Source organism: Streptomyces sp. CRN 30, assembly GCF_034105845.1.
In genome coordinates this window covers 1-55,429 of sequence record NZ_JAVRHI010000372.1, presented here as the reverse complement: position 1 = coordinate 55,429, position 55,429 = coordinate 1, and the positions used below count along the sequence as shown (strand labels likewise).

Here is a 55,429-nt window from a genome sequence, read left to right as displayed (position 1 = left end):
TGGAGGAGCACCGCGCGTACCGGCCGCACCTGACGCTGGCCCGCAGCCGGGAGGAGCTCGACGTGCGGCCGTACGTCGAGCTGCTGGACGCCTTCGCCGGCCGGACCTGGACGGTGGGCGGGCTGGCGCTGGTCCGCAGCAACCTGCCGCGCTCCGGGGTGCCCGGCGAGCGGCCCCGTTACGAGGCCGTGGCGCGCTGGGACCTGGGGGCGGGCGGCGGGGGCGATGGGGCGGCCGGTTAACCTCGACCTCGTGGACCCGAAGACCCGGAACCGGATCATGGCCGGTGCGCTCGTGCTGTTGTTCGCCGTCGTCGCCGTGGCGTCCGCGCTCGGCAGGTAGCCGAGCGCGGACGGCGCGCGCACGCGCCTGGGCCTGCCTGGTCCACCAGGCGTCTACCAGGCGAACGCCTCGGGGGACGGCCCCGGCCCCGGGAAGATCTCGTCCAGGCCGGTCAGCACCTCCTCGCTCAGCTCCAGCTCCACGGCACGGAGCGCCGACTCCAGCTGCCCGGCGGTGCGCGGACCCACGATGGGACCCGTCACGCCCGGCCGGGTGAGCAGCCAGGCGAGGGCCGCCTCGCCGGGCTCCAGACCGTGCTTGTCCAGCAGGTCCTCGTAGGCCTGGATCTGGGCGCGGCCCGCGGGGTCGGCGAGCGTGTCGGCGGCGCGGCCGGAGGCCCGGCGGCCGCCCTCGGCCTGCTTCTTCAGCACCCCGCCCAGCAGTCCGCCGTGCAGCGGCGACCAGGGGATGACTCCGAGGCCGTACTCCTGCGCGGCCGGGATGACCTCCATCTCGGCGCGGCGCTCGGCGAGGTTGTAGAGGCACTGCTCGCTGACGAGGCCGATGGTGCCGTGGCGCCGCGCGGCGAGCTCGTTGGCCTGGGCGATCTTGTAGCCGGGGAAGTTGCTGGAGCCGACGTAGAGGATCTTGCCCTGCTGGACCAGGACGTCGACGGCCTGCCAGATCTCCTCGAAGGGGGTCGAGCGGTCGACGTGGTGGAACTGGTAGACGTCGATGTGGTCGGTCCGGAGCCGCTTGAGGCTGGCGTCGACGGCCCGCCGGATGTTGACGGCGGAGAGCTTGTCGTGGTTGGGGTAGGCCTCGCCGTCGGCGCCCATGTTGCCGTACACCTTGGTCGCGAGGACGACCTTGTCGCGGCGGTCACCGCCCTTGGCGAACCAGTTGCCGATGATCTCTTCCGTACGGCCCTTGTTCTCGCCCCAGCCGTAGACGTTGGCCGTGTCGAAGAAGTTGATGCCCGCGTCCAGCGCGGCGTCCATGATGGCGTGGCTGTCGGGCTCGTCGGTCTGCGGTCCGAAGTTCATGGTGCCCAGCACCAGTCGGCCGACCTTGAGTCCCGTGCGTCCGAGCTGCGTGTACTTCATGGTCACCACCCAACGGGTTGGAGTGCGCTCCAGGCAAGGGGGACGCGGTCAGTCGCGGGGGAACTCGTCGGTCTTGAGGGTGAGACCCAGGGAAGTCGTGGTCAGATCCACCTCCTCGCCGAAGGCGATGGGCGTCTGCGTGACGTAGTCGCCGTTCTCGGGCCGGGTGTGGACGACGCACTTGCCGACGTACGGATCCACGATGAGGTAGACGGCAACCTCGGCTGTGGCGTAGGCGGTCCTCTTCGGACCGTAGTCGTTAGCGGCGGTTCCCTTGGAGATCACCTCGGCGATGAATTCGACGTCCTGGTGCAGCCAGTGCCCGGTCGCGTCCTGCTCCGCACCGTCGCGCAGCTTGGCCACGTCGGGGCAGAGGCCGTTCTGGTGCCCGGGGAAGTCGATGCGTACATCCGAGAAGACCAGGGCGTCCAAGCCGAACCGCGCGTCCAGGGCGTGCAGGATCCTGCGGAGGATCAACCAGTGAGTGCTCCGCTGCGGCACCATGAAGACGGCCCCCTCGACGATCTCGACCTTGAAACCCTCGGGGACGGACAGTTGCTCGAAGAGCGCGTCCAGCGCGCTCGTGTCGTCGCTCTCGGCCATCGCGATCCTGTCTTCGAGGACGGTCATCGTGGCGCTCCTCCCCGGCCGCGTCTCGATCGAACACGGCCGCGCGGTACAACGATACGCACGGTCACCAGGTCACGTACGGACTGCTACAGCAGTTCGTACGACCGCCCCAGCCCCCACCCCTGGTGCATCGCCTCCGCGAACGCCGCCGCGATGCGGTGCTCGCCGGTCGCGTTCGGGTGGGTGCCGTCGTAGGTGTCGTGGTGGATGTCGTACGCCGGGGGCGGTGAGGCGAGGAGCAGCGGGGAGCGGGGTTCGTCCAGGTCGGCGACCGCCTTGGCGAGGAGTTCGTTGAAGAAGGCCACCTCGGCGCCGAACGACGGCTCCGACTCCGCGCGCACGTTGGGTATCACCGGGAGCACGACCATCCGGATGCGCGGGTTGGCCTCGCGCGCGCTGATCACGAAAGCGCGGACGTTCTCCGCGGTCTGCTCGGCGTTGGTGTAGAAGCCCAGGTCGATCAGGCCGAGGGAGATCAGGAGGACGTCGGCGCGGCAGCCGCGTACCGCGTCGGCGATCAGCGGCACCATGTGCTGCCAGCCCTCTCCCCAGCCGGCCAGGTGGGCGCGGGGAAAGTCCGGGTCGGCGTAGTCGTACGAGGTCGGGGCGTCCGCCGCCTTGTCGTACAGCGTCTCGCGGGGGCCGACGATGCGGAACGGGCCCCCGTACGTGTCGCGCAGGTGCTGCCACAGCCGGTAGCGCCAGGTGTGGTCGCCGGCGCTGCCGATCGTCTGGGAGTCGCCGACGGGCATGAATCCGATCATCCGGTCATCATCGCGGACGGCTCGGGACCGGGTGCACCCCGGCGCGGTGCGCGCGGTGATGGCAGGCTGGGGGCATGCGCCGTCGATCACTCCCGCTGTTCGCGGGCCTCGCAGGGCTCCTCCTCGCCGCCGCCCAGGCCGCGCCCGCGGTCGCCGACGCGGAGGCATTCACCATCGAGGACCCGCGGATCACGGAGTCCAGCGGCCTCGCCGCGTCCCGCCAGCACCCCGGCATCTACTGGACCCACAACGACAGCGACGACGGGGCCTTCCTGTACGCGGTCGACAGCGCCACCGGGAAGACCGTCGCCACCGTCACCATGAGCGGCGTGGGTGCCCCGCGCGACGTCGAGGCGATCTCCATCGGGCCGGGGAACGAGCTCTACGTCGGTGACATCGGCGACAACCTCGGCGGCACCTGGGACCACGTGTGGATCTACCGGCTGCCCGAGCCGAAGGAGCTTCAGGACCAGACGGTCCGCGCCACCCAGTACGTCGTCCAGTACGCCGACGGTGCCCGCGACGCCGAGTCGCTGATGGTGCACCCGAAGACCGGCCGGGTCTACGTCGTCGACAAGAAGAAGGCGGGCGGCGCGCTGTACGAGGGGCCCGCCACCCTGTCCGCGAGCGGCGTCAACGTCTTCGAGGAGATCGCCGCCGTCGACCTCTGGGCCACCGACGCGGCGTTCTCCCCGGACGGCGAACAGCTCGCCGTCCGCGGGTACTTCGGCGGCACCGCGTTCGACTGGAACGGGGGGAAGATCAAGGAGACCGGCCGGCTCAGTGTCCCGCTGCAGCGGCAGGGGGAGTCGATGACCTACACCCCCGACGGGACGCAGATCATGTACGGCAGCGAGGGGTCGGGGAGTTCGGTGGAGCCGCGGCCGGCGCCGGCCGCGGGCGGGGGAGCGAAGGAGCCGTCCGGCGGCGGGAGCGCGCAGACCGGGGAGGACGCGGGCGACGACGCCGGGTCCACGAAGAACGTGCAGGTGGGGGTGGTGGCCGTGGCCGCCGTCATCGTGGTGCTGTGGGGGGTTCGGCGGCTGCGGCGCGCTCGGTGACCAGCACTTCGAGTCCGTCGAGGATGCGTTGCAGGCCGAACTCGAAGTGGTCGAAGTCGGGGCCGAAGGTGTCGTCGGACAGTGCGGCCATGACCGGGTAGCGGCCCGATGTCATGACCTTCTCGAGGACGGGCTCCTGGGCCTGCCAGAACTCCGCGTCCGTCAGGCCCGTCCGAAGCTCCGCGTCCTGTGCGTGGAGCTGTCCGCGCGCGGCTCCGACGACGTACCCGTCGACCATGATGATCACCGAGAGCAGCTCCGGGTCGGTGAGGCCCATGGGCTTGATGTACATGAGCACCGCCTCCATGCTGTCGAGCGCGCTGGGCCCGAGGATCGGGCGGGTCTGGTTGACCTGGAGCAGCCAGGGGTGGCGGCGGTGGAGGGCCAGGGAGGCGTGGGCCATCGCCTCCAGGGCCCCGCGCCAGCTGCCGTCGTGCCGGGTGACCGGGTTGGCGTCGAGGCTCTGCACCCGGTCCAGCATCAGGTCGAGCAGCTCCGCCTTGCCGGGCACGTAGCGGTAGAGCGACATGGTGCCGGTGCCGAGCTCGGTGGCGAGGCGGCGCATCGACACCGCCTCCAGGCCCTCCGCGTCCGCCACCTGGACGGCCGCTTCCACGATCCGGTCCAGGGTCAGGCCCGGTTTGGGTCCGCGGCTGGGGCGTTTGCCGGTGTCCCAGAGCAGTTCGAGGGTGCGCACGATGTCGCCGCTGCCGCTGGTCTCCGTGCCGCCCGTGCCCTTGGTGCCACTGCTCATGGCTTCAGGGTAATCGGTCGCGCGGAAACTGGGTACGGTGTACTCTCCTCGAACTGGGTACGACGTACCCAGTTGTGGACGGAGGGGGAGCGCGGACCATGGGGAACGACGGCTACGCGGTGCGGGCCGAAGGGCTGGAGAAGCGGTACGGGGAGAAGCGGGCGCTGGACGGCTTCGACCTGGCGGTGCGCGAGGGCACGGTGCACGGCCTGCTGGGGCCGAACGGCGCGGGCAAGACCACCGCCGTACGCATCCTGGCCACGCTGTTACGGCTGGACGGGGGCCGGGCGACGGTGGCCGGACTCGACGTGGCGCGGCAGGCGCAGGAGGTGCGGGCGCGGATCGGGCTCACGGGGCAGTACGCGGCCGTGGACGAGGTACTGACGGGGCGGCAGAACCTGGAGATGTTCGGCCGGCTGTTCCATCTGGGCGGCAAGGGGGCGCGGCTGCGGGCGGGCGAGCTGCTGGAGCAGTTCAGGCTGACCGACGCGGCGGACAAGGGGGTCGGGAAGTACAGCGGCGGCATGCGGCGCAGACTGGACCTGGCCGCCTCGATGATCCTCACTCCGGCCGTCCTCTTCCTCGACGAGCCGACGACCGGTCTCGACCCGCGCAGCCGGGGCGAGGTCTGGGAGTCCGTGCGGGACCTGGTGGCGGGTGGCACGACCGTGCTGCTGACCACGCAGTACCTGGACGAGGCCGACAAGCTGGCCTCCCGGATCACGGTGATCGACCAGGGGCGGGCCATCGCGGACGACACCCCGGACGGGCTGAAGAACACGGTGGGCGGCGACCGCATCGAGGTCGTCGTCGCCGAGCGCGCCGACATCCCGCGCGCGGCGAAGGTGCTGGCCCGGGTCGCGGACGGCGAACCGGAGACGGACGACACGGAGCTGCGCGTCCACGCGCCGGTGACCGACCGCGTGGCGGCCCTGACGGAGGTGGCGCGCACCCTCCAGGACGAGGGCGTGCCGGCCCAGGACATCGGTCTGCGCAGGCCGAGCCTGGACGACGTGTTCCTGCGCCTGACCGGGCACCGTACGGAGAAGGAGGCTGCGGCATGAGCGCACTGGCCCTCGCGGAGCGGCCGGCGCACGGCCGGGCGTACTGGGTCCTGGTGGACTGCTGGAACCTGGTCCGCCGCGGCCTCACCCACTACCAGCGCCAGCCGGCCAACATCCTCTGGGCGCTGGGCTTCCCGATCGTCTCCGTCCTGCTGTACGGGTACGTGTTCGGCAGCGCGATGCGGGTGCCGGGCGGCGGCGACTACAAGGACTTCCTGATGCCGGGCATGTTCGTGATGTCGATGGCCTTCGGCTTCATCAACACGGCGACGCTGGTGGTCCACGACTCCACCAACGGCGTCATCGACCGGTTCCGCTCCATGCCGATGGCCTCGTCCGCGGTGGTCGCCGGGCGCGGGGTGACGGATCTGGTCCTGGCCTGCGTGGAGCTGCTCATCATGATGGGCACCGCGTTCGCCATGGGCTGGCGGCCCGACGGCGGCTGGGGCTTCCTCGCCGCCTTCGGACTGCTCCTCTGGCTGCGGATCGCCCTGATCTGGGTCGGGGTGTGGCTGGGCCTGCTGGTGCCCAACCCGGAGGCGGCGGGCAACCTGTTCGCGGTCGCCATGCCGCTGACGATGATCTCCAGCATCTTCGTGGCCCCCCAGCTGATGCCGGACTGGCTGGGCTTCGTCGCCGCCTGGAACCCGATCTCGTCCACGGCCGCGGCGACCCGCGAGCTCTTCGGCACGCCGGTGGGCGGCGGTGACGGGTGGATCGAGCGACACGCGCTGCTGATGGCGGGGGCGTGGCCGCTCATTCTGACGGTGGTGTTCCTGCCGCTCGCGGTGCGCAGGTTCCAGCGGCTCAGCCGGTGAACGGCGAAGGGCGCCCGGCGGTCGCGCCGGGCGCCCTTCACGTCGTACGTACGGAGGGAGCGGTCAGAGCTGCTCGATCACGTAGTCGACGCACTTGGTCAGCGCCTCGACGTCCGCCGGGTCGACGGCCGGGAACATCGCGACGCGCAGCTGGTTGCGGCCGAGCTTGCGGTACGGCTCGGTGTCGACGATGCCGTTGGCGCGGAGCACCTTGGCGACGGCGGCGGCGTCGACGTCCTCGCTGAAGTCGATCGTGCCGATGACCTGCGAGCGCTTGGCCGGGTCGGTGACGAAGGGGTTCGCGTACTTGATGTCCTCGGCCCAGCCGTACAGCGTGCGGGCGGAGGTGGCGGTGCGGCGCACGGCCCAGTCCAGGCCGCCCTGGCCGTTGATCCACTCCAGCTGGTCGTTCAGCAGGAACAGGGTGGAGAGGGCCGGGGTGTTGTACGTCTGGTTCTTGCGCGAGTTGTCGATCGCCGTCGGCAGGGAGAAGAACTCCGGGACGTGCCGGCCGCTCGCGTGGATCCGCTCGGCGCGCTCGATGGCGGCCGGGGAGAACACGCCGATCCACAGGCCGCCGTCGGCGGCGAAGGACTTCTGCGGGGCGAAGTAGTAGACGTCGGTCTCGGCGATGTCGACGGGCAGGCCGCCGGCGCCGGAGGTGGCGTCCACGAGCACGAGGGAGCCCTCGTCGGCGCCCCCGACCCGCAGAATCGGGGCGGCGACACCGGTGGAGGTCTCGTTGTGCGTGAACGCGTACACGTCCACGCCCGCCTCGGCCGCGGGCTCCGGGTGGGTGCCCGGGTCGGAGGAGATGACGGTGGGCTCGGCCAGCCACGGGGCGAGCTTGGAGGCCTTGGCGAACTTGGAGGAGAACTCGCCGAAGCTGAGGTGCTGCGACTTGTTCTCGATCAGCCCGTGGGTCGCGACGTCCCAGAAGGCGGTGGAGCCGCCGTTGCCGAGGACCACCTCGTACCCCTCGGGGAGCTGGAACAGCTCGCCGATGCCCTCGCGCACCTTGCCGACCAGGTTCTTCACCGGGGCCTGGCGGTGGGAGGTGCCCATCAGGGACGTACCGGTGGCGGCCAGCGCGTCCAGCGCCTCCGTCCGCACCTTGGAGGGGCCCGCGCCGAAGCGACCGTCGGCGGGCTTGATGTCAGCGGGAATCCGGATCTCAGCCACGTCGGCGAGCCTAGCCGCTCGGCGAAACCCGGAGGAAACGAAGTCCGTGCACTGAGACGAGCGTCTCGTCCCCACCGGGGAGAGGACGGGCAGGAGCGGCGGGGCGAGCGGGAACCGCCCCCGCCCCGCTTCCCCCGGACGCCCCCGCCCCGCTCACCTCAGGCGTCCCCGCCGCCCAGCGCCGGTGTCGGCGAGAACCGCACCGGCAGCTCCGTCAGCCCCCGCAGCCACGGCGACTCGCGCCGCTTCAGGGACTCGGCGGGCACCGACAGGTCGATGTCCGGCAGCCGGTCCAGCACCACCTCGATGCCCGTCCGCGCGATCACCTCGGAGATCTCCTGCGCCGGGAACGGGCAGCGGTGCTCCCCGTGGCTGAAGGAGAAGTGCGCGTTGTTGCCCCCGGTCAGCGCCGAGCCGTCGGTGCGCACCTGGGGGTCGGAGTTGGCGCCCTGGATGCCGAGGATCAGCAGGTCACCGGCCTTGATCTGGCGGCCGCCGAGGTGGGTGTCGCGGGTGGCGTACCGGCCCGGCATGTTCTGCGTGGGCGTCTGCTCCCACAGCACCTCGTTCATGGCCTCGACGATGCTGCTGCGGCCGCCGAAGAGGGAGGCCGCGAACCGCGCGTCCGTCAGCATCAGGTGCAGCGAGGTGCCGATCCAGTCGGCGGTGGGCTGGTGGCCCGCCGACATCAGGATCATGAGGTCCTGGACGATCTCCTCGTCGGTGAACTCGCCCCGCTCGGCGAGCATCCGGGAGACCACGTCGTCGGCCGGCTCGGCCTTCCGCTCGGCCACCAGCTCGTGCGAGGAGGTGTACAGGTGCTTCTGGCCCTCGAACGCCCGCTCACCGGCGTTGATCATGTCGGTCATGGACGTGACCAGGGCCATGCCCTCGTCGTCGGACCACCCGTAGATGTGCGCCAGCACCCGCACCGGCAGCAGCATCGCGTACTCGTTGACGAGGTCCGCCTCGCCCTTGCCGCAGAAGGTGTCGATCAGCGCGTCGGCGAACCGCTCCGAGTCGGCGCGCAGCACCGACGGGTCCACCCCGTCCATCGCGTTGCTGAGCATGGCGGCCCGCCGCCGGTGCCGCTCGCCGACGGTGTACAGGATCGACGGCTGCTTGCGGTTGATCACGGGCCGCAGCGGCCAGTCCTCGGGGACGTTGTCCCACTGGTTCCACAGCTCGGAGTCGCGGCTGAACAGGGACGGGTCGCCGGTGACCTGGTGCAGCTCGCGGTAGCCGATCACCAGCCAGGCGGGGACGTCCCCGTCGAGCAGGATCGGGGCCACGGGGCCGTGCTTGCGCCGCATAGCCCGGTACATCTCGGCCGGCTCCTCATGGGATCCGGGACCGCGCAGGGGTATGGGCATTACACCAGCTCCTGGGAGGGTTGTACGTGGTTGGCGTACAGGGTGGCGACGTGCTCGACCAAGGTGATCAGGACCTCCTTGGCGGACTCCCGGGAGCGGGCGTCGATGCGCAGGAGCGGGACGTGCGGGTCCAGGTCGAGGGCCTCGCGGATCTGCGCCGGGGCGAAGTCCGGGCCGCCGAAGTCGTTGATGGCGACGACGAACGGCGTGCCGTGCTTCTCCAGGCGGTCGATGGCGTACCAGGAGTCGTCGATCCGCCGGGTGTCGACGAGGACGACGGCGCCCAGCGTCCCGGAGAACAGCCGGTCCCACAGGAACCAGAAGCGCTGCTGTCCGGGCGCGCCGAACAGGTAGAGCACATTGCGCGAGTCGAGCGTGATGCGGCCGAAGTCGAAGGCGACCGTGGTGGAGGTCTTGCCGTCGATGCCGGTGGTGTCGTCGACGGACGCGCCGGCCTGCGTCATCGTCTCCTCGGTGTTGAGGGGACGGATCTCGCTGACCGCGCGGACCAGCGTCGTCTTGCCGACGCCGAAGCCGCCCACGACCACGATCTTGAGGCCGTTGCTGGCCGACGCGCCGAGCGGCGCGCTCGCTCTAGAGGTTGCGGAGTCCAACGAGCACCTGTTCCAGAAGTTCGAGGTCGGGTACGGCTTCCTGGCGGGGGTGGCGGGCGCTGACGCGGCCCGCGGCGAGGAGGTCGGCCAGCAGGATCTTGGTGATGCCGACCGGCAGCCGCAGCTCGGCGGCGATCTCCACGACCGCCGTGGGGCGCTCGGTCATCCGCAGGATCCTCGCGTGCTCCGACTGCATGCCGGGGACCGGGTCGCACTCGGCGACGACGAGGGTCACCAGGTCGAAGGGGCTGTCCGCGCCCGACCGGCTGCGTCCGCCGGTGACGGTGTAGAGACGGTCCGGGGAGTCGTCCCGGCCGGGCCTGTTGCCGGGGCCGCTCATGAGGTCCGGGGCTGGGCGGTCAGGTACTCACCGAGCTGTTCGACGAGCTCGCTCATGTTGTGCCCGACGAGCCCCGCGTCCGCGTCCTCGGCGGTGACCACGGCCAGGTGGGCGCCCTCGCCCGCCTCGACGATGAACAGCACGCCGCCGTAGAACTCGGTCATGGCCGACCGGACGCCGCCGGTGCCGTCGCCGAACTCGACGGAGGCGCCGTGCGAGAGGGACTGGATGCCGGCCGCGATGGCGGCGAGCTGGTCGGCCTGGTCCGCGGAGAGCTCCGGCGTCCGGCACAGTTTGAGGCCGTCACGGGACAGCACGAGCGCGTGCCGTGCGCCCGGGGTGCGCTGCAACAGGCCCTCGATGAGCCACGTGAGCTTGTCGTCGGCGGTCGTCGTGCCGGTCATGAGGTGGTGTCGCCTTCCGGGTGAGAATGCGGGTGCGTGGGGGACGGGGCGGCCGTTGCACTGCCGCCGTCGGGTCCGGGAAACGTTTCGGCACCGGGTGCGGAGCCGGGTACGGGGCTGTCGGCCGCCGGCCGGGACTCGGGTGCGCGCGGGTCCGGGGCCGGTACGGCGCCGGGTACGGCACTGTCCGCGGCCGGTCCGGTCGTGCCCTGGACGCCCTGGGAGCCCTGGAGGCCGGTCCGGCCGGGAGCGGTCCGGTCCGGGGTGCCCTGACCGGTGCCGCCCTGGTCGGGGGTGTGGCGCACGGCCTGCCGGAAGGTGCCGAAGCGGGTGGCGCGCGTCTTGGCGTCCCCGGCGGCCGGCGCGGTGCGCGGGGTGCCGGAGTGGCCGGCGTTCCGTGCGCGTTCGGCCTCGGCGAGGGTGCGCCCGCGGCGGCGCCTGGGCAGCCCGTGCGGGAGCGTGTCCACGTTCCCGGCGGGGCCGGCGTCGTCGGAGTCGGGGAACTCGTGCGTGGGCACCGGGTCGGGGTCCAGGTCGGTTCCGGAGAGCGCGGCGGCGTACGAGACCTCGGCGTCCTGCGCCGGGGCGGCGGCGACCGGGGCCGGGGTGCCGCGGCGCGGGAGCTCCGGGGCGGCGGACGCAGCGGGAAGCGCGGCCGCGGCGGTGCGGCCGGCCGGGACGGCACGGGCGGAGGGAGTCGCCTGGATGCCGGGTGCGGCCGAGCCCGTCGGGCCGTCCGGGGAGACGAGGAGGTCCTGCGGGATGAGCATCAGCACGCCCGTTCCGCCGCGGGCCGACGGCCGGTAGGAGATCTTGAGGCCGTACCGCTTCGCCAGCCGGCCGACCACGGCGAGGCCGAGCCGGGTGCCGGTCAGACCGCCGAGCTCGGTGCCCTCGCCGGAGACCGCCCGCTCGGCGCGGCGCAGCTGCACCTCGCCCATGACGAGACCGCTGTCCTCGACGGAGATGATGGCACCGGCCGGGACCTGCTCCACGTAGAGGTGGACCTCGGCGGTGGGCGGGGAGAAGTTGGCGGCGTTGTCGAGCAGTTCGGCGAGCGCGTGCATCACGCCCTCGGCGGCGTGCCCGGCGACGGCGGCGTCGCTCGCGGAGTGCACGCGCACCCGCTGGTAGCCGCTGATCCGGCCCATGGCGCCGCGCAGGATGGACTCCATGCTGATCGGCCGGGCCCAGCGGCGGCCCGAACGGGCTCCCGTCAGTACGGCGATGGAGTCGGCGAGGCGTCCGGCCTGCGCGGTGCGGTGGTCGAGGTGGAGGAGGTCGGTGAGCACGTCCTCGTCGGAGTGCTTCTCCTCCATCGCGCGCAGGTCCGCGAGCATCCCGGTGGACAGGGCCTGCATGCGGCCGGCCACGTTGGCGGTGGCGGAGACGGCGGCGGCGCGGCGCGAGTCGGCCTCGCGCAGCTTCTTGACGGTCCGGGCGTTCTCCTCGGCGAGCCGGGCGGTCTCCACGGCCCGCTCCTCGGCCAGCCGGGCGGCCTGCGCCGTGTACTCGTCGGCCAGCCGGGCGCGCTCCGCCTCGTGCTCCTCGGCCAGGCGGGCGCACTCGGTGTTGAGGGCCTCGGTGAGCCGGGTGCGCTCCTGGGCCAGCTCGGCGGTCAGGCGGGCCCGCTCCCGGTCCATCTCGTCGGTCAGCCGCAGGCGTTCCTTGCGGGCGTCCTCGGCGATCCGGGCCCGCTCCTGGAGCAGCCGGCCCACGTCCTGGGTGACGGACTCCAGTTGACGGCGCGCCGCCCGGGTGGCGAGGACGCCGTGCACGGCCACGGCGACGGCCGCACACAGCAGCAGGGCGGCCGCGCTGCCGCCCAGCGCGAGGGGCACCCGCACGGAGTCGGGCGCGACGACGACCGCGCTCGCCACCGCGAGCCCGGCCAGGACCACGGTGAGCGAGAGGGCGGGCAGGAGGCTGCGGGCGGCGGGCCGTTCGCCGGGGGGCGTGGGGGAGGTCATCAATCGATTCCTCGGTCGGGTCCGCGGGCGTTCACCGTGGTCTGGGGTGGCCCTCGGGGCGGGTCCTAAGGCGGTCCTTCGAGCGGTCGTGGTCGTTTTTCGGATCTCTTCTTCAGGTGAGAGCCGACACCTTTGCGCACCTGGCGGTCACTATATGAGACTTTGCGAAAGCGTTGGGAACTTTCCAGTCACGTTCTTAGCATCAGGTGACAGGTGCAACTGCAGCAAGGGGCGGCTGAGATCAGCGGGGTGGCTGGAAAGTGACACTCTCTCAACAAGGCATGCTGGGGCCATGACGGACGACCGGGAGCCGCGGGCCGCACTGCGGGCGGCGCTGCGGGAGGCCGTACGCGGCGAGGTCGCCCTCGACCCGGCCGCACGCGCGCTCATGACCATGGACGCCTCCAACTACCGCAGGGTTCCGCTCGGTGTCGTCGCCCCCAGGGACGCGGACGACGTGGCGGCGGCCCTGGCGGTCTGCCGCGAGCACGGGGTCCCGGTGGTGGCCCGGGGCGGGGGCACCTCGATCGCGGGCCAGGCGACGGGTACGGGCGTGGTGCTGGACTTCACCCGCCACATGAACCGCCTCGTCTCCCTCGACCCGGAGGGGCGCCGGGCCGTCGTCCAGCCGGGCCTGGTCCTGGACCGCCTCCAGGAGGCCGCCGCCCCGTACGGCCTGCGCTTCGGCCCCGACCCGTCCACCCACGGCCGCTGCACGCTCGGCGGCATGATCGGCAACAACTCCTGCGGCTCCCACTCGGTGGCCTGGGGCACGACCGCCGACAACGTGACGGAGCTCTCGGTGCTCGGCGGCACCGGCGACCGGCTCCGCCTCGGCCGGAACTGGGCGGGCGCTCCGGAAGGGCTCCGTCCGCTTGTGCTGGGGGAGTTGGGGCTCCTCCGCAAAGGTTTCACCTCGCTCCCGCGGCGCATCTCCGGTTACGCCCTGGACGCCCTGCTCCCCGAGCACGGCGCGGACGTGGCCCGCTCCTTCTGTGGCTCGGAGGGCACGCTCGGCCTCCTCACGGAAGCGGTCGTACGCCTCGTCGAGGCCCCGCGCGCGTGTGCGCTCGCCGTGCTGGCGTACGCCGACGAGACGGCGGCGGCCCAGGCCGCGCCCGGGCTGCTGCCGCTCCGCCCCCTGACCGTCGAGGGCATGGCGGCGGACCTGGTGCGCGAGGGCGCGGACCTGCCGAGGGGCGGCGCCTGGCTGTTCGTGGAGACGGGCGGTGACACGGCCGCGGAGGCACGCGCGCGCGGGGAGGCGATCGTGCGGGCGGCGGACGCCCTGGACGCGCGCGTGGTCACGGACCCGGCCGACCGGCGCACGCTGTGGCGCATCCGCGAGGACGCGAGCGGCACGGCGACGAGGATGCCCGACGGCACCGAGGCCTGGCCGGGCTGGGAGGACTGCGCGGTGCCGCCCGCCCGACTGGGCGCGTACCTGCGGGACTTCAGACGGCTGCTGACCGACCACGGCCTGCGCGGCACGCCGTACGGGCACTTCGGGGACGGCTGCATCCACGTCCGCGTCGACTTCGACCTGATCACGACGGCGGGAGTGGCCCGCTTCCGCCGCTTCTCGGAGGACCTGGCCGACCTGGTGGTCTCCCACGGCGGCTCGCTCTCGGGCGAGCACGGCGACGGGCAGGCCCGCGCGGAACTGCTCCCGCGCATGTACGGCCCCGAGGTCGTCGCCCTCTTCGAGCGGGCGAAGGGCGTCTGGGACCCGGACGACGTGCTCAACCCGGGCATGCTGGTCCGCCCGGCCCCCCTGGACGCGAACCTCCGCTTCGCGGCCCTGCCCCGCGACCCCGTCGACGTGGCCTTCGGCTACCCCGAGGACGGCGGGGACTTCCGCGCCGCCGTACGCCGGTGCGTGGGGGTGGCCAAGTGCCGTACGACGACGGCGCGCGCACCGGGCGCCCCGGACGTGATGTGCCCCTCCTTCCGGGCCACCGGCGAGGAGGAGCACTCCACGCGGGGCCGGGCCCGGCTGCTGCACGAGATGCTGGCGGGCGAGATCGTGACGGACGGCTGGCGCTCGGAGGAGGTCCGTGACGCCCTCGACCTGTGCCTGTCCTGCAAGGGCTGCCGCTCGGACTGCCCCGTCGGCGTCGACATGGCCACGTACAAGGCCGAGTTCCTGCACCACCACTACGCGGGGCGCCGCCGCCCCGCCGCGCACTACTCGATGGGCCGGCTGCCGGTGTGGCTGCGCGCGGTGGCCCGTACGCGGACGGCGTGGCTGGTCAACGCACTGGCCTGGGTCCGTCCGCTGGCGGCCCTGGGCAGACGGCTCGGCGGCATCGCGCCGGAACGGGAGGTCCCGCGCCTGGCCCGGGTGCCGTTCAGCAGGTGGTGGGCGGGGGCGGAGGAGGGCGGTAGGAGCACGGCCGGGGAGGGTCAGGTCGTCCTGCTCTGGCCGGACACCTTCACCGAGCACCTCTCGCCCTCGGTGGGCCGGGCGGCCGTACGGGTCCTGCGGGCGGCGGGCCTGACGGTGGCGCTGCCCCCGACGGCACGGCGGCGGCGGACCCCGGTCGGGGACGGGACGTCACGGCTGCCGCGCGGACTGCTCGGCCGCCGGGACCGGGTGTGCTGCGGCCTGACGTACCTCTCGACGGGCCAGCTCGACCAGGCCCGTACGGTCCTCCGCCGCACCCTCGACCTCATGGAACCGGTCCTGGACAGCGGCGCCCCCGTCGTCGTCCTCGAACCGGGCTGCGCGGCCGCGCTCCGCTCGGACCTCCCGGAGCTCCTGCACGACGACCCCAGAGCGCCCCGGCTGGCGGCGCGCGTGCGGACCTTCGCCGAGACCCTGGAGCAGTACGCCCCGCACTGGACCCCGCCCCGCCTCGACCGCCCCGTCACCGGCCAGACCCACTGCCACCAGCACGCGGTCCTGGGCGACGCGGCGGACCGCCGCCTGCGCGCGGCGGCGGGCCTGACGGGCGACCTGGCGGGCGGCTGCTGCGGCCTGGCGGGCAACTTCGGCTTCGAGGCCGGGCACTACGACGTGTCCGTGGCGTGCGCGGAGGATCAGTTGCTCCCGGCGGTCCGCGAGGCGCCCGAGGGAACGGTGGTGCTGACGGACGGCTTCTCGTGCCGCACGCAGGTGGAGCAGCTGGCGGGGGTACGGGGCCGACACCTCGCGGAGGTGCTGGCGGAGGCGCTGGTGGAGGAGCTCAGCGGCCGAGGCGGACCGCCGTCGGCGACGACGGGTCGGTGAAGTCGCTCAGGCGCAGCGCGCTCGGCGGGGGCAGGGCACCCCGGGCCGGCTCGGCGCGGAACGCCTCCATCAGGTAGGCCACCAGCCGCCGGGACGCCGCCCCGTCGTCGGGCAGCGCCTCCACCAGGCCGCAGTGGGCGACCAGCACCACCAGCAGGTCGGAGGGGTGGAAGTCGGGCCGCAGCGCACCCGCCGCCTGCGCCCTGCGGACCAGCGCGGCGAAGTGCCGCTCCCCCTGCACGCGTTCCTGTGCGTGTTGCGTGGCATCGGGGAAGGCGAGGAAGAACGCGGCGGGGAACCCCCGCTCCTCGCGCTGCAGCGCGCAGACCGTCTCGACGAGCCGTTGGAAACCGCGCCACGGGTCGGGATCGGCGACGGCCTCCTCCAGCACCCCGCCGCAGATCTCCATCTGCCGCGCGAAGGCGGACCTGACCAGGTCCTCCCGGGTCGGGAAACGCCGGTACAGGGTCGCCACCCCGACCCCGGCCCGCCGCGCCACGGTGGCCATCGGCGCGTCGATACCGCGCTCGGCGAACACCTCACGGGCGGCGACGAGGATGCGCTCCCGGTTGCGCAGGGCGTCGGCCCGCAGCCCGTTCCGGCTCCGGATCCGAGAGGGTTCCGCCGTCACTGTCTCTCACCTTCGCCGTAAGTGGACGATGCCGTCCACTTGGCAGCCTACCGTCGGCGGCATGACGGACCACATGATGAAAGCCGTACTGTTCGACCGCTTCGGCGGTCCCGAAGTGCTGTACGTGGGCGAGGTGCCGCGTCCCGCGCCGGGACCGGGAGAGGTACTGGTGCGGGTGCGCGCGCTCAGTGTGAACGGCGGGGAGCTCACCGCTCGTTCCGGCCGGGTCACACTCGTCACCGGCAGGAAGTTCCCGCAGCGCATCGGTATCGACTTCACCGGCGAGGTCGTCGCGTCCGGCCCCGGCGGAACCGACGGAACCGGGCACGAAGAGGGAGCCGGGATCGGGATCGGCGACCGGGTCTGGGGCGTACTGGGCCGCACGAACCTCGGCAGCGCCGCCGAGTACGTGACGGTGCGCCCCGACCGGCTCGGCCGGGTGCCGGACGGACTGGACCTGGTCGAGGCCGCCGCCCTCCCGGTGGGCACCACGGCCATCACCGCACTCCGCGACAAGGCCGCCCTGCGCCGCGGTGAACGGCTGCTCGTCCGGGGCGCGGCGGGCGGCGTCGGCAACGTCGCGGTCCAGCTCGGCCGGGCCCGCGGCGCCGAGGTCACCGCCCTGGCCCGCGCCGCGAACCTCGACTTCGTCCGCGAGCTGGGCGCCCACCACGCCGTGGACCACCGTGCCGTGGGCCCGGACGAACTCGGCCGCTTCGACGTGGTGCTCGACACCGTGGGCACCGACCTGCGGGCCCACCGTCGCCTGCTGAGGCCCGGCGGGCGCATGGTGACGATCTCCTTCGACCCGTCGCGTCCGGTCGCGTCGCTGGGGTACGTCGCGGGCAGCGCCGTGCACGGCCGCGGCCGGGTCCGCCTGTTCAGCGGCGATCCGCGCCGCCCGCTCCTCGATGACCTCGCGCACTACGTGGGGACCGGCAGGCTGCGCCCGGCGGTGGACGAGGTCTTCCCCCTGGAGGAGATCGGTGAGGCGCACCGGGCCCTGGAGGCGGGCGGGGTGCGCGGCAAGTTCGTGGTGCGGGTCGACTGAGTTCCGGCACCGGTGTCGGGAAATCTTCTGCCATGACTTGCTCGACGACCCACCCGGCGAGCAGTCTCAAGAAAGAAGGCGGGCGACGTGAACGCGTCCTTGTCCGAATGACGTGAACGAATTCCTCGTCGCTGACGCCACCCAGGTGAACCGGCGACGACGGAGGGAATCATGGCCGACCGGACGAACGACCAGCCGCCCGCGACTCCGAAGAAGCAGGGCCGCGCCCGGGATCCCGGGGCCGCCATGAAGGTGAGGGCGGCGGAGAGTTCCTTCGCCGCGGGACAACGCAAGTTCGGCGAGGAGCCTCCCGTGGTGGGCATGGTGCTGGCCGGGGCAGGAGCCCGTGGCGCCTATGAGGCAGGCGTGGCGTCGGTACTCCTGCCGGTGCTGGAAGAATGCGGAATGCGACCCACGGTTTTCATCGGCACCTCCGCGGGCGCCATCAACGCGGCGCATTTCGCCGCGACAGCCCATCTGACGGCGACCGATTCCGCGGCCGCGGCGGTGGAGTTATGGGCGGGAATCACGAAGGACCAAGTATTCAAGCCGTTCCTGCAGACGGCCCTGCTGCGTGACGTGGGGCAGGGACTCGCGGAACTGCTGCGCCTGCCCGGCGGGCCGCTCACCTCACTGCTCGACACCGAACCGCTGAGGAACACGCTGGCGACCAAGGTGGACTGGAGCCGGCTGCACGAGAACACCGTGGACGGCAGTCGGGTGGAGGCCGTGGGCGTGGCTGCCACGTCGGCCACCACGGGCCGCACCCAGGTGTTCGTCGAGGGGCAGCGGCTGAAGTTCCTGCGGTCGTTGAGCGACGCCGATCGCGCCGTGGACTACGAACCATGCGGGCTGGAGCCCAAGTACGTGCAGGCCTCCGCGGCGATCCCGGTCGCGTTCCCACCCGTGCACATAGACGGTGACTGGTACATAGACGGCGGCGTGCGGCTCAACGCACCTCTCAAGCCGGCGCTCGACCTGGGGGCGAACCGTCTCGTCGTCATCGCCACGGACCCCGAGCACTACGATCCGCCCCGGCCGCCCAACGGGTTGCAGGCCAGGCAGCCGACGGTGCAGGACATGATCGCGCTGATCATGCGCGGCGCACTCAACGACCGCATGATCGAAGACATCCGCACCGCGAAGAAGATCAACGGACTGGTGGAGAGCGCGCGCACGGCCGGGCAGAAGGCGGTGAGCCGGACCGGGCACGAGTACCGGAGCGTGGGCATCCTCTTCGGCGGCCCGGGGGCCGGGCAGTTCGGTCAGCTCGGTGCGACCGCCGACGACGTCCTCGAGCGGGACTTCCCGCCCTACCGTCTCGCGCTCAACCCGGACCTGGCCGCGTTGGCCACGCTGCTCAGCGCCGGCCAGTCCAGCGGCGAGCTGCTGAGCTACCTCTTCTTCGAGCCCAGCTTCCTCAAGGCGGCGATCGAACACGGGCAGGACGATGCCCAGCGTGTGGTGGGCCTTGCCCGGGACATGGCCCAGCGGAACCACGGCTTCCTGCGCGACTACCTGTGGACCACGTGACCGGGACGCCCTGATGGAATGACCCGATGCGCAGACCCGTCTCCCTCCGTCCGGCTCGCGCCGCGACCACCCCCTTCCTGTCGGCCCTCGCCGCGACCGCCCTGCTGCTCACGGCCTGCGGGACGGAGCGCGCGGATGCCGGAAGCGCCGGCGGCGACACGGCCGCGTCGCGGGCCGGCACACCGGTCGACGATCCGGGCAAGGACGGCGTACGGGTCACCTGGATGACCCTCCCGTCGGACTCGCCCTCGCCTTCGCCCTCACCCACCCGCAGTTACCAGGTCTCGGCGGAGAGCCTCCCCACGAACGCGGACTCGGGCATCTCCGCCGACTACGAGGTCACCAACGAGGGCGCCGAGGCCATGACCTACACGGTCGTCTTCACCTTCATGGACGCCGGCGGCAGGGCCATGGCCAACCAGACCGAGACCGTGCGCGACGTCGGCCCCGGGAAGACCGTGCGGGGCACCGTAGCCATGGAGAAGTTGGCGGTCCTCACGTCGTCGGTGACGCAGGCCCGGGTGCTCCAAGTGTCCAAGGTCCCCGCGGACGAGGCCCCCGCCGCCCCGGGCACGTGCCCGGCCTCCGGCGTCCGGGTCGGCGTCGACGAGGGCGACGCGGCCATGGGCCTGCGCGTCGTGAGCCTGCACCTCGACAACTGCGGCACACAGACCTACACCGTCGAGGGCTACCCGCGGCTGGAGCTCCTGGACGACGGTTTCGAGCCTGTCGACGGCGTCGCCGTCCTCGACGGCACCGGCGAGATCAGCACCGGGCTGGGGTCCGACGGACCGCCCGTTCCCGTCACGCTCGAGCCCGGCGAGTCGGCGACCGCGGGCCTGGCCTGGCGCAACACCACCGAGTTCGGCACGGCGGTCAACGTTCCGCACGTACGGGTCCGGGCGAAGGAGGGCGCCGAACCGGTGACGGTGACCCCCCACCTCGACCTCGGCACCACCGGAAAGCTCGGGGTCGGCCCGTGGAAGAAGGCGGAACGCTAGGCCTCCTCGACGCCCCCCTCCTGCCCGGCTCTCCGGTCAGGCAGGCACTCACCGGGCCGGTACCGCTCCGGTGGCCCAGGTGTCCTGCTGCGGCGGGCCTCCGGCGGCGGCCGCACGGGTGCGCCGGAACTCGCTCGGGCTGACGCCCCTGACCCGTTTGAACGCCGCGCTGAACGCGAACGCGTCGGCGTAGCCCACGGCGCGGGCCACCTCCGCGACGGTCGCCGTCCCGCGCTCGGCCAGCAGGTCCGCCGCGAGCGTCATGCGCCAGCCGGTGAGGTAGGTCAGCGGCGGTTCGCCGACCAGCTCGGCGAACCGCTTCGCCAGCGTGGACCGCGACACCCCGGTCCGTCCGGCCAGCGAGGAGACCGACCACGGCGCCGCGGGCTCGGCGTGCAGCAGCCGCAGCGCGTCGCCGACCACCGGGTCCCGCTGGGCGGCGTACCAGGCCGGTGGTTCACCGCCGGGCCGGTCGATCCAGTCGCGCAGCGCGCACACCAGCAGCCAGTCCAGCAGCCGGTCGAGGACCACCTGCTGGCCCGGGGTGTCGGCGGCGGCCTCGGCGGCCAGGTGCTCCAGTACGGGATCGGCTCCGCCACCGGACGCCACGCGCAGGACGACGGGCAGCGCGTCCAGCAGCCGACGGCTGATCTCGCCGCGCACCGGATAGGCACCGACGATCAACGTCGTAGCACCGCCACCGCCACCGTCACTGTCGCCGATGTCGTCACCGCGGTCGCTCCAGCCGAGCCGGTGCCGGGTACCGCCCTGCTCGGGCGTCGCGCAGAACTCGCCGCACGCGATCGGCTCGGCCCGGGTGCCGACCTCGTCGACGAAGGTGAACGGGGCGGGACCCCGCACGATGACCGTCTCGCCGGCGCGGAGCAGCTCGGGCGGGCGGTGCTCCGGGATGATCCAGCCCGCCCCGTGCAGCACGGTGCACAAGGTCAGCGGCGCGCCGTCCACGAAGTGCAGTGCCCAGGGCGGGGTGAGGGTCGAGCTGCCGAACAGCGAGCCATGGGCCCGCATTTCGCGAAGGAGGTCCCCGAATGCGTCCACCCCACCGAGGCTAGACGGGTCTGGACGATGACACAGGCGATCCGGCTTCCTGCCCATGGAATCGTCCGGGCGCGAGCCGTTGAATCGATGCCATGACCCACGACACCACCACCGCCACCACTCTCGTCCTCGGCGCCACCGGCAAGACCGGCCGACGGGTCGCCGCCCGGCTGCGGCTGCGCGGCGTGCGGGTGCGCACCGCCTCCCGGTCCAGCCCGACCCGCTTCGACTGGTCCACCCCCGACGGCCCCCATGGCTGGGACGCGGCCCTGCGCGGCGTCACCGCCGTCTACGTGGTGCCCCCGCCCGTACCCGGCCCCGTGCACGAGTTCGTCGCACGGGCCGAGGCCGCGGGCGTACGGCGGCTGGTCCTGCTCTCGGGGCATGGCGCCGACGACTGGGGCGACTCCCCGTTCGGGCTGGACATGCGCTCGGCCGAGGACGCCGTGCGCGGTTCGGCGCTGGAGTGGACCGTCCTGCGGGCGTCCAACTTCGACCAGAACTTCGACGAGGACGCCTTCCACGCCCCGCTGCTCGCGGGCGAGTTGGCGCTCCCGGCCGGTGCGGTGCCCGAACCGTTCATCGACATCGAGGACGTCGCCGACGCCGCGACCGCGGTGCTGACCGAGCCCGGACGGCACGCCGGGCGGATCTACGAGCTGACCGGGCCGCGCGCCCTGACCTGGGCCGAGGCCGTCGACCTGATCTCCCGGGCGTCCGGCCTGCCCATGACCTACCGGCAGGTCTCCCCCGCCGAGTACACCGCGGCACTGGTCGAGGAGGGCTGGGACAAGGACGACGCCCACCACCTCGCCGAGATGTTCGTCCTGCTGGAGCGCGGGGTGGCGGCCGGGACGACGGACGGCGTCGCCACCGTGCTGGGGCGAGCGCCCCGGACCTTCGAGGAGTACGTCGTACGGGCCGCGGCAGCGGGAGCCTGGCGACGATGACCGCGCACGCCACGTCCACCACCCACCACCCATCAGCCATCACCGAGTGAAGGGACCGCGATGAACACCGCCACCAGCCCGCTGACCGCCGAGGACCTCGCCTTCCTCGCCCGCCCCCTGCACGGCTTCCTGACCGTGGCCGCGGGACCGCTGCCGCCACAGCCCCGGCCCGTGTGGTTCGAGGTCACCCCCGAGGGCACGCTCCAGTTCTTCACGGCGCCGGACTCGCCGAAGATCCGGTACCTGCGGCGCGACCCGCGCGCCTCCCTCGTGGTCGCGGCCCCGGCGGACGAGCGCGAGCGCTGGGTGTCCGTGGCCGGCCGCATCACGGTGGAGCCCGACGGAGCGCACGACCTGGTCTCCCGCCTCGCCGCCCGCTACTGGGACCTCGACGACCCGACCCGGGCCGACGACCTCGCCCCCCTCCTGGCCGCCGACCAGGTCCGCGTCGTCATCCACCCGGAGGCCGTACGCCGCTACGCGCACTGACCGCGGTCGTCGCGGTCAGTGCGCGGAGCGGTCACTTCCCGTCGCGGTTGAAGACCGCCTTCGACCAGAAGTAGCCGAGCACCGCGAGCCCGACGCACCAGGCGAGGGCGAGCCATCCGTTGTGGCCGATCCCGGTGCCGAGGAGCAGCCCGCGCAGGGTCTCGATGGCCGGCGTGAACGGCTGGTACTCGGCGACCGGCTGGAACCAGCCGGGCATGGTGTCGACCGGGACGAAGGCGCTGGAGATGAGCGGCAGGAAGATCAGTGGCAACGCGTTGTTGCTGGCGGCCTCGGCGTTCGGGCTGATCAGGCCCATGCCGACGGCGATCCAGGTGAGAGCCAGGGAGAACAGGACGAGCAGCCCGAACGCCGCCAGCCACTCCAGCACGGTGGCGTCGGTGGACCGGAAGCCGATGGCCACGGCGACCGTGCCGACGAGGAGCACGCTCAAGACCGACTGCAGCACGCTGCCGATGACATGCCCCGTGATCACCGAACCACGGTGGATGGCCATCGTGCGGAAGCGGGCGATGATGCCCTCGCTCATGTCCATGGAGACGGACACCGCGGTGCCGATGGTGGTGGAGCCGATGGTCATCAGTAACAGGCCGGGCACGAGGTAGGCGATGTAGGCGGAGCGGTCGGCGCCGCCGCCGATGCCCGCGCTCATCACGTCACCGAAGAGGTAGACGAAGAGCAGCAGCAGCATGACCGGCGTGAGCAGCAGGTTCAGCGTCATGGACGGATAGCGCCGGGCGTGCAGCAGGTTGCGGCGCAGCATGGTGGAGGAATCGCGCACGGCGAGGGCGAGGGAGCTCATCGGACAGTCTCCTTGGACTGGCTGGGCTGGCTGGACTGGTTGCGCTGGCTGGGCTAGTCGGGGATGCCGGCGTCACCGGTCAGGGCGAAGAACACGTCGTCGAGGTCGGGGGTGTGGACGGTCAGTTCGTCGGCCTCGATGCCGGCCGCGTCCAGCCCGTCGAGGAGGGAACGCAGTTCGCGCTGGGTGCCGTCGCTGGGGATCTGCAGGGTGAGGGCTTCGTCGTCCCGGGCGGCGTCGTGGAGTGCGGTGGCGGCGTTCTGGTAGGCGGCGGGGTCGGTGAAGCGGAGCCGGACGTGTCCGCCGGGGACGATGCGCTTGAGTTCCTTGGCGGTGCCTTCGGCGGCGATCTTGCCGTCGTGGAGGACGGCGATGCGGTCGGCGAGTTCGTCGGCTTCTTCGAGGTACTGGGTGGTGAGGAAGACGGTGACGCCGCCGGTGACGAGTTCGCGGATGATCTGCCACATGTTGTGGCGGGAGCGGGGGTCGAGGCCGGTGGTGGGCTCGTCGAGGAAGATGATGCGCGGGTTGCCGACCAGGGTCATGGCGATGTCGAGGCGGCGCTTCATGCCGCCGGAGTAGGTGGAGGCGGGCTTCTGCGCGGCCTCGGTGAGGTCGAACCGCTTCAGCAGCTCGGCGGCGACCCGCCGCCCCTCGCGGCGCGACAGGTGGTGCAGGTCGGCCATGAGGAGCATGTTCTCCTCGCCGGTGATCAGGCCGTCCACGGCGGAGAACTGCCCGGTGACCCCGATCGCGGCGCGCACGGCCTGCGGGTCGGCGGCGAGGTCGTGGCCCGCGACCTGGACCTGCCCGCCGTCGGCGGTGACGAGCGTGGACAGGATCTTCACGGCGGTGGTCTTGCCGGCGCCGTTCGGGCCGAGCAGCGCGAACACGGACCCGGCCGGGATGTGCAGGTCGATGCCGTCGAGGACGACCTTGTCGCCGTAGGACTTGCGCAGACCGGTGGCGGAGACGGCGGCCGGGGACGGCTGACCACCGCCCATTATGGACATGTCCATGTCAGAAATGGTCATGAGGTACTCCCGTTCGAAGGGTGAGGTGGCCGAGATACGTGAGGTCTATGAGGAGTTGAGAGAAGTGAGATGGCTGAGGCGGTCCGCAGCCGTCAGGCCCTGGCGCGGCGGATGTCGATGTTGCCGTGCCGGGTGCGGGCGTGGACCCTGACGGTGTCCTCGGTCTCCTCCGGGGCTCCGGACTCGGTGAGCGCGCTGCGCACCTGGCCCGACTTGGAGCTGACGTCGAGCCAGGCCGCCGTGCCCTCGCGGACGCCGATCTCGATGGAGCCGTAGTCGGTCTCCAACTGGACGGTGCCGCGGGCGACGTCGTCCACGCGCAGCACGCCGTGGGCGTTGACGGCGGTGACCGAGCTCTCGGCGCGCCGGATCTCGATGGGGCCGTTGGCGCCGTTGACGCGCAGCTCGCCGGTGGCGGCGCCGACGACCGTGCTGCCGTGCGAGTTCTTCAGGACGGCGGAACCGTCGACGAGGCCGACGCGTACGTCACCGCTGCTGCTGGTGATCTCGGCCGTGCCGGCGACCCGGTCCACCGTGACCGAGCCGTGCGACACCTTCAGGTGCAGTGGTCCCGTCGTGCCGAGACGGACGTCGCCGACCGAGGTCTTCACCCGTACCTCGCCGAGCCGGCCCTCGCCGAGCACCTGCGTCCAGGCGCCGGTCGTGTCCACGCTCGAGTCCGCGGGCAGCTCGACGGTCACGTCGACGATGCCGTCACGGCCGAACGGGCTGGACTTGGGCGTCTTGAGGGTCAGCGAGCCGTTCACGAACGTGACCTCGGTCTGCTCGGCCGCCCGTACGTCCAGCTTCTTCTTCGGGTCGCGGGGCCGCACCTCGACCACGGTGTCGGGGCGGTCGCCCGCGACGAACTGGATGGAACCGGCCTCCACGCGCGCGGTGACCGCGATCGGCTCGGGAGTGTCGAAAGAAGGCATGGCTGTCCCGTCCTCTTGAGTGCTCGGCACGTCCCCGCTGGTGGGACGGTGTAGGTGGAAGGGGCGCGGCTAGCGCACCCAGCCCGTGAAGCTCTGTCCGGTGGTGCGGGTCTTCTCCGTCGTACGCGGTGGCCGGGGGCCACCGTCGACCGCGGCCGACACGGCCCGCACCAGCCATGCGTTGACCGACAGGCCCTCGCGGCCCGCGGCCTCCTCGGCGCGTGCCTTGAGGTGGGCCGGCAGGCGCAGGTTGACGCGTGCGGTGCCACCCTCGTCACCACCGTCGGCCGGGACGGCGGCCTGGAAGGCTTCGACGGGTGCGGCGGGTTCCGCGGGGGCGCCGCCGTGGATGGGCGGCGGCGTCACCACGAAGTCGGGGTCCAGCCCGCGCAGCCGTACGTCGACCGAACCCGGGGCGAGCTCGCGCGTGATCTCGTCCATCGCGGCGGAGAGCACGTTGAGCATGATCAGGCGGGTCGCCGACTCCAGCGGAGTGGTGAGCCGCTCGGCCAGCTCACGGGCATCGTCCCCGCCGGCCTCGGCGGCCGCCGCGAGTTCACGGCGGAGGGTCTCGACATACGGGGTGAGGTCCATGGCGTCATCATGGCATCACAATGGCGCTATGCGCAAGGTGTTGTGGCGCCACGTGGCATCGCGTGGTGTCATGTGGCGCCATGCGGTGTCACGCGAGGGCGATCCGAGCCGCGACCGCACGAACGAACACGGTGCCCGTTCCGTCGTACGTATGGCGTTGCCACAACGGCTGAGGCGGAGCGGGAGCTCCTGAGCGGGAGGTGTGCCGGTGAAACCGGTGAGAGCGGTGTTGCCGACGGCGGTCATGGTCGTGATGTCCGTCGGCTGTACGTCGATGACGTCGCCCGGCGGTGAGTCGATCTGCGCCTACGTGATCGAGTACGAGGACCGGATGTACTCGGACGTCCCGAACGCCGACTTCACGGTCGGCGACCGGATCGGTACGGCCACCCATCCGCCGTGCGACGACACGCCGGGCGACGGCTCCGCCGGGACGGAGCCGACCACGACGACCGCCTACGCGATCGAAGGAGTGGACGCCGGCACCGCCATCACGGTGGACGACGCACCCGCCGGCACCCTCCTCGTCGCCATCACCGCCGACACCGGTCCCGGCGGCGAGCTGCCTCCGGAGGTCGAGAGGCTGCTCGTCCGTCCCTGATGCCGCCCGCTCAGTCCGGCTGCTCCAGCCGCTGCTGCCGGCTCTCCGCGATCCGCACGGCGTCGCGCAGTGCCGCGGTGAGGCACTCGGCCAGGTGCCGGAGGTCGCTGTGCGGGGTGTGGGGGAGCAGGGCGTCGGCGTGTGTGAGGAGTCGTGCGCCCATGTCCAGCTGGATGGCCTCGGTGTCGTCGGCCATGCGGGAGACGGGCCCGCCACGGTCGTCGGTGATCAGGTAACAGCTCTTGCCGTCGCTGCCGAGCCAGGGCAGCAGGCGTGCGGGGCGCTCCATCACGCGGCTCCCATCGTCAGGTGCATCCGGTACGGGGTGGAGCTGCGCTGTTCGTGGGCGAGGAGGTAGGGGCGCACGGGGTTGGTGGCGGTGGCGTCGAGGGGGGTGTCGCGGCCGTAGGGGCTGCGGTGGGTGGGGAGGGGCTCGGGCGGTACGAAGGGGGCGCTCGGGCGTACGTAGCGGTACTGGACACGGCGGTGCGCGCCGCGCGGGTTGAGGAAGAGGGTCACCCAGGCCGTGAGGCGGCCGACGAGATCGGTCATGCCATCAGCGTGTACGCGTCGCGGAAGCGACGCGACCGCGGTTGACCACGGTGAACTACGGCATGCCATGGCGTACTAGGCATGCTCGGTCTACCGCGGTCGCGCGGTCCACCGCAGGCAGTTAGCGTCCGCCGCATGAGCCACGAGCTTGATCGCACCCGCGCTGTCTGGCGCCAGGTAGCGGCAGCAGTCGCTACCCGTATCGCCGACGGCGACTATCCCGTGGGCGGTCGCATGCCGTCCGCCGTCGACCTGTCCGCCGAGTTCGACGTCGCCACCTCCACCGCCCAGAAGGTGATGAGCCACTTGCAGGCGAGGGGCTTCATCCGCGCGGAGATGGGCCTCGGCTCCTACGTCACCGCGCGCCCCGCACAGTCCGACCTCGCGGCATTGTCAGACCCTCCCACTAGGGTCCCTGATCACGAACACCCCACCGCAAGGCGGGTGTTGACCACGATCAGGAGCCGACCCCTGCCATGACCACCACGCCCCTGGAAGCCACCTACGCGGACTTCTCCGTCACCCCGCCCCGCCTCTCCAACGCCGAGGTCAAGCACCACCTCACCCGCCCGGCCGGAGGCCACCTCGCGCTGGACGCAGGCGGCAGCCTGGAGCTGGACTTCGAGGTGGCGGACCCGGAGGGCATCCCCCAGGCGACGCTCACCGTCACGGCCCTGGTCTCCAAGCTGGGCGGCGCCCCGGGGTACGCGCCGATCGACGTACTGCTCCAGGGCGAGGAGCTGGCGCGGGACCTCACCGTGCCGGGCGGCGGCGACCTCCCGCAGGACAACGTCTTCGCGGTGCCCGCGCGGCTGCTGAAGCAGGGGACGAACACCCTGGAGATACGCACGTCGGCCAAGGCGCGCAGCATGTTCTGGCTCTACCGGGTCACCCTGGACTCCGTGGCGGAGCGGGGCCGCTCGGAGCGCGCGCGGGCGGCGGAGGCCGCACGGAACACCGTCTTCGGCTACCGGACGGAGCGCCGCGCCCCCTTCTCCGCGGCCTCCTCGTCCTGGGAGTCGGCGCCGCCGCTGCTGTTCCACGTCGACCGGGGAGAGCACGCGCTGCCCGCGCAGCTCGGCTGGCGGGGTGAGGACGGCGCGGAGTCGGCCATCAGCTTCCAGTCGAACATGTCCGACTTCCACGGCCACCACCGCACGGCCGACGGTACGCACTATGAGTACCGGGGCCGCCTGACCGGCAGCTGGGCCTCTCCGGAGGAGGTGGAACACCTTCCGGTGGACGTCCTGCACCGCTTCGACACCGAGGAGGGCTGGGGCGGCGGCTGGCACCGTTCCGGGGAGCTGGGGCTGCTGGTGGACGACGGCGGGGCGCCCGTGGAACGGGTGACCTGGCGCGACCAGCGGGGCAACTCGGGCGTGGCCGCGCTGCGGACCGCGCCGGCCGAGGTCGAGGTGGACTGGGTGGAGGCGAGCGACGAGTTCGAGGAGGCGGGGGAGACGGCGGACAACCTCCTCCACGACGACCGGGAGAAGTGGCTGGCGGGCGAGGAGACCGCGCGGCTCGACTTCACCCTCGCCCGCCCCGCCGCCGTCACGTCGTACGCGCTGATGACGGCGAACGACTTCGCCGACCGCGACCCACGTGACTGGACGCTCCTCGGCTCCCGGGACGGCCGGAGCTGGACGCCCCTGGACCACCGGGCGGGCGAGGTCTTCACCGGGCGCTTCCAGACGCGGGAGTTCCAGCTCCGCGGCCGTGCCCCGGCGTACTCCCACTACCGCCTCGACATCACCGGGAACGCGGGCGGCACCGAGATACAGCTCGCCCGGGTCCGCTTCCTGGAGGCCCCCGCCGGTCCGGGGTTCACCGGCTGGTACCAGCGCTACAACGAGGGCCCGATCGGCTACCGCGGTACGCCCGTCCCGGCACCCGCGCCCTCCGCCCTCCCGGCGGCCGACCTGGCCGCGGACCTGGACGCGGCGGTCAGGAGCCTGACGGACACCGCGCAGACCCTGGCCGCGCTGGCCGCCCGGCTCCGGGGGTGACGGCCCCGCGCCCGGCCGCCCGCCTCGGTCTCAGCCCTCCACCGGCTCGGCCTCGGGGCCCCGGTCCACCTGGGTCCGTACCGCTCCCATGCTGGCCGCGATGACCAAGGCGATCGCGAGGGCCTGCACGGGGGACAGGGCCTGGCTCAGGAGCAGGAAGCCGGCGATCGCGGCGATCGCCGGCTCCAGGGTCATCATGACGGCGAACGTGGACGCGGGCAGCCGCCGCAACGCGAGCAGTTCCAGCGTGTAGGGCAGGACGGACGACAGGACGGCCACGGCCGCGCCCAGGCCGAGCGTGGCCGGGTCGACCAGGCGGGACCCGGACGCCAGGATGCCCAGCGGCAGGAACAGCACCGCGCCCACCGCCATGGCCAGTGCCAGCCCGTCGGCCTGGGGGAAGCGGCGTCCCGTACGGGCACTGAAGACGATGTACGCGGCCCACATCACCCCGGCCGCCAGCGCGAAGGCGACACCCACGGGATCCAGGCCGCCGAAGCCACCGCCGGCCAGCAGGAAGACGCCCACGAGCGCGAGCGCGGCCCACAGCAGGTTCACCAGCCGCCGGGAGGCGAACACGGACAGGGCGAGCGGGCCGAGGACCTCGAGCGTGACGGCGGCGCCGAGCGGGATGCGGGCGGCCGCCTGGTAGAAGAGCCCGTTCATCGCGGCCATGACGACACCGAAGACGACGACCGTGACCCAGTCGGCCCGGGTGTACCCCCGTACCCGGGGCCGGCACACGAGGAGCATCACGATCGCGCCCACCACCAGCCGCAACGTCACCACGCCCACTGCTCCGGCACGCGGCATGAGCATCACGGCGAGCGCCGCACCGAACTGCACGGAGATTCCCCCGGCCAGCACCAGCCCGACCGGCCCGAGGGAGCCCCACCGTGCGGTGCGTCCGGTGGGGACGGTCTCCGGTACGGCCGCGGGGGCCGCACCGGCGGCGGCGGTGGCCGTGGGCACGGGGCGGTCGGTGCTGGGGGTGTTCACGAGGGGGCCGTCCAAGAGCAGGCAGTCGGTCGAGTCAGGTGCGTACAGCTGCTTCGCAGCTTACGCGGATGCTGGAGCTCCGTGGGGTCTTCACCATTTGGTTGCAAGATGCACGGGTTGGCTTGGCCGGAGAGGGGCAGGGTGGGGGGCGAGTTGAAGTGAACACTGCAGGAATGGAGCACAATCTTGTGACTGCAACAACCATCGTCAGGCGCACAGCTGTCATCGCCGCCCTCCCCAGTAGTGTCTTACTGGCCCTCTTGCCGTCGACCGCCCGGGCCGCGACGCCCACGGGGGAGGCGCCGACCGTTTCCGCCAAGGGCGCCGCGCTGGTGGCCGGGACGAGCGGAAAGTTGCTCTACGCCAAGGGCGCGAACACACCCAGACCCCTGGCGAGCACCACGAAGATCATGCTGGCCTCCGTCGTGCTCGACACCAGCGGTGTCGACCTGAAGCGCCAGGTGACCGTCAAGCAGGAGTACCGCGACTACGTCATCGAGAACGGGACGAGCACGGCGGACCTCCAGGTCGGTGACAGGCTCACCGTCGAACAGCTCCTCCACGCGGCGCTGCTCCCCTCCGGAGCGGACGCGGCCTTCGCCCTCGCCGACACCTACGGCACCGGCGGGACCAGCGCCGAGCGCACCAAGTCGTTCGTCACCAAGATGAACACGAAGGCCGACGAGCTCGGTCTTCCCAACACCGACTTCGTCACCTTCGACGGCACGGACGCCGGCGACGTGAGCACCCCGGCCGAGCTGGCGCAGCTCGCCCGGCACGCCCTGGAGAACGACACCTTCCGCTCGGCCGTCGCGAAGAAGGAGTACAAGGCGGACGCCCCGGCGGCCAACGGCAACACCCGCTACTACACCTGGTACAACACCAACCAGCTCCTCGGTTCCTACGACGGCGTGATCGGCATCAAGACCGGCACGACCACCCCGGCGGGCCAGTGCCTGGTGTTCGCGGCCGTCCGCGGTGACAAGACCCTGGTCGGCACCATCCTCAACGGCAGCGACCGCTACGCCGACGCCGCCGCCCTGCTGGACTACGGCTTCGGCACGGACACCGCCGACACCATGAAGCTCCGCAAGCTCCCCGCGGACGCCCAGCGCGACTGATCCACCGGGCGTACGGCCCACCGGGCGCACGGGCTGCCGGCGGGCGCGGCGACACCGGTCACCGCGCCCGCCCGGCTTTTGCGGAGGACGCGGCGGGAGGATTCCCCTCACGCGGTGAGGTGCCGTGGGACTAGAGTCGGACGCGCGCCCAGCGCCTCTCGGGTCCGGAGCACGGTCGACGGGGCGGCCGAGGACACGAAGGGAACGGGAGCATGAGCCTTCAGCACACCGAGACGGCCGGTGACGGGCCGTCGATCCCGCGTCCGGAGCGCACCCCCGGTGCCTTGCGCGCCGCCTGTGCCGTCGTCGCCCCGCAGCTCCTGGCCGCCTACGACCAGGCGAAGGACCACGCGCTCGCGGAAGCGGTGGAGCACGGCTCGCTCAAGCCCGTGCACGCCTACCTGGCTCACTGGGCGGCCCTGATCGAGATCGAGCGGCACCCGGAAACGGCGAGGGCGTACCACCGGGCCGAGTATCTCGCCCAGGTCGCGACCACGCCCGATGAGGCGCGCGAGCATCTGGTCAGGGCCAGCACCATCTACCGGAACGCCACCCGGTCGGTGCACGCCGAGTGACCTGGCGCTGGGAGTACGTGCCGGACGAGGCGACCGTGGCCACCGGCGCACCGGATGCCTTCCTCGCCGAGGTGGAGCGAAAGGCCGACGAACTGGTCCGGGCCGCCGAGGCGCTGCATCTTCACGGAGCGGCGTTCCAGGATGCCGACGAGGGTGCCAAGCATGCGTTCGTGACGGGTGGCTTCTTCGTGTACATGGTTACGCCGCGCTCGGAACTCGTCAGTATCTGGCAGCTCACACCCGAGCCCGCCGCCTGACCACGACAGGCGTCAACCGTGACCCCGTAGTACCGCAGGCGCCGCATCGAGGCGAGGCGAGGCATCCGAGCCCTCGTTCGCTCGCCCTCGCCGGAGTCTCCGGCGAAAGATGCATGCAAGCACGCTTGCTTGTTTCCGGGGCCGCTGCCATGCTCCCAGCCATGGCCGACCCGACCCCCGTGCTCGACGACTTACGTACCGAGAGTCACGAACTCGACCAAGTGGTCAGCGCGTTGTCACCGGACGGGTGGACCCGTCCGACGCCCGCCCCCGGCTGGACCGTGGCCCACCAGATCGCGCACCTCGCCTGGACCGATCACTCGGCCCTGCTCGCCGTCATGGACGAGGACGGCTTCCGGGCCCTGGGGGAGCAGGCCCTCGCCGCGCCCCACACCTTCGTCGACGAGGGCGCGGAGGAGGGAGCGTCGGCGCCGCCCGGCGAGCTGCTCGGCAGGTGGCGGCAGGGGCGCGCCCTCCTCGACCGGGCCCTGCGCGACGCCCCGCCCGGTGCCCGTTTCCCCTGGTACGGGCCGCCCATGTCGGCCGCCTCCCTGGCCACCGCCCGGCTGATGGAGACCTGGGCGCACGGGCTGGACGTCGTCGACGCGCTCGGCGTCCCCCGTCCCGCCCCCACCGGCCGGCTGCGGCACATCGCGCGGATCGGCGTACGCGCGCGGGACTACGCGTACTTCGTGCGGGGGCTGACCGCGCCCGGCGAGGAGTTCCGCGTCGAACTGGTGTCGCCAGCGGATCCGTCCGAGACCTGGACGTACGGCCCCGCGAACGCGGCCCAACGCGTCACCGGCCCCGCGCTCGACTTCTGCCTGCTGGTCACCCAGCGGGCCCACCGGGCCGACCTCGCCGTACGGGCGGAGGGAGCCGACGCCGACCGGTGGCTGGACATCGCGCAGGCCTTCGCGGGCCCGCCCGGCGCCGGCCGCCCGCCCGGAGGTACCGGCGCCGGCTCACCGCCCGCGGGAACCGCGCGGTGACCGCCCCCCACAGCGTCCCCGGCACCGCCCCCTTGCGCGTCGGCAACGCGTCCGGGTTCTACGGCGACCGTTTCGACGCCATGCGCGAGATGCTCACCGGCGGTCCGCTGGACGTGCTCACCGGCGACTACCTGGCCGAGCTGACCATGCTGATCCTGGCCCGGGACCGGATGAAGGACCCCGGCGCCGGATACGCCCGGACCTTCCTGCGGCAGCTGGAGGAGTGCCTGGGGCTGGCCCACGCGCGCGGGGTGCGCATCGTCACCAATGGAGGCGGGCTGAACCCGGCGGGGCTCGCCGACGCCGTACGGGCGCTGGCCGCCCGGCTCGGCATCCCCGTACGCGTCGCGCACGTCGAGGGCGACGACCTCACCTCGCGGCACATCGGCAGCCTCGCCGCCCACGCCTACCTGGGCGGGGCCGGCATCGCCGCCTGCCTGCGCGAGGGCGCCGACGTCGTCGTCACCGGCCGGGTCACCGACGCCGCCCTGGTCACCGGCCCCGCCGCCGCCCACTTCGGCTGGGCACCCACGGAGTACGACCGGCTCGCGGGCGCCGTCGTCGCCGGGCACCTGCTGGAGTGCGGGGCCCAGGTCACCGGCGGCAACTACGCCTTCTTCCGCGACGGAACCGGGTCCGGGGGCAGCCCCGGGGACATGCGCCACCCCGGCTTCCCCCTCGCCGAGATCCACGAGGACGGCACCGCCGTCATCACCAAGCACCTCGGCACCGGCGGGCTCGTGGACGTCGGCACGGTCACCGCGCAGCTGCTGTACGAGACGGCGGGCGCCCGGTACGCGGGGCCCGACGTCACCGCCCGGCTGGACACGGTCGAGCTGACGGAGGAGGGGCCCGACCGCGTACGGATCAGCGGCGTGCGCGGGGAGGCGCCGCCGCCCACGCTCAAGGTCGGCCTCAACCGGCTCGGCGGCTTCCGCAACGAGGTCACCTTCGTGCTCACCGGGCTCGACATCGAGGAGAAGGCCGCCCTGGTGCGGGGCCAGCTGGAGGGCGCGCTGGCCGCCGCGAAGACCCGGCCCGCGCACGTCGACTGGGACCTCGTACGGACCGACCGGCCCGACGCGCCCACCGAGGAGACGGCGAGCGCGCTGCTGCGGCTGGTCGTGCGGGACACCGGCCAGGAGGCCGTGGGGCGGGTGCTCAGCGGGGCCGCGGTGGAGCTCGCCCTCGCCAGTTACCCCGGCTTCCACGTGCTGGCGCCGCCCGGCAGGGGCGCGCCGTACGGGGTGTTCGAGGCGCTCTACGTCGACCAGGGCGCCGTGGACCACGTGGCGGTCCTGGACGACGGGCGCCGGATCCACGTGGGGCCGCCCGCGCCCCAGGACACCGCCGTACCGCGGGAGGTGCCGCAGCCGGAGCTCCCGGCGCCGCTGCCGCCGTCGTCCACCACCCGCGCCCCGCTCGGCCTCGTCGCCGGCGCCCGCAGCGGTGACAAGGGCGGCGACGCCAACGTCGGGGTGTGGGTGCGGACGGAGGAGGCCTGGCGGTGGCTGGTGCACGAGGTGACGGCCGACCGGTTCGGGGAGCTGGTCCCCGAGACCGCGAGCCGTGGCCTGACCGTCACCCGTCACGTCCTGCCCAACCTCCGTGCCCTCAACTTCGTCGTCCACGGACTGCTCGGCGAGGGCGTGGCCTCGCAGGCGCGCTTCGATCCGCAGGCCAAGGCGCTCGGCGAGTGGCTCCGCTCCCGCCACCTGGAGATACCGGAGGTCCTGCTGTGACGGTTCTTCCCACCTCCCTGGACACCACCGGCCCCGACTACGCGGCGCACCGCGAGGCCATGCTCGCCAAGCTCGCCGAACTGGACGCCGAGCACGCCAAGGCCCTGTCCGGCGGCGGCGAGAAGTACGTCGACCGGCACAGACGGCGCGGCAAGCTGCTCGCGCGGGAGCGCATCGAGCTGCTCCTCGACCCGGACACCCCCTTCCTGGAGCTCTCCCCGCTCGCCGCCTGGGGGTCGGAGTACGCGGTGGGCGCCTCCCTCGTCACCGGCATCGGCGTCGTCGAGGGGGTCGAGTGCCTGATCACCGCCAACGACCCGACCGTACGCGGCGGCGCCAGCAACCCCTGGACCCTGAAGAAGGCCCTGCGCGCCAACGAGATCGCGCTCACCAACCGGCTGCCCTGCATCAGCCTGGTGGAGTCCGGGGGCGCCGACCTGCCGTCCCAGAAGGAGATCTTCATTCCGGGTGGCGCGCTCTTCCGTGACCTGACGCGCCTGTCCGCCGCCGGGATACCGACCGTCGCGGTGGTGTTCGGCAACTCCACCGCCGGCGGCGCGTACGTGCCCGGGATGTCCGACCACGTGATCATGGTCAAGGAACGGGCGAAGGTGTTCCTCGGCGGTCCGCCGCTGGTGAAGATGGCGACGGGGGAGGAGAGCGACGACGAGTCCCTCGGCGGTGCCGAGATGCACGCGCGCGTGTCGGGCCTCGCCGACGACTTCGCCCTCGACGAGCACGACGCCCTCCGCCGGGCGCGGCGAGCGGTCGCCCGCCTCAACCACCGCAAGGCGCACCCCGACCCGGGCCCCGCCGCGGCACCGGAGTACGACGAGGAGGAGCTGCTCGGCATCGTCCCCGCCGACCTGCGCACCCCCTTCGACCCGCGGGAGGTGATCGCACGGATCGTCGACGCCTCCGACTTCGACGAGTTCAAACCGCTGTACGGGACCAGCCTGGTGACGGGCTGGGCGGAGCTGCACGGCTATCCGGTCGGCATCCTCGCCAACGCCCGGGGCGTGCTGTTCAGCGCGGAGTCGCAGAAGGCGGCCCAGTTCATCCAGCTCGCCAACCAGCGCGACATCCCGCTGCTCTTCCTGCACAACACCACCGGCTACATGGTCGGCAGGGAGTACGAACAGGGCGGCATCATCAAGCACGGCGCCATGATGATCAACGCGGTGTCCAACTCCACCGTCCCGCACCTGTCCGTGCTCATGGGCGCCTCCTACGGCGCCGGGCACTACGGCATGTGCGGACGCGCCTACGACCCGCGCTTCCTGTTCGCCTGGCCCAGCGCCAAGTCCGCCGTCATGGGCCCGCAGCAGCTCGCCGGGGTGCTGTCGATCGTCGCCCGGCAGTCCGCCGCCGCGAAGGGGCGGCCGTACGACGAGGAGGGCGACGCCGCGCTGCGGGCGATGGTGGAGCAGCAGATCGAGTCCGAGTCCCTGCCGATGTTCCTGTCCGGGCGGCTGTACGACGACGGGGTCATCGACCCGCGCGACACCCGCACCGTCCTGGGGCTGTGCCTGTCCGCCATCCACACCGCGCCCTACCAGGGTGCGCGGGGCGGCTTCGGCGTCTTCCGGATGTGAGGGACCACCGATGACCGAGGGACCACCGATGATCACTTCTGTCCTCGTCGCCAACCGGGGCGAGATCGCCTGCCGTGTCTTCCGTACCTGTCGTGAGCTGGGCATCCGGACGGTCGCCGTGCACTCGGACGCCGACGAAAGCGCCCTCCACGCGCGCGTGGCCGACGCGGCGGTACGGCTGCCGGGGGCGGCCCCCGCGGACACCTATCTGCGCGGCGACCTCATCGTGAAGGCCGCCCTGGACGCCGGCGCGGACGCCGTGCACCCCGGCTACGGCTTCCTGTCGGAGAACGCCGACTTCGCGCGTGCCGTCCTGGACGCGGGACCGGTCTGGATCGGGCCGCCCCCGGCCGCGATCGAGGCGATGGCGTCCAAGACGCGCGCGAAGCAGCTCATGGGCATCGAGCCGCTCGGCACGGACGAGCTCACCGAGGCCGATCTGCCGGTGCTGGTGAAGGCCGCCGCGGGCGGTGGCGGGCGCGGGATGCGGATCGTACGGCGGCTGGCAGACCTCGGCGCCGAGCTGACGGCCGCGCGCGCGGAGGCCGCGAGTGCCTTCGGGGACGGGGAGGTGTTCGTCGAGCCGTATGTCGAGGGCGGGCGGCACGTCGAGGTGCAGGTGCTCGCCGACACGCACGGCACCGTGTGGGCGCTCGGCACCCGCGACTGCTCCCTCCAGCGCCGCCACCAGAAGGTGATCGAGGAGGCCCCGGCGCCCGGCCTGCCGCCCGCGCTCACCGACGAGGTGCACGCCCTGGCCGTACGGGCCGCCCGCGCGGTGAGCTACGTGGGGGCGGGCACCGTCGAGTTCCTCGTGGCGGACGGACGTGCCCACTTCCTGGAGATGAACACCCGCCTCCAGGTCGAGCACCCCGTCACCGAGGCCGTGTTCGGCATCGACCTGGTCGCCGAACAGATCCGTGTCGCCGAAGGCCACGCGCTGGAGAAGGACCCCCCGCGCGCGCGGGGCCACGCCGTCGAGGCCCGCCTGTACGCCGAGGACCCCGCGCACGGCTGGGCGCCGCAGACCGGCACCCTGCACCGCCTGGCCGTCCCCGGCGTCCGCCTGGACACCGGGTACACGGACGGCGACGACATCGGCGTGCACTACGACCCGATGCTCGCCAAGGCGGTCGCCCACGCACCCACGCGCGCGGAGGCCCTGCGCCGGCTCGCGGGCGCCCTGGAGCGCGCGGAGCTCCACGGGCCGGTGACCAACAGAAACCTGCTCGTCCGCTCCCTGCGGCACCCGGAGTTCACGTCCGGCCGCATGGACACCGGCTTCTACGACCGGCACCTGACCGGTCTCACCGCACCCGCCCCCGACGCGTACGCGCCCCTGGCCGCCGCCCTCGCCGACGCCCACGGCCGGTCCCGCTTCGGCGGCTGGCGGAACGTTCCCTCGCAGCCGCAGGCCAAGCGGTACGCGGCGGCGGGCGAGGAGCACGAGGTCCGCTACCACCACACCCGCCGGGGACCCACGGCGGAGGGCGTCCGGGTCGTCCGGGCCGACGCCGGCCGCGTCGTCCTGGAAGCCGACGGCCTGCGGCGGACGTACGAGATCGCCCGGTACGGCGACGACCGGGTGTACGTGAACGGGACCGTGCTCACCGCCCTGCCCCGCTTCCCCGACCCCACGGACCGCCGCGAGCCCGGTTCCCTGCTCGCCCCCATGCCCGGCACGGTCGTCCGCGTCGCCGACGGCCTCACCGAGGGCGCCCGGGTGGCGGCCGGACAGCCGCTGCTGTGGCTGGAGGCGATGAAGATGGAGCACCGCATCTCCGCCCCGGCCGCGGGCACGCTCACCGTTCTGCACGCCGTCCCCGGACAACAGGTCGCGGTCGGCGCGCTGCTGGCCGTCGTACAGGAGGAGACCCCATGACGTCCGCCGTCATCGAATCCGACGAGCACCAGGCCCTCCGTGCCGCGGTCGCCGCCCTGGGCGCGCGCTACGGCCGCGAGTACATCCGCCGGACGGCCGCCGCGGGGACCCACCCCGACGAACTCTGGGCCGAGGCCGCGAAACTCGGCTACCTCGGCGTCAACCTGCCCGAGGAGTACGGCGGCGGGGGCGCCGGCATCACCGAGCTCTCCATCGTCCTGGAGGAACTGGGCGCGGCCGGCTGCCCGCTGCTGATGCTGGTCGTCTCGCCCGCCATCTGCGGCACCGTGATCGCCCGCTTCGGCACCGCGGAGCAGAAGCGGGCCTGGCTGCCCGGACTCGCCGACGGCAGCCGCCTCATGGCCTTCGGGATCACCGAGCCCGACGCCGGCTCCAACTCCCACCGCATCACCACCACCGCCCGCCGCGACGGCGCCGACTGGCTGCTCACGGGCCGCAAGGTGTTCATCTCCGGCGTCGACAGAGCGGACGCCACCCTGATCGTGGGCCGCACCGAGGACGCCCGTACCGGCCGCCTCAAGCCCTGCCTGTTCATCGTCCCGCGCGACACCGAGGGCTTCGAGCGGCGGGCCATCGACATGGAGCTGCGGGCCGCAGAGCGGCAGTTCGAGCTCACCCTCGACAACGTACGGCTGCCCGCGGACGCGCTCGTCGGCGGAGAGGTGGACGCGGGGCTGCTCCAGCTCTTCGCCGGACTCAACCCCGAGCGCATCATGACCGCGGCCTTCGCGATCGGCATGGGCCGCCACGCGCTCGCCCGGGCCGTCGAGTACGCGCGCGAGCGCACCGTGTGGAAGGCCCCCATCGGCGCCCACCAGGCCATCGCGCACCCCCTCGCCCAGTCCCACATCGAACTCGAACTGGCCCGCCTGATGATGCGCAAGGCAGCCCACCTGTACGACGCCGGGGACGACGTGGGCGCGGGGGAAGCCGCCAACATGGCCAAGTACGCGGCCGCGGAGGCCTGTGTGAAGGCCGTCGACCAGGCGGTGCACACCCTGGGCGGCAACGGCCTCACCAACGAGTACGGGCTCGCCTCCCTCGTCACGGCCGCGCGGGTGTCCCGCATCGCCCCGGTGAGCCGCGAAATGATCCTCAACTACGTCTCCCACCAGACCCTGGGCCTGCCCAAGTCGTACTGATCACCCCGGCTGATCGACGCAGGAGGAACCGATGTTCCGCAGCGAGTACGCCGACGTACCGGCCGTGGACCTGCCCATCCACGAGGCCGTCCTGGGCGGCGCCGCCGCACACGGTGACGCCCCCGCGCTGATCGACGGCGTCGACGGCACCACCCTCACGTACGCGCAACTGGACCACTTCCACCGGCGGCTGGCCGCCGCGTTCGCGGAGGCGGGCGTCCGCAAGGGCGACGTCCTCGCCCTGCACAGCCCCAACACGATCGCCTTCCCGCCCGCCTTCTACGCCGCCACGCGCGCGGGTGCCACGGTCACGACCGTGCATCCCCTCGCCACCGCCGACGAACTGGCCAAGCAGCTCACCGACTGCGGCGCCCGCTGGCTGGTGACCGTCTCCCCGCTGCTGGAGACCGCCCGCGCGGCCGCCGAACGCGTGGGCGGCATACGGGAGGTATTCGTCTGCGACAGCGCCCCCGGTCACCGCTCACTCATCGACCTGCTCGCCACCACCGCGCCCGAGCCCGAGGTCGCCATCGACCCGGCCGAGGACATCGCGGTGCTGCCGTACTCCTCCGGCACGACCGGCGTCCCCAAGGGCGTGCTGCTCACCCACCGGTCCATCGCCACCAACCTCGACCAGATCCACCCGCTGGTCCCCGTCGCCCCCGGCGAACGCGTCCTCGCCGTCCTGCCGTTCTTCCACATCTACGGCCTGACCGCCCTGATGAACGGCCCCCTGAAGCACGGCGCGACCGTCGTCGTCCTGCCCCGCTTCGACCTGGACACCTTCCTCGTGGCCATCGAGAAGCACCGCATCACCGCCCTGTACGTGGCCCCGCCGATCGTCCTCGCCCTCGCCAAGCACCCGTCGGTCGTCAGGTACGACCTGTCGTCCCTGGAGTACGTCCTGAGCGCGGCCGCCCCGCTCGACGCGAGACTCGCGGCGGCCTGCGCCGAACGGCTCGGGCTGCCTCCCATCGGCCAGGGCTACGGCATGACCGAACTGTCGCCCTGCACCCACGTCGTGCCCCTGGACGCCGCCCGGGACGCGCCCCCCGGGACCGTCGGCAAGCTCGTCGCGGGCACCGAGATGCGCATCGTCTCCCTCGACGACCCGTCGCGCGACGTGCCGGCCGGCGAACCCGGCGAGGTCCTCATCCGCGGCCCCCAGGTCATGAAGGGGTACCTGGGCCGCCCCGACGCCACGGCCGCCATGATCGACAGTGACCGCTGGCTGCACACCGGGGACGTCGGGCACGTCGACGACGGAGGCTGGCTGTACATCGTCGACCGCGTCAAGGAGCTGATCAAGTACAAGGGCTACCAGGTCGCCCCGGCCGAACTGGAGGCCGTCCTGCTCACCCACCCCGGTATCGCCGACGCCGCCGTGATCGGCCACTACGACGAGGACGGCATCGAGGTGCCGCACGCCCACGTGGTCCGCCGGCCGACCGCGGGGCACCTCTCCGCGCCGGAGATCATGGCGTACGTCGCCGAACGCGTCGCCCCCTACAAGCGCGTCCGCCGCGTCACCTTCCTCGACGCCGTGCCGCGCGCCGCCTCCGGCAAGATCCTCCGCCGTGAGCTGAGGGAACTGTGATGAAGGAGCTGTCCCTGAAGGAGCCGTCATGACGGCCGCGGGCCTGGTGGGCCGCACGCGCGCGCGTGCCGTCACGACCCTCACCCTCGACTCGCCGGACACCCGCAACGCCCTGTCCGCCGCGCTCGTGGCGGAGCTGTCCGGCGCGCTCGGCGACTGCGGCGGGGACGACGGGGTCCGGGCGGTCGTCCTCACCCACACCGGCACCACCTTCTGCGCCGGCGCCGACCTGCGCGACCCCCCGCACCCCGACGCGCTGGTCGGTCTCCTCCGGCAGATCGTCGAGCTGCCCAAGCCCGTCGTCGCCCGGGTCACCGGGCACGTCCGCGCGGGCGGCCTCGGCCTGCTCGCCGCCTGCGACGTCGCCGCCGCCTCCGCCGACTCCACCTTCGCCTTCACCGAGGTGCGCATCGGCGTCGCGCCCGCCGTCATCTCGCTGCCGGTGCTGCCCCGCGCCGACCCACGCGCCGTGGCGCGCTACTGCCTGACCGGCGAGCGCTTCGGCGCCGACGAGGCGGTCCGCGTCGGCCTGCTCACGGCGGCCGGTGACGGGGCGGACGACGTGGACGACGTGCTCGCCCCCGTCCTGGACGGGCTGCGCCGGGCCTCGCCCCAGGGCCTGGCCGAGACCAAACGGCTGCTCACGGCTAGGGTGCTGGAGACCTTCGACCGGGACGCGGCCGGACTGACCGCGCTCTCGGCCCGGCTGTTCTCCTCCGCGCAGGCCCGCGAGGGGATGACGGCCTTCCTCGAACGACGGGATCCGGGATGGGTGGTGTGAGCACGGTCGTGGAGACGGGAACGGACGCGGACACGGGCTCGGGCGTGCGCGCGGTCAGGAGTCCCAAGCAGGACCGCAGCCGGGCCACCCGGCGGCGCCTCCTCGAAGCCGCCGTCGCCTGTCTGGCGACGCGCGGCTGGGCGGGCTCCACGGTCTCCGTCGTCGCCGAGCACGCGGGCGTCTCCCGGGGCGCGGCCCAGCACCACTTCCGTACCCGTGAGGACCTGTTCACCGCGGCCGTGGAGTACGTCGCGGAGGAGCGTTCCGCGGCCCTGCGCGCCCTGTTCCCGCACGGTGCCGCCGACCGCCGGGCCGTGGTCGGCGCCCTCGTCGACCTCTACACGGGCCCCCTCTTCCGGGCCGCCCTCCACCTGTGGGTCGCCGCCTCCGACGAGGAGCAGCTCCGGCCCCGGGTCACCGAACTGGAGGCCCGCGTCGGCCGCGAGACCCACCGCATCGCCGTCGAACTGCTCGGCGCCGACGAGTCGGTGCCCGGGGTGCGCGAAACCGTGCAGGGACTCCTGGACATGGCCCGCGGCCTCGGCCTCGCCAACCTCCTCACGGACGACACGGGCCGCCGCGACCGGGTGGTCGCCCAGTGGGCCGTACTCCTGGACGAGACGCTCGGCTGAGCCGCGGACCGGCACCGGGCGGTCAGGGACTCAGCCGCTCCACCCGCCACGACCCGTCCGGCTCCGCCACGTACCGCAGCCGGTCGTGCAGTCGGTTCTCCCGCCCCTGCCAGAACTCCACCGTCCGCGGGGCGATCCGGAAGCCGCCCCAGTTCGGCGGCACCGGCACCTGCTCGCCCTCCGGGTAGCGGGCGTGCAGCTCCTCGTACACCACGTCCAGCTGCGTCCGGGACCGGATGACCGACGACTGCTCGCTGGCCCAGGCGCCCAGCTGGGAGCCGTGCGGCCGGGTGCGGAAGTACGCCGCCGTCTCGTCCCGGCCCGTGCGGCGGGCCGTTCCGGAGACGATCACCTGCCGGGCGATCGCGTGCCAGGGGAACAGCAGTGACACGTACGGGTTGTCCGCCAGGTCGTGTGCCTTGCGGGAGCCGTAGTTGGTGTAGAAGACGAAGCCCCGCTCGTCGTACGCCTTCATCAGCACCGTACGGGAGCTCGTACGTCCGGAGGCGTCCGCGGTGGAGACGACCATGGCGTTCGGTTCGAACACCGCGCCCTCGACCGCGGCCTGCCGGAACCAGCGTGCGAACTGTGTCATGGGGTGCCCGGCGAGTCCGCTCTCGTCGAGGCCCTCCGCCCGGTACTGCTTGCGCATCGCGGCCGGGTCCGGTGCGGGGAGCCGGGACGGCGGGGAAGCGGTGTCGCGCTCGTTCACGTGGTCATCCTGCCGCATGCGCCCCGGCGCGCGCGGCGGACTTCACCATCATGGCTTGGCACTCAGTGCCGCGATGACTCCCCGTGGGTGGCACTCAGTGCTATCTTGCTGCCACCGTCCCGGTTGGGTGACCGTCGGCCGCACGGGGCATCACCGGGATACCGCTTCGGGCCGCGCGTACCGCACCGCATCACCACCCCCACCCCACCAGCCGTCGTTCACCTCGTGAGGAGCCGCCTGATGTCCGACTTCGTACCCGGACTCGAAGGAGTCGTCGCGTTCGAAACGGAGATCGCCGAACCGGACAAGGAGGGCGGCGCACTCCGGTACCGGGGCGTCGACATCGAGGACCTGGTCGGCCGTGTCTCCTTCGGCAACGTCTGGGGGCTGCTCGTCGACGGCGCCTTCAACCCCGGCCTGCCGCCCGCCGAGCCGTTCCCCATCCCCGTCCACTCCGGGGACATCCGCGTCGACGTCCAGTCCGCCCTCGCCATGCTCGCCCCCGTCTGGGGCCTCAGGCCGCTGCTCGACATCGAGGAGGGGGAGGCCCGTGACGACCTCGCCCGCGCCGCCGTCATGGCGCTGTCGTACGTCGCCCAGTCCGCCCGCGGCCAGGGGCTGCCCATGGTCCCGCAGCGCGAGATCGACAAGGCGCGGTCCATCGTCGAGCGGTTCATGATCCGCTGGCGCGGCGAGCCCGACCCCAAGCACGTGGCCGCGGTGGACGCCTACTGGACGAGCGCCGCCGAGCACGGCATGAACGCGTCCACGTTCACCGCGCGCGTGATCGCGTCGACGGGCACCGACGTGGCCGCCGCGCTGTCCGGCGCCGTGGGCGCCATGTCCGGTCCGCTGCACGGGGGCGCGCCCTCGCGCGTCCTCGGCATGATCGAGGAGATCGAGCGGACGGGGGACGCCGAGGCGTACGTCAGGCACGCCCTGGACCGGGGCGAGCGCCTCATGGGTTTCGGGCACCGCGTCTACCGCGCCGAGGACCCCCGCGCGCGCGTGCTGCGCCGCACCGCCCGCGAACTGGGCGCGCCCCGCTTCGAGGTCGCCGAGGCGCTGGAGAAGGCGGCGCTGGAGGAGCTCCACAACCGCCGCCCCGACCGGGTCCTCGCCACCAACGTGGAGTTCTGGGCAGCCATCGTCCTGGACTTCGCCGAGGTTCCCGCCCACATGTTCACCTCGATGTTCACCTGTGCCCGGACGGCCGGCTGGTCGGCGCACATCCTGGAGCAGAAGCGCACGGGCCGCCTCGTCCGCCCCTCCGCCCGCTACGTCGGCCCCGGGGCGCGCGACCCGCGGGAGATCGCGGGGTACGAGGACATCGCCTCGTAAAGGGCACCCGTCGGCAACTCGGCAGCTCGGCACCGAGGGGAAAGCAGGCGACCCGCAGGCTCTGGTCCGCGCCTCAAGGCGTGGGCCGGCCGGACGTACCGGCGAGCCTGCGGGTCGGGTGACTGCTTGGGATCGGGCCGGCTGCGCGCTCGTCTCACGCGCTGGTCCGGCACCGCACTAACGTGGTGCCGGGCCGCTAGCCCGCAGCCACCTCACGCGTCCGGGTCTTCGTCATTTACCCGATCACCTCCCTTCTGTGTAACCGCCACCTTAGGAAGCGGTCCCGGCTCGCTCAACCGATTTTCGCGACCAGTTCCGCCAGATCCAGCGCGCCCGCGATCCGGGCCGCCACGTCCTCCGCGTACAGGACGTCGGCACGCTCGAAGCGGGTGCGTCCGGAGGTGCGGAGGAAGGTCACGACGCCGAGGGTGCGGCCCCTGCTGCGGAGGGCCACGCACAGGGCGTGGACCGTGTCCGCGGGCCACTGCCGGGCGGTGGCCCAGCCGCGGGCGTCCTCCGCGGCGGCCGTGCCCGCGCCCGTGCGTACGGAGCCGGCGCGGCCGGCGCACTGGAGGGCGGGGTGGCCCTCCGGGTAGCGGACCGGGATGCCGGCGTGACCGGTGAGGTGGGTCGGACCGGGCGCCCCGGAGGGCGTGGCGGCGACGCGCACCAGCCGCACGGGGGCCTCACCGCCCGCCTCGGGGCCGTGCGTCACCACCCGGTCGATCAGCGCGTGGTCGGCGAAGCCCGCCAGCGCGTAGTCGAGGTGGACGGTGGCGGCCTCCCCGGGGTCCTCGGACTCGGCGGCGGCGCGGGCGGCCCGGTAGAGCTGATGGGTGCGGAAGCGGAGCTGGGCGGCCTCCTGGTCGGTCTGCCTGCTGTCGGTGACGTCCTGGAAGAGCCAGCCGACACCGAGCGGCACCGGCTGTTCCGCGAGCGGGGAGGCGAGGCGCAGGAAGCCGCTGCGCCAGCAGCGCCGCTTCTCGCCCTCGGGGGTGCGCACCCCCACCCAGATCTCGGAGGGCGCGGGCGGCGCGCCCTCGGCGAGGACGTGCGTCAGGGCGCTCTCCAGTTCCTCCACGCCCTGGGCGAGCAGCTCACCCAGGGGGCGCCCGAGGACGGCCGTGCGCCCGACACCGAGCGCGCGGGCCGCGTGGGCGTTGACGACGGCGGGCCGCAGATCGGCGTCCACGAGGACGACACCCCAGCTCGCGTCCTCGAACAGCGCCTCGCTGAGGGCGATGGACCGCTCCAGGTCTATCTGCGTGTGCACCTCGCTGAAGGCGCAGTAGACACCCGCGGGCTTGCCGTCCGCGCCCCGTACCGCCGCGGACTGGGTGCGGACGAGGACGCGTCCGCCGTCCTTGGTGAGCAGCGCGAACTCGTGGACCTGCCGGCCGGGCGCGTGCATCGCGGCCATCAGGCGCTCCTCGACCTCCGCGGCGTCCGCGGTCCGGACGGCCCAGCCGGCGAAGCCGTGCCGGCCGACCGCCTCGGCGGCGGCCCAGCCGAGGATCCGCTCGGCCTCGCGGTTCCAGTGGGTCACCCGGCCGTCGGCGTCGAAGGCGCACAACGCGGCGTCCATCCCGTCGAGCAGCGCGGCCAGCAGATCGGACCCGTCGCGTTCGGGCTCGTCCGGCCCGAGTTCGTCCGTGGTTCCCCTACGCCGGGAAGCACTCACCTGAACCCCCTGCAGGCTGCGTCCGCACGTTCGGCGCGGTGGTTCGCTCCTTCGCAATCATTCAACTTGAACGTGAGTCAGCACACAGCGGGTTCCCGCAAGTTCGAGGGAAATCGTTGTACGCGCGCTCCGGGGGTCAGCGGCGCCGGAAGTCAGCGGCGCCGGTAGAAGATCCGGTCGCCGAACTCGTGCAGGACCCGGTCGTTCCAGTCGAGCCCGCCGTCCACGTTGCCCGAGCGCAGCAGCGGGGGATCGATGCCGCGGGCGGCCAGGGAGCCCGCCGCCGTGGCCATGACCGCCTGGAGGAGGGCGGTGGTGACGACGGTGGAGGCGGGGGCGAAGGGGGCCGCCACCCCCTCGGCGGTGAGCTCCGCGTCCCCCACGGCGATCTTGGAGTCGAGGACGACGTCGCAGTGGTCCTTCAGGAACGTGCCGGACGCGTGCCGCGACCTGGTCCGCGCGGCGTAGGCCACCGAGGTCACGCCGACGACCTTCGCCCCGCGCGCGCGGGCGCCGGAGGCCATCTCCACCGGGAGGGCGTTGCGGCCGGAGAGGGAGACGACCACCAGGAGGTCGCCCGCGCGGACCGGGCTGGTCTCCAGGACGGCGTCCGCCAGCCCGTCGATCCGTTCCAGCGCGGAGCCGAGGGTCGCGGGGACCACGTCCACGCCGGTCACGCCCGGCACCGGCAGCAGGTTCATCAGGGCGAGGCCGCCCGCGCGGTAGACGATGTCCTGGGCGGCGAGCGAGGAGTGCCCGGCGCCGAAGGCGAAGAGCCGGCCGCCGTCGGCCACGGTGGCGGCGATCAGCTCACCGGCCGCCGCGACGGACTCCGCCTCCTCGTCGCGCACCCGCCGCAGCAGGTCCGCCGCCGCGTCGAAGAACTGCTCCGCCAGCGTGCCGTCGCCCATCCCGATGGGTCCTTCCGGTCCGGTGCTCCCCGTCGTGTCGCGGATCACGTTGCGGTCCGGACCACTGCGGTGTCAATACGGTCGCTCCGCGCGCGGGAGGCCGGCCGGAACCCTGTGCGCTCCTGCCGCGTTCGACTGATCAGGGGCGCCGTCACCGCACTTCAGTGCAGGTGTACGGTCGGACGGCGGCACGGCGGTGTGACGGTCGCCGTGACCGCCACTGTGACCACGGGTGCGGCATGGAAGTCGCCTTCCCACGGCGCGGCACGGTTGTCAGTGGTATCCGGCAGAATTGAATGCAGGGCCAGCGCACACGCCGAGAGCCGCCAAGCCCTCGGCTATCTCATCGAGGGGCACGTATGTCCGGACTGATCGACACCACGGAGATGTATCTCCGCACCATCCTCGAACTCGAGGAGGAAGGTGTGGTCCCGATGCGCGCCCGGATCGCCGAACGGCTCGATCAGAGCGGCCCGACGGTCAGCCAGACCGTGGCGCGGATGGAGCGCGACGGTCTGCTGTCGGTCGCCCCGGACCGCCACCTGGAGCTCACGGACGAGGGCCGTCGGCTCGCCACGCGCGTGATGCGCAAGCACCGCCTCGCCGAGTGTCTGCTCGTCGACGTGATCGGCCTGGAGTGGGAGCAGGTGCACGCCGAGGCCTGCCGCTGGGAGCACGTGATGAGCGAGGCGGTGGAGCGCCGGGTGCTGGAGCTGCTGCGCCACCCGACCGAGTCGCCGTACGGGAACCCGATCCCGGGCCTGGAGGAGCTGGGCGAGAAGGCGGTCGCGGACCCGTTCCTGGACGAGGGCATGGTGTCGCTGGCCGATCTCGACCCGGGCCTGGAGGGCAAGACGGTCGTGGTGCGGCGCATCGGCGAGCCGATCCAGACGGACGCGCAGCTGATGTACACGCTGCGGCGGGCGGGCGTGCAGCCGGGTTCCGTGGTGAGCGTGACCGAGTCGGCGGGCGGAGTGCTCGTGGGCAGCGGCGGCGAGGCCGCGGAGCTGGAGTCGGACACCGCTTCGCACGTGTTCGTCGCCAAGCGCTGACCGGCGCGGCGGCCGACGGCGCGGCGGCCGACGGCGCGGTCCGTGGGGCGGCCCGTGGGGCGGCCCGTGGGGCGTCGAACCGAGTTCAAGATCCAGTACGTCGAATCGCAGCGCTCCGAGCTTTCCCATGCAAGGCTTGCGCATGAGGCATATGACCGGGGACTCGCGGCCGCCCGCGGCAGCGGTGTCCCGGTGGCCGGAGAGGGGGCGGCGAGGATGTGCCGCGTAGACGTGGGAGGGCCCCGGCACCATCTGGTGCCGGGGCCTGTCCTCCCCTGTGCTGACCCGGAGCCCCGAGCTCCCAGGGTCATTCCCCGCGGACCGTTTTCCCCGAGCGGTCCGCCCCCCGCAGAAGATCTCCCCTCGGCGGCGTCGGGCAATCCTTGAGGGGGGTCACTCGAACGAGGGGTGTTGCTGCGGAGTAGCCCTCTTTCGAAAACTTATTCGATACCGTGTGGGACGCATGGACGAGGGCACTCCGCATACGCGGCCGGGGCATGTGCCCCGGTGCGGGACGGCACGGCGCAGGACGGCAAGCAGCGACACGACAGCGGTGAGGAAGAGCGGACCGGCCGGCTCGAGCGGGAGCGTACGGTTCGGGCGGAGCCTGGGGGGTGCCAATGGTGCGACGCATCGACGTGACCGGAGCGGGCGGCCTGCGTCTCGCTGCCTGGGAGTTCGCCGACCCGCCGAAGGGTGATCCGCCGGGGACGGGGACGGGCGGTCACGGAGGCTCCGGCGCGAGCGCACCGGGCGTGCTGTTGCTGCACGGTCTGATGGGCCGTGCCTCGCACTGGGCGTCCACCGCCCGCTGGCTCTCCGAGCGGCACCGCGCCGTCGCGCTCGACCAGCGCGGTCACGGCCAGAGCGACAAGCCGGCCGAGGGCGAGTACACCCGCGAGGCGTACGTCGACGACGCCGCGGCCGCCCTCGAACAGCTCGGCCTCGCCCCGGCCGTCGTCATCGGCCACGCCATGGGCGCCCTGACCGCCTGGCAGCTCGCCGCCAAGCGGCCGGAACTGGTGCGCGGACTGGTCATCTGCGACATGCGCGCCTCGGCGCTGGGAGCGGCCTCGCAGCGCGACTGGGAGGACTGGTTCAAGGCCTGGCCGCTGCCCTTCGCCACGCTCGCCGACATCCGCAAGTGGTTCGGCGAGGACGACCCCTGGGTGGAGCGCCGCAATCCGGCCCGCGGTGAGTTCTACGCCGAGGTGATGCACGAGGGCCCGGACGGCTGGCGCCCCGTCTTCGCCCCCGAGCTGATGCTCAGGTCCCGCGAGGCATGGGTCTACGACGCCCACTGGGAAGAACTCGCCCAGGTACGGTGCCCGACGCTCGTCGTGCGCGGCCTCGACGGCGAGCTGGGCCGCGCGGAGTCCCAGGAGATGGTCCGCGTCCTGCCCCGCGGGGAGTACGCGGAGGTCGCCGACGCCGGCCACCTCGTCCACTACGACCAGCCGGAGGCCTGGCGCACGGCCATCGAGCCGTTCCTGGACGGCCTCCGCGACCCCTGGGGCTTGGACGACGCACCGGAACCGCAGGAACCGGAGCGCGAGCAGGGCCGGAAACCCGAGCCGTACCAGGGGCCGCAGTAACCCTCCGCCGTCCCCCGGACCCTCACCCCTTGCTGACCGCCGCCAGGATCTCCGGCAGCCGCCGGGCCGTCCGCGGAGCCGCCAGCCGCAGGCCGAGGAGCGTGGCCCCCGCCCCGTACGCGCTGCCCAGCGGCAGCAGCAGCCACGTCCAGCCGGCGCCGCCCGCCGACACGTGCAGCCAGATGCTCAGGGCGATGACCGGCAGGCAGAGCAGGGCCGCCGCCACCATCCCGCCGAAGATCGAGATCCAGGCGAGGCCCGCCTGCCCGGCGGCGACGTTCTTCTGGCCCTCCTGCGGAACGGAGTACGGGAACCGGGCCGAGGACCAGGCGCCGGTGGCCAGCATCGCGCCGAGCAGCGCGAAGGACAGGCCCAGCGCCTCCGGCAGCGCCGGCCAGTCGCCCAGCAGCGCGGCGGTCAGCACGGTCACCAGCGTGGTGTACGGCAGGGTGATCACCAGCAGGGCCAGCGTCCGGCCGCGCAGCTCGACGTACGCGTCCCGGGGCGAGGAGATGGTCAGGGCGACCATCCAGAACGCGGACGTGTCCTGCCCGAACTGGTTGTACATCTGGATGCCGAGCATCCCGGCGGCGAAGCACGCGAAGTAGATCGAGCCGGTGCCCTGCGCGGCGTTGAGGACCGGCACGATCAGGCCGATCGCCAGCGAGGTCACCCACGCCGCCTTGGTCTTCGGGTCCCGCCACACGTACCGCAGGCTGCGCTCCATGATGGTGCCGGTACGGCCCGCGGGCAGCAGGCGGCCGAGGCCCGCCGAACGTGACCTGTCCCGCGCGCCCCGCTCCGCGGCGGGCAGGGTCGAGCCGTCCGGTGAGGTCATCAGCCGGGTCAGGCTCCGCGTCCACAGGGCCAGCAGTGCGGCCAGGGCCAGCCCGGTCAGGGCCAGCCGGGCCGCGGCACCGGCGTACGCCCCGTCGCCCACCGCGTCCACCGCGCCGATCGCGGACGCGGGCGGCACCCAGCCCAGTACGTCCGCCACCGGGGCGAGCCGGCCGAGCCCGGCCGAACCGATGCGCTGCACCCCGAAGTTGACGACCTGCGCCCCGACCGCGATCACCAGCCCGCTCAGTACGGCGAGGTCACGGCCCCTGCGGCTGGTCAGCAGACGGATGTTGGCGGTGGCCACGGCACGGGCGAGGGCCACGCACACCAGCAGCGCCGGCGGGACGGCGACGACGGCGACCGCGTACGCGGCCGGTCCGCGCGCCACCGCGATCACCGAGCCGATGAGCAGGCACAGCGTGAACAGGGGGCCGACGCCCACCAGCGAGGCCACCAGCAGCGCGCGGACCAGCGGGCGCGGGCGCAGCGGCAGCATCACCAGCCGGGTCGGGTCCAGCGTCTCGTCGCCACTGGGGAAGAACAGCGGCATCACGGCCCAGCCGAGCGCCAGCACGGTCACCAGCGGCACGGTGACGGAGGCCGCGTGCCCGGTGCCCCGCAGCGCGATGAGGACGAGCAGCTGGAGTGCGGCGAAGAACAGGACGAGGGTGACGGAGACGGCGTACGCGACGCGCCGCCCGGCGGACTGGCGCAGTCCGTTGCGCAGCAGGGACAGCTTGAGCCGGACGACGACGGGTGTCACCGCGGGCGCGGGCGGTGCGCCCGCCGGTGTGCGCGCGGGAGTGACCGTGCTCATCGCGCTCCGCCGCCCAGCCAGTCCAGGTCCGTGCCGGCGCTCCGGCCACCCGCGCCGACCAGTTCCAGGAACGCCCGCTGGAGCGAGGGCGCGTCTCCCCGTACCTCCGCGAGTGGGCCGTGCGCGCGGATGCGCCCCGTGGCCATGACGGCGACCCAGTCACAGAGCGACTCGACCAGCTCCATGACGTGGGAGGAGAAGACGACGGTGGCGCCCGAGGCGGTGTACCGCTCGAGGACGCCGCGGATGGTCTGGGCCGAGACGGGGTCGACGCCCTCGAACGGCTCGTCCAGGAAGAGGATCTCGGGGTTGTGGAGGAGGGCCGCGGCGAGGCCCACCTTCTTGCGCATGCCGGTCGAGTAGTCGACGACGAGTTTGTGCCGGGCGCCCGTGAGGTCGAGGACGTCGAGCAGCTGGGCGGCCCGGTCGTCGACCTCGGCGCCGGGCAGTCCGCGCAACCTGCCCGTGTAGGCCAGGAGTTCCCGGCCGGAGAGCCGCTCGAAGAGCCGGAGCCCCTCGGGGAGGACGCCGATGCGGGCCTTCACCTCGACCGGGTCCCGCCACACGTCGTACCCGACGACCTCGGCGGTGCCCGCGTCGGGGCGGAGCAGACCGGTGAGCATGGACAGGGTGGTCGTCTTGCCCGCGCCGTTCGGCCCGACCAGACCGATGAAGCGGCCGGCGGGCAGCTCCAGGTCGATGCCCGCGACGGCGGTCTGCTCCCCGAACCGCTTCGTCAGGCCCCGCACGCGTACGGCGGCCGCGCCCGCTGCGCCCTCAGTCATGCGATCACGATACGAGGGGGCGGCGGCATCCGGCGGTGGTGCGACCACCGGTTCGTGCGGGCCGCGCCGGCCGCGGGCGCCGGGGTCAGCGGCGTCCGTCCCGGCCGCACGCGTACGCCAGCGGGGAGATGAGCTCCTCCGCGTCCGGCAGCCAGCGGTTCGCCGCGGTGGGCCGGCGCGCCCACTGCACGGGGCCCCGGGAGCCGTACCGCGTCGGCGGTGCCGCCACGTACTGCCCCTCGCCGAGCGCGGTCAGGTCGAGGGACAACGGGGACCAGCCCAACTTCCGTACGAGCTCCGGCACCTTCACGGAGGCGCCGGGCAGCACGAAGAACTGCATGCGCCGGTCAGGCGTCCAGGTCACCGGCCCGAGCGTGAGATCCATCCGCTCCATCCGGGCCAGCGCCAGCAGCCCGGCGGTCTCGGGCACGTCGATCGCGTCGAACGTGTGGCCGGTCGGCAGCAGGATCGAGGCGGCCGGCTGCTCGGACCACATCCGGCGCGCGACGGTCGCGCTGCCCGTGGCCTGGCCCGCCCAGTCCTCGCGCGCGGGGTGCGCGCCGGGGACCGCGCAGGCGGGCTGACCGCAGGAGCAGCGCTGGACCCCGTCGACGTCCTCCAGCCAGGTCCCGGGGAACACGTCCCAGTGGCGCTCCTCGGCGTAACGTACGGCGGCTTCGGAAAGCGTTTCGCCGCGCTGCATCGGAATTTGGGCAGCTTCAGGGCCCGCGATGGTCTCTTCCACGATGAACACAACTCTAGCCGTCAGCAGGGGTTACGGATGTCGCGTGCGCGGGGGAGGAGCACCGCTCCGGTGCCCGGGGCGCATGGGTGCACATGTGGGGGCGCGCGGGAGGAAGAGTGGCAGACGCCGGGTAACCACGTGTGGGGGACGGTAGCCGCCTTTACCCCGGCAATCCTCGTAAGTCTCGCATTCTCGGTATGTCCGCGGGGCATTGATCTTCAAGGCCGGCTCCCTCCGGTGCGCGCGGCGGTGCGGTACGCGGGTGACCGCCGGGCGGCGCCGACGGGAGAACAGCTGGTGAAGGCACGTCAACTCGGTGCACGGGCAGGCACCGCAGCCACAGGGGGTTACGCCAATGGCCGCAAGGCCTCTCGTCGCCAGGCAGCCGAACGAACGGCTCCAGGCGCTCATCCAGGAAGCGGGCTGCTCCAACGCGGGGCTCGCCCGCAGAGTGAACATGTGCGGCGCGGAACACGGTCTGGACCTGCGCTACGACAAGACGTCCGTGGCGCGCTGGCTGCGCGGACAGCAGCCGCGGGGGCGCGCGCCCGCCATCATCGCCGAGGCGCTCGGCCGCAAACTGGGCCGTACCGTCACGATCGACGAGATCGGCATGGCCAACGGCAAGAACCTGGCCTCCGGCGTCGGCCTCCAGTTCTCGCCGACCGTCCTCGGCGCCATCGAGCAGGTCTGCGAGCTGTGGCGCAGCGACGTGGGCCGCAGGGACTTCCTCTCCGGGTCCTCGGTCGCCGCCTCCGCGCTGGTCGAGCCGAGCCGTGACTGGCTGATCTCCGTGCCGGACTCCCAGGTGGCGCGCTCGGCCGGGCCGCGGGTCGGGGCCGCCGACGTGGCCGCCGTGAAGTCGATGACGCAGGCCCTGGTGGACCTCGACCACACGTACGGCAGCGGGCACGTGCGCCCGGTCGTCGTGCACTACCTGAACAGTGTGGTCTCCGGGCTGTTGGCCGGCTCGTACCGGGAGGCGGTCGGGCGGGAACTCTTCGCGGCCGTCGCACGGTTGACCGAGCTCGCCGGGTACATGGCCGTCGACACCGGTCAGCCGGGCCTCGCCCAGCGCTACTACATCCAGGCGCTGCGGCTCGCCCAGGCGGCGGGCGACCGCGGGTACGGCGGATACGTGCTGGCCGCGTCCATGAGCCACCTGGCGGCGCAGCTCGGGAACCCTAGAGAGATCGCGCAACTGGCGCGCGCGGCGCAGGAGGGGGCGCGGGGACGTGTTACCCCGCGTGCGGAGTCCATGTTCCACGCCGCGGAGGCGCGGGGGCACGCGCTGCTGGGGGACGCGAAGGCGACCCAGCAGGCGGCCGGGCGCGCGGTCGAGGCGCTGGAGGGGGCCGACGCGCAGTCCGGCGACGACCCGGCGTGGATCGCGCACTTCGACGAGGCCTACCTCGCCGACGAACTGGCGCACTGCCACCGCGACCTCGGGCAGGGCACGGCGGCCGCGCGGAGCGCCGAGGAGTCCCTGGCCAAGCACCCCGAGTCGCGGGCCCGGCGGCGCGCGATCGGACTGGTCCTGCTGGCCACCGCGCAGGTGCAGCAGCGCGACGTGGAACAGGCGTGCCACACCGGCCTGCAGGCGGTCGAACTGCTGGGAACCCTGCGGTCGGGCCGCGGCGCCGAGTACCTGGAGGACTTCCAGCAACGGCTGGAGCCCTTCCGGGACGAGGCGGTGGTCCGGGAGTTCGGCGCACGGGTGGACCTCCAGGTCGCGGCCTGAACGGGCGCCTGGGGAACGGGCGGTGACCTCCCGGTCGCCGCCCGGGGGGCTCCGCGGGCCGCTCACGCCTCCTGCCGGGAACCGACCGTGCCACCGGGGACATCCGTCACCGTGTGGTGCCCGTGTGCTGCGTGGCACCGCGTCGTGAGGACCCGGTAGCGTGAGCCGACGGTTCGGCAGGTCCCCCATCAGGAGGAGTCCCGGTGACGCAGAGTGGACAGGGCGAGGAGCCCTCGGCGCGGATCCCGCGCGAAGGCATCGTGCTGCCCTCCGACGGTGGTGCGCCCGTGCTCCCCGGTGAGCAGGCGGCCCCGGCCGGCGGCCCGTCCTGGGAGCAGTCCTGGGGTTCGGCGCCGTCACCGGTACCGGCCCCGGCGCCGCCTCAGGACCCGCAGTGGGGCGCGCAGGGGTGGGATGCGTCACAGGGGCAGGGGCAGGGGCAGGGGCAGTCGTCGGGTGCGGGGCCGCTGCCGCCCGAGGGCGCCCAGGCCCCGGCGTACGGCACCGAGCCCCCGGCGTACGGCGCGCAGGGGTACGGGGCGCCGCAGCAGGCGGGCCACCTGCCGTCCGCGTTCCCGGACGCAGCGCTCCCCACCGGCGCCGAGGCCGCCACCCAGTACATATCCCCGGTGCCCGCCGCTCCCGTGGACGAGGCGGCGACCCAGTTCATACCGCCCGTCACCGACGCGCCCGCCCCCGCGGCCGAGGCGGCCACGCAGTTCCTGCCGCCGGTCGTACCGGGTGCCCTCCCGCCCGAGGTGTCGGCCGCCGCCGGACCGGACGCCCAGGCCACGCAGTACCTCCCGCCCGTACCCCCGCAGCCGCAGCAGCCGGGGCCCGTGCCCCCGCAGCCGTACGGCACCGGCGCGGCGGCCGGGAGGCGCCAGACCCCGGACGTGTTCGACAGCCTCTTCCGCAGCGAGCCCGGCGGCGAGACGGCGGGAGCCACCCAGCAGATGCCGCACCGGCAGGCTCCGGGGGCGCCGCGGGCTCCGCAGGGCCCGGCGGCACCGCCCGCGG

General features: G+C 73.0%; 53 protein-coding genes and 1 pseudogene (1 of these 54 cut by a window edge). 29 read left to right on the top strand and 25 right to left on the bottom strand.

Going from position 1 to position 55,429, the window contains the following annotated elements:
• On the top strand, positions 1-242 hold the final stretch of the coding sequence (gene thpR, locus UW392_RS39580; RefSeq protein WP_320780092.1) for an RNA 2',3'-cyclic phosphodiesterase. It extends 352 nt beyond the left edge of the window; only the last 242 of its 594 coding nucleotides appear in the window; its start codon lies off the left edge, out of view; the stop codon is at positions 240-242.
• A 153-nt stretch (positions 243-395) separates the two neighbouring features.
• Here thpR and UW392_RS39575 read toward each other — a convergent pair whose 3' ends face one another.
• The 3 genes from UW392_RS39575 to UW392_RS39565 form a co-directional block, all read right to left on the bottom strand.
• Positions 396-1,388 (bottom strand): aldo/keto reductase, encoded by a 993-nt coding sequence (locus UW392_RS39575; protein WP_320780091.1) that lies wholly within the window; start codon positions 1,386-1,388, stop codon positions 396-398.
• Positions 1,389-1,436: 48 nt separating this feature from the next.
• On the bottom strand, positions 1,437-2,018 hold the full coding sequence (locus UW392_RS39570) for a Uma2 family endonuclease (RefSeq protein ID WP_320780090.1): 582 nt from the start codon (positions 2,016-2,018) through the stop codon (positions 1,437-1,439).
• A gap of 86 nt (positions 2,019-2,104) precedes the next feature.
• On the bottom strand, positions 2,105-2,782 hold the full coding sequence (locus UW392_RS39565) for an SGNH/GDSL hydrolase family protein (protein ID WP_320780089.1): 678 nt from the start codon (positions 2,780-2,782) through the stop codon (positions 2,105-2,107).
• Between the two features lie 74 nt (positions 2,783-2,856).
• Between UW392_RS39565 and UW392_RS39560 the strand changes: the two genes are divergently transcribed.
• Entirely contained in the window at positions 2,857-3,843 is a 987-nt protein-coding gene (locus UW392_RS39560; protein ID WP_320780088.1) for a WD40 repeat domain-containing protein, read from the top strand.
• Here UW392_RS39560 and UW392_RS39555 read toward each other — a convergent pair.
• Positions 3,797-4,597, bottom strand: a complete 801-nt coding sequence (locus tag UW392_RS39555; RefSeq protein WP_320780087.1) for a TetR/AcrR family transcriptional regulator — start codon at positions 4,595-4,597, stop codon at positions 3,797-3,799. The genes UW392_RS39560 and UW392_RS39555 overlap by 47 nt on opposite strands.
• A 98-nt stretch (positions 4,598-4,695) precedes the next feature.
• Here UW392_RS39555 and UW392_RS39550 point away from each other — a divergent pair, with 98 nt between their 5' ends.
• A complete protein-coding gene (locus UW392_RS39550; protein ID WP_320780086.1) occupies positions 4,696-5,661 on the top strand; it encodes an ATP-binding cassette domain-containing protein in 966 nt (321 codons plus the stop codon).
• Complete coding sequence (locus UW392_RS39545) at positions 5,658-6,479, top strand: ABC transporter permease (RefSeq protein WP_320780085.1); 822 nt, start codon at positions 5,658-5,660, stop codon at positions 6,477-6,479. The genes UW392_RS39550 and UW392_RS39545 overlap by 4 nt, the downstream gene beginning before the upstream one ends.
• Before the next feature lie 63 nt (positions 6,480-6,542).
• Here the strand turns inward: UW392_RS39545 and serC are convergent, their stop codons facing one another.
• The 6 genes from serC to UW392_RS39515 all read right to left on the bottom strand — a co-directional run bounded on the left by serC (position 6,543) and on the right by UW392_RS39515 (position 12,362).
• A complete protein-coding gene (gene serC / locus UW392_RS39540) occupies positions 6,543-7,661 on the bottom strand; it encodes a phosphoserine transaminase (protein WP_320780084.1) in 1,119 nt (372 codons plus the stop codon).
• Positions 7,662-7,819: 158 nt separating this feature from the next.
• A complete protein-coding gene (locus tag UW392_RS39535; protein ID WP_320780083.1) occupies positions 7,820-9,034 on the bottom strand; it encodes a cytochrome P450 in 1,215 nt (404 codons plus the stop codon).
• Positions 9,034-9,648: a GTP-binding protein gene (locus UW392_RS39530; protein ID WP_320780082.1), complete on the bottom strand. Its 615-nt coding sequence runs from the start codon at positions 9,646-9,648 to the stop codon at positions 9,034-9,036. Before UW392_RS39530 ends, UW392_RS39535 begins: the two co-directional genes overlap by 1 nt.
• Positions 9,629-9,988 carry a DUF742 domain-containing protein gene (locus tag UW392_RS39525; RefSeq protein WP_320780081.1) on the bottom strand — a complete coding sequence of 120 codons (360 nt, stop codon included), beginning with the start codon at positions 9,986-9,988 and terminating at the stop codon, positions 9,629-9,631. The genes UW392_RS39530 and UW392_RS39525 overlap by 20 nt, the downstream gene beginning before the upstream one ends.
• A complete protein-coding gene (locus UW392_RS39520; protein ID WP_320780080.1) occupies positions 9,985-10,392 on the bottom strand; it encodes a roadblock/LC7 domain-containing protein in 408 nt (135 codons plus the stop codon). The genes UW392_RS39525 and UW392_RS39520 overlap by 4 nt, the downstream gene beginning before the upstream one ends.
• A complete protein-coding gene (locus UW392_RS39515) occupies positions 10,389-12,362 on the bottom strand; it encodes an ATP-binding protein (RefSeq protein WP_320780079.1) in 1,974 nt (657 codons plus the stop codon). Before UW392_RS39515 ends, UW392_RS39520 begins: the two co-directional genes overlap by 4 nt.
• Positions 12,363-12,654: 292 nt before the next feature.
• Between UW392_RS39515 and UW392_RS39510 the strand changes: the two genes are divergently transcribed.
• A complete protein-coding gene (locus UW392_RS39510) occupies positions 12,655-15,594 on the top strand; it encodes an FAD-binding and (Fe-S)-binding domain-containing protein (protein ID WP_320780078.1) in 2,940 nt (979 codons plus the stop codon).
• On the opposite strand, the gene UW392_RS39505 is transcribed toward UW392_RS39510, so the two are convergent.
• Entirely contained in the window at positions 15,551-16,225 is a 675-nt protein-coding gene (locus tag UW392_RS39505; RefSeq protein WP_320780077.1) for a helix-turn-helix domain-containing protein, read from the bottom strand. The genes UW392_RS39510 and UW392_RS39505 overlap by 44 nt on opposite strands.
• Before the next feature lie 61 nt (positions 16,226-16,286).
• Between UW392_RS39505 and UW392_RS39500 the strand changes: the two genes are divergently transcribed.
• The 3 genes from UW392_RS39500 to UW392_RS39490 all read left to right on the top strand — a co-directional run bounded on the left by UW392_RS39500 (position 16,287) and on the right by UW392_RS39490 (position 19,810).
• Positions 16,287-17,276, top strand: coding sequence for an NAD(P)-dependent alcohol dehydrogenase (locus tag UW392_RS39500; RefSeq protein ID WP_320780076.1), 990 nt, complete (start codon positions 16,287-16,289; stop codon positions 17,274-17,276).
• A gap of 171 nt (positions 17,277-17,447) precedes the next feature.
• Positions 17,448-18,809, top strand: a complete 1,362-nt coding sequence (locus UW392_RS39495; RefSeq protein WP_320780075.1) for a patatin-like phospholipase family protein — start codon at positions 17,448-17,450, stop codon at positions 18,807-18,809.
• Between the two features lie 26 nt (positions 18,810-18,835).
• A complete protein-coding gene (locus UW392_RS39490; RefSeq protein ID WP_320780074.1) occupies positions 18,836-19,810 on the top strand; it encodes a DUF4232 domain-containing protein in 975 nt (324 codons plus the stop codon).
• Between the two features lie 48 nt (positions 19,811-19,858).
• Here UW392_RS39490 and UW392_RS39485 read toward each other — a convergent pair whose 3' ends face one another.
• Positions 19,859-20,869, bottom strand: a complete 1,011-nt coding sequence (locus UW392_RS39485; protein WP_320780073.1) for an AraC family transcriptional regulator — start codon at positions 20,867-20,869, stop codon at positions 19,859-19,861.
• Between the two features lie 92 nt (positions 20,870-20,961).
• On the opposite strand from UW392_RS39485, the gene UW392_RS39480 reads away from it, so the two are divergent.
• Together UW392_RS39480 and UW392_RS39475 are read left to right on the top strand one after the other, a co-directional pair.
• Positions 20,962-21,819 (top strand): NAD(P)H-binding protein, encoded by an 858-nt coding sequence (locus UW392_RS39480; protein WP_320780072.1) that lies wholly within the window; start codon positions 20,962-20,964, stop codon positions 21,817-21,819.
• Between the two features lie 60 nt (positions 21,820-21,879).
• A complete protein-coding gene (locus tag UW392_RS39475) occupies positions 21,880-22,308 on the top strand; it encodes a pyridoxamine 5'-phosphate oxidase family protein (RefSeq protein WP_320780071.1) in 429 nt (142 codons plus the stop codon).
• Positions 22,309-22,339: 31 nt separating this feature from the next.
• On the opposite strand, the gene UW392_RS39470 is transcribed toward UW392_RS39475, so the two are convergent.
• The 4 genes from UW392_RS39470 to UW392_RS39455 all read right to left on the bottom strand — a co-directional run bounded on the left by UW392_RS39470 (position 22,340) and on the right by UW392_RS39455 (position 25,691).
• Positions 22,340-23,128: an ABC transporter permease gene (locus UW392_RS39470; protein WP_320780070.1), complete on the bottom strand. Its 789-nt coding sequence runs from the start codon at positions 23,126-23,128 to the stop codon at positions 22,340-22,342.
• A 53-nt stretch (positions 23,129-23,181) separates the two neighbouring features.
• Positions 23,182-24,147: an ATP-binding cassette domain-containing protein gene (locus UW392_RS39465; protein WP_320780069.1), complete on the bottom strand. Its 966-nt coding sequence runs from the start codon at positions 24,145-24,147 to the stop codon at positions 23,182-23,184.
• A 107-nt stretch (positions 24,148-24,254) separates the two neighbouring features.
• The gene (locus tag UW392_RS39460) at positions 24,255-25,097 is read right to left on the bottom strand and encodes a DUF4097 family beta strand repeat-containing protein (protein ID WP_320780068.1); all 843 of its coding nucleotides are present in this window, start codon (positions 25,095-25,097) and stop codon (positions 24,255-24,257) included.
• Between the two features lie 69 nt (positions 25,098-25,166).
• Positions 25,167-25,691 (bottom strand): hypothetical protein, encoded by a 525-nt coding sequence (locus tag UW392_RS39455; protein ID WP_320780067.1) that lies wholly within the window; start codon positions 25,689-25,691, stop codon positions 25,167-25,169.
• A gap of 208 nt (positions 25,692-25,899) precedes the next feature.
• On the opposite strand from UW392_RS39455, the gene UW392_RS39450 reads away from it, so the two are divergent.
• Positions 25,900-26,292, top strand: a complete 393-nt coding sequence (locus UW392_RS39450) for a DUF6281 family protein (protein ID WP_320780066.1) — start codon at positions 25,900-25,902, stop codon at positions 26,290-26,292.
• Positions 26,293-26,302: 10 nt separating this feature from the next.
• Here the strand turns inward: UW392_RS39450 and UW392_RS39445 are convergent, their stop codons facing one another.
• Positions 26,303-26,581: a hypothetical protein gene (locus UW392_RS39445; RefSeq protein ID WP_320780065.1), complete on the bottom strand. Its 279-nt coding sequence runs from the start codon at positions 26,579-26,581 to the stop codon at positions 26,303-26,305.
• Positions 26,581-26,844 (bottom strand): hypothetical protein, encoded by a 264-nt coding sequence (locus tag UW392_RS39440; RefSeq protein WP_320780064.1) that lies wholly within the window; start codon positions 26,842-26,844, stop codon positions 26,581-26,583. The genes UW392_RS39445 and UW392_RS39440 overlap by 1 nt, the downstream gene beginning before the upstream one ends.
• Before the next feature lie 135 nt (positions 26,845-26,979).
• On the opposite strand from UW392_RS39440, the gene UW392_RS39435 reads away from it, so the two are divergent.
• Both UW392_RS39435 and UW392_RS39430 read left to right on the top strand, forming a co-directional pair.
• Positions 26,980-27,324, top strand: coding sequence for a winged helix-turn-helix domain-containing protein (locus UW392_RS39435; protein WP_320780063.1), 345 nt, complete (start codon positions 26,980-26,982; stop codon positions 27,322-27,324).
• Positions 27,321-28,853, top strand: coding sequence for an alpha-1,2-mannosidase (locus UW392_RS39430; protein WP_320780062.1), 1,533 nt, complete (start codon positions 27,321-27,323; stop codon positions 28,851-28,853). The genes UW392_RS39435 and UW392_RS39430 overlap by 4 nt, the downstream gene beginning before the upstream one ends.
• A gap of 30 nt (positions 28,854-28,883) precedes the next feature.
• Here UW392_RS39430 and UW392_RS39425 read toward each other — a convergent pair whose 3' ends face one another.
• Positions 28,884-29,852 carry an EamA family transporter gene (locus UW392_RS39425; protein WP_320780061.1) on the bottom strand — a complete coding sequence of 323 codons (969 nt, stop codon included), beginning with the start codon at positions 29,850-29,852 and terminating at the stop codon, positions 28,884-28,886.
• A 173-nt stretch (positions 29,853-30,025) separates the two neighbouring features.
• On the opposite strand from UW392_RS39425, the gene UW392_RS39420 reads away from it, so the two are divergent.
• From UW392_RS39420 to UW392_RS39370, 11 genes are all read left to right on the top strand, one after another.
• Positions 30,026-30,973 (top strand): D-alanyl-D-alanine carboxypeptidase family protein, encoded by a 948-nt coding sequence (locus UW392_RS39420; RefSeq protein WP_414497027.1) that lies wholly within the window; start codon positions 30,026-30,028, stop codon positions 30,971-30,973.
• Between the two features lie 212 nt (positions 30,974-31,185).
• Entirely contained in the window at positions 31,186-31,548 is a 363-nt protein-coding gene (locus UW392_RS39415; RefSeq protein WP_320780059.1) for a DUF6247 family protein, read from the top strand.
• Positions 31,545-31,805 carry a hypothetical protein gene (locus UW392_RS39410; RefSeq protein ID WP_320780058.1) on the top strand — a complete coding sequence of 87 codons (261 nt, stop codon included), beginning with the start codon at positions 31,545-31,547 and terminating at the stop codon, positions 31,803-31,805. Before UW392_RS39415 ends, UW392_RS39410 begins: the two co-directional genes overlap by 4 nt.
• 161 nt (positions 31,806-31,966) lie before the next feature.
• Complete coding sequence (locus tag UW392_RS39405) at positions 31,967-32,797, top strand: TIGR03084 family metal-binding protein (RefSeq protein WP_320780057.1); 831 nt, start codon at positions 31,967-31,969, stop codon at positions 32,795-32,797.
• Positions 32,794-34,539 carry an acyclic terpene utilization AtuA family protein gene (locus UW392_RS39400; RefSeq protein WP_320780056.1) on the top strand — a complete coding sequence of 582 codons (1,746 nt, stop codon included), beginning with the start codon at positions 32,794-32,796 and terminating at the stop codon, positions 34,537-34,539. The genes UW392_RS39405 and UW392_RS39400 overlap by 4 nt, the downstream gene beginning before the upstream one ends.
• Positions 34,536-36,134 carry an acyl-CoA carboxylase subunit beta gene (locus UW392_RS39395; protein ID WP_320780055.1) on the top strand — a complete coding sequence of 533 codons (1,599 nt, stop codon included), beginning with the start codon at positions 34,536-34,538 and terminating at the stop codon, positions 36,132-36,134. Before UW392_RS39400 ends, UW392_RS39395 begins: the two co-directional genes overlap by 4 nt.
• 28 nt (positions 36,135-36,162) lie before the next feature.
• Entirely contained in the window at positions 36,163-38,016 is a 1,854-nt protein-coding gene (locus UW392_RS39390) for an acetyl/propionyl/methylcrotonyl-CoA carboxylase subunit alpha (protein WP_320780054.1), read from the top strand.
• On the top strand, positions 38,013-39,179 hold the full coding sequence (locus UW392_RS39385; protein WP_320780053.1) for an acyl-CoA dehydrogenase family protein: 1,167 nt from the start codon (positions 38,013-38,015) through the stop codon (positions 39,177-39,179). The genes UW392_RS39390 and UW392_RS39385 overlap by 4 nt, the downstream gene beginning before the upstream one ends.
• A gap of 31 nt (positions 39,180-39,210) precedes the next feature.
• Complete coding sequence (locus tag UW392_RS39380; RefSeq protein WP_320780052.1) at positions 39,211-40,776, top strand: 4-coumarate--CoA ligase family protein; 1,566 nt, start codon at positions 39,211-39,213, stop codon at positions 40,774-40,776.
• A gap of 28 nt (positions 40,777-40,804) precedes the next feature.
• Complete coding sequence (locus tag UW392_RS39375; RefSeq protein ID WP_320780051.1) at positions 40,805-41,557, top strand: enoyl-CoA hydratase family protein; 753 nt, start codon at positions 40,805-40,807, stop codon at positions 41,555-41,557.
• Positions 41,545-42,189, top strand: a complete 645-nt coding sequence (locus UW392_RS39370) for a TetR/AcrR family transcriptional regulator (protein WP_320780050.1) — start codon at positions 41,545-41,547, stop codon at positions 42,187-42,189. The genes UW392_RS39375 and UW392_RS39370 overlap by 13 nt, the downstream gene beginning before the upstream one ends.
• 22 nt (positions 42,190-42,211) lie before the next feature.
• Here the strand turns inward: UW392_RS39370 and pdxH are convergent, their stop codons facing one another.
• A complete protein-coding gene (pdxH, locus tag UW392_RS39365; protein ID WP_320780049.1) occupies positions 42,212-42,919 on the bottom strand; it encodes a pyridoxamine 5'-phosphate oxidase in 708 nt (235 codons plus the stop codon).
• A gap of 222 nt (positions 42,920-43,141) precedes the next feature.
• Here pdxH and UW392_RS39360 point away from each other — a divergent pair, with 222 nt between their 5' ends.
• A complete protein-coding gene (locus UW392_RS39360; RefSeq protein ID WP_320780048.1) occupies positions 43,142-44,242 on the top strand; it encodes a citrate synthase 2 in 1,101 nt (366 codons plus the stop codon).
• Positions 44,243-44,534: 292 nt separating this feature from the next.
• Here UW392_RS39360 and UW392_RS39355 read toward each other — a convergent pair whose 3' ends face one another.
• Together UW392_RS39355 and UW392_RS39350 are read right to left on the bottom strand one after the other, a co-directional pair.
• Positions 44,535-45,923: a PAS domain-containing protein gene (locus UW392_RS39355; protein WP_320780047.1), complete on the bottom strand. Its 1,389-nt coding sequence runs from the start codon at positions 45,921-45,923 to the stop codon at positions 44,535-44,537.
• A gap of 152 nt (positions 45,924-46,075) precedes the next feature.
• Positions 46,076-46,834 carry an SIS domain-containing protein gene (locus UW392_RS39350; protein ID WP_320780046.1) on the bottom strand — a complete coding sequence of 253 codons (759 nt, stop codon included), beginning with the start codon at positions 46,832-46,834 and terminating at the stop codon, positions 46,076-46,078.
• Between the two features lie 359 nt (positions 46,835-47,193).
• Between UW392_RS39350 and UW392_RS39345 the strand changes: the two genes are divergently transcribed.
• Positions 47,194-47,886 carry a metal-dependent transcriptional regulator gene (locus UW392_RS39345; protein ID WP_320780045.1) on the top strand — a complete coding sequence of 231 codons (693 nt, stop codon included), beginning with the start codon at positions 47,194-47,196 and terminating at the stop codon, positions 47,884-47,886.
• 620 nt (positions 47,887-48,506) lie between these two features.
• A complete protein-coding gene (locus UW392_RS39340; protein ID WP_320780044.1) occupies positions 48,507-49,481 on the top strand; it encodes an alpha/beta hydrolase in 975 nt (324 codons plus the stop codon).
• A 22-nt stretch (positions 49,482-49,503) separates the two neighbouring features.
• Here the strand turns inward: UW392_RS39340 and UW392_RS39335 are convergent, their stop codons facing one another.
• The 3 genes from UW392_RS39335 to UW392_RS39325 form a co-directional block, all read right to left on the bottom strand.
• Positions 49,504-51,138, bottom strand: a complete 1,635-nt coding sequence (locus UW392_RS39335; RefSeq protein ID WP_320780043.1) for a transporter — start codon at positions 51,136-51,138, stop codon at positions 49,504-49,506.
• Complete coding sequence (locus UW392_RS39330) at positions 51,135-51,923, bottom strand: ABC transporter ATP-binding protein (RefSeq protein WP_320780042.1); 789 nt, start codon at positions 51,921-51,923, stop codon at positions 51,135-51,137. The genes UW392_RS39335 and UW392_RS39330 overlap by 4 nt, the downstream gene beginning before the upstream one ends.
• Before the next feature lie 85 nt (positions 51,924-52,008).
• Positions 52,009-52,668: a bifunctional DNA primase/polymerase gene (locus UW392_RS39325; protein WP_414497021.1), complete on the bottom strand. Its 660-nt coding sequence runs from the start codon at positions 52,666-52,668 to the stop codon at positions 52,009-52,011.
• Between the two features lie 355 nt (positions 52,669-53,023).
• Here UW392_RS39325 and UW392_RS39320 point away from each other — a divergent pair, with 355 nt between their 5' ends.
• Positions 53,024-54,409 carry a transcriptional regulator gene (locus UW392_RS39320; protein ID WP_320780040.1) on the top strand — a complete coding sequence of 462 codons (1,386 nt, stop codon included), beginning with the start codon at positions 53,024-53,026 and terminating at the stop codon, positions 54,407-54,409.
• Between the two features lie 203 nt (positions 54,410-54,612).
• Positions 54,613-55,429: pseudogene (locus UW392_RS39315) on the top strand (hypothetical protein); the annotation flags it as partial.

What these genes read in the sequence shown, in the direction of transcription:
- UW392_RS39495 (WP_320780075.1), top strand. Translation starts at nt 17,448, where the DNA reads ATGGCCGACCGGACGAACGACCAGCCGCCCGCGACTCCGAAGAAGCAG.
- UW392_RS39490 (WP_320780074.1), top strand. Translation starts at nt 18,836, where the DNA reads ATGCGCAGACCCGTCTCCCTCCGTCCGGCTCGCGCCGCGACCACCCCC.
- UW392_RS39475 (WP_320780071.1), top strand. Translation starts at nt 21,880, where the DNA reads ATGAACACCGCCACCAGCCCGCTGACCGCCGAGGACCTCGCCTTCCTC.
- UW392_RS39435 (WP_320780063.1), top strand. Translation starts at nt 26,980, where the DNA reads ATGAGCCACGAGCTTGATCGCACCCGCGCTGTCTGGCGCCAGGTAGCG.
- UW392_RS39480 (WP_320780072.1), top strand. Translation starts at nt 20,962, where the DNA reads ATGACCCACGACACCACCACCGCCACCACTCTCGTCCTCGGCGCCACC.
- UW392_RS39515 (WP_320780079.1), bottom strand. Translation starts at nt 12,362, where the DNA reads ATGACCTCCCCCACGCCCCCCGGCGAACGGCCCGCCGCCCGCAGCCTC.
- UW392_RS39560 (WP_320780088.1), top strand. Translation starts at nt 2,857, where the DNA reads ATGCGCCGTCGATCACTCCCGCTGTTCGCGGGCCTCGCAGGGCTCCTC.
- UW392_RS39550 (WP_320780086.1), top strand. Translation starts at nt 4,696, where the DNA reads ATGGGGAACGACGGCTACGCGGTGCGGGCCGAAGGGCTGGAGAAGCGG.
- UW392_RS39405 (WP_320780057.1), top strand. Translation starts at nt 31,967, where the DNA reads ATGGCCGACCCGACCCCCGTGCTCGACGACTTACGTACCGAGAGTCAC.
- UW392_RS39385 (WP_320780053.1), top strand. Translation starts at nt 38,013, where the DNA reads ATGACGTCCGCCGTCATCGAATCCGACGAGCACCAGGCCCTCCGTGCC.
- UW392_RS39380 (WP_320780052.1), top strand. Translation starts at nt 39,211, where the DNA reads ATGTTCCGCAGCGAGTACGCCGACGTACCGGCCGTGGACCTGCCCATC.
- UW392_RS39545 (WP_320780085.1), top strand. Translation starts at nt 5,658, where the DNA reads ATGAGCGCACTGGCCCTCGCGGAGCGGCCGGCGCACGGCCGGGCGTAC.
- UW392_RS39370 (WP_320780050.1), top strand. Translation starts at nt 41,545, where the DNA reads ATGGGTGGTGTGAGCACGGTCGTGGAGACGGGAACGGACGCGGACACG.
- UW392_RS39360 (WP_320780048.1), top strand. Translation starts at nt 43,142, where the DNA reads ATGTCCGACTTCGTACCCGGACTCGAAGGAGTCGTCGCGTTCGAAACG.
- UW392_RS39390 (WP_320780054.1), top strand. Translation starts at nt 36,163, where the DNA reads ATGATCACTTCTGTCCTCGTCGCCAACCGGGGCGAGATCGCCTGCCGT.
- UW392_RS39420 (WP_414497027.1), top strand. Translation starts at nt 30,026, where the DNA reads ATGGAGCACAATCTTGTGACTGCAACAACCATCGTCAGGCGCACAGCT.
- UW392_RS39330 (WP_320780042.1), bottom strand. Translation starts at nt 51,923, where the DNA reads ATGACTGAGGGCGCAGCGGGCGCGGCCGCCGTACGCGTGCGGGGCCTG.
- UW392_RS39320 (WP_320780040.1), top strand. Translation starts at nt 53,024, where the DNA reads ATGGCCGCAAGGCCTCTCGTCGCCAGGCAGCCGAACGAACGGCTCCAG.
- UW392_RS39465 (WP_320780069.1), bottom strand. Translation starts at nt 24,147, where the DNA reads ATGGACATGTCCATAATGGGCGGTGGTCAGCCGTCCCCGGCCGCCGTC.
- pdxH (WP_320780049.1), bottom strand. Translation starts at nt 42,919, where the DNA reads ATGCGGCAGGATGACCACGTGAACGAGCGCGACACCGCTTCCCCGCCG.
- UW392_RS39535 (WP_320780083.1), bottom strand. Translation starts at nt 9,034, where the DNA reads ATGCCCATACCCCTGCGCGGTCCCGGATCCCATGAGGAGCCGGCCGAG.
- UW392_RS39445 (WP_320780065.1), bottom strand. Translation starts at nt 26,581, where the DNA reads ATGGAGCGCCCCGCACGCCTGCTGCCCTGGCTCGGCAGCGACGGCAAG.
- UW392_RS39415 (WP_320780059.1), top strand. Translation starts at nt 31,186, where the DNA reads ATGAGCCTTCAGCACACCGAGACGGCCGGTGACGGGCCGTCGATCCCG.
- UW392_RS39470 (WP_320780070.1), bottom strand. Translation starts at nt 23,128, where the DNA reads ATGAGCTCCCTCGCCCTCGCCGTGCGCGATTCCTCCACCATGCTGCGC.
- UW392_RS39350 (WP_320780046.1), bottom strand. Translation starts at nt 46,834, where the DNA reads ATGGGCGACGGCACGCTGGCGGAGCAGTTCTTCGACGCGGCGGCGGAC.
- UW392_RS39510 (WP_320780078.1), top strand. Translation starts at nt 12,655, where the DNA reads ATGACGGACGACCGGGAGCCGCGGGCCGCACTGCGGGCGGCGCTGCGG.
- UW392_RS39440 (WP_320780064.1), bottom strand. Translation starts at nt 26,844, where the DNA reads ATGACCGATCTCGTCGGCCGCCTCACGGCCTGGGTGACCCTCTTCCTC.
- UW392_RS39460 (WP_320780068.1), bottom strand. Translation starts at nt 25,097, where the DNA reads ATGCCTTCTTTCGACACTCCCGAGCCGATCGCGGTCACCGCGCGCGTG.
- UW392_RS39570 (WP_320780090.1), bottom strand. Translation starts at nt 2,018, where the DNA reads ATGACCGTCCTCGAAGACAGGATCGCGATGGCCGAGAGCGACGACACG.
- UW392_RS39345 (WP_320780045.1), top strand. Translation starts at nt 47,194, where the DNA reads ATGTCCGGACTGATCGACACCACGGAGATGTATCTCCGCACCATCCTC.
- UW392_RS39430 (WP_320780062.1), top strand. Translation starts at nt 27,321, where the DNA reads ATGACCACCACGCCCCTGGAAGCCACCTACGCGGACTTCTCCGTCACC.
- UW392_RS39520 (WP_320780080.1), bottom strand. Translation starts at nt 10,392, where the DNA reads ATGACCGGCACGACGACCGCCGACGACAAGCTCACGTGGCTCATCGAG.
- UW392_RS39375 (WP_320780051.1), top strand. Translation starts at nt 40,805, where the DNA reads ATGACGGCCGCGGGCCTGGTGGGCCGCACGCGCGCGCGTGCCGTCACG.
- UW392_RS39575 (WP_320780091.1), bottom strand. Translation starts at nt 1,388, where the DNA reads ATGAAGTACACGCAGCTCGGACGCACGGGACTCAAGGTCGGCCGACTG.
- UW392_RS39565 (WP_320780089.1), bottom strand. Translation starts at nt 2,782, where the DNA reads ATGATCGGATTCATGCCCGTCGGCGACTCCCAGACGATCGGCAGCGCC.
- UW392_RS39555 (WP_320780087.1), bottom strand. Translation starts at nt 4,597, where the DNA reads ATGAGCAGTGGCACCAAGGGCACGGGCGGCACGGAGACCAGCGGCAGC.
- UW392_RS39340 (WP_320780044.1), top strand. Translation starts at nt 48,507, where the DNA reads ATGGTGCGACGCATCGACGTGACCGGAGCGGGCGGCCTGCGTCTCGCT.
- UW392_RS39335 (WP_320780043.1), bottom strand. Translation starts at nt 51,138, where the DNA reads ATGAGCACGGTCACTCCCGCGCGCACACCGGCGGGCGCACCGCCCGCG.
- UW392_RS39455 (WP_320780067.1), bottom strand. Translation starts at nt 25,691, where the DNA reads ATGGACCTCACCCCGTATGTCGAGACCCTCCGCCGTGAACTCGCGGCG.
- UW392_RS39525 (WP_320780081.1), bottom strand. Translation starts at nt 9,988, where the DNA reads ATGAGCGGCCCCGGCAACAGGCCCGGCCGGGACGACTCCCCGGACCGT.
- UW392_RS39500 (WP_320780076.1), top strand. Translation starts at nt 16,287, where the DNA reads ATGACGGACCACATGATGAAAGCCGTACTGTTCGACCGCTTCGGCGGT.